Origin of the sequence: Sediminibacillus sp. JSM 1682029 (assembly GCF_041366435.1) — a bacterium.
In the GTDB taxonomy this organism is placed as follows: Bacteria; Bacillota; Bacilli; order Bacillales; family Amphibacillaceae; genus Sediminibacillus; species Sediminibacillus terrae.
The window spans coordinates 346,027-402,481 of record NZ_JBEWYY010000003.1 but is presented as its reverse complement, the minus strand read 5'-3'; the positions used below and the strand labels follow the sequence as shown (position 1 = coordinate 402,481).

48 protein-coding genes, 1 pseudogene and 1 riboswitch (1 of these 50 cut by a window edge) are annotated in these 56,455 nt (G+C 45.7%); of the genes and pseudogenes, 20 read left to right on the top strand and 29 right to left on the bottom strand.

The annotated features are described in order from the left end of the window. Window positions 1-137: 137 nt before the first annotated feature. Window positions 138-992 (bottom strand): non-homologous end joining protein Ku, encoded by an 855-nt coding sequence (ku, locus tag ABVF09_RS08140; protein ID WP_026570842.1) that lies wholly within the window; start codon window positions 990-992, stop codon window positions 138-140. A 144-nt stretch (window positions 993-1,136) separates the two neighbouring features. Between ku and ABVF09_RS08135 the strand changes: the two genes are divergently transcribed. Continuing rightward, the gene (locus ABVF09_RS08135) at window positions 1,137-2,960 is read left to right on the top strand and encodes a DNA ligase D (RefSeq protein WP_371068950.1); all 1,824 of its coding nucleotides are present in this window, start codon (window positions 1,137-1,139) and stop codon (window positions 2,958-2,960) included. Window positions 2,961-2,962: 2 nt separating this feature from the next. Here ABVF09_RS08135 and ABVF09_RS08130 read toward each other — a convergent pair whose 3' ends face one another. The 5 genes from ABVF09_RS08130 to ABVF09_RS08110 all read right to left on the bottom strand — a co-directional run bounded on the left by ABVF09_RS08130 (window position 2,963) and on the right by ABVF09_RS08110 (window position 9,804). Then, window positions 2,963-4,204 carry an aminopeptidase gene (locus ABVF09_RS08130; RefSeq protein WP_026771913.1) on the bottom strand — a complete coding sequence of 414 codons (1,242 nt, stop codon included), beginning with the start codon at window positions 4,202-4,204 and terminating at the stop codon, window positions 2,963-2,965. Between the two features lie 544 nt (window positions 4,205-4,748). Beyond that, a complete protein-coding gene (locus tag ABVF09_RS08125) occupies window positions 4,749-5,780 on the bottom strand; it encodes a metal ABC transporter solute-binding protein, Zn/Mn family (protein ID WP_235162482.1) in 1,032 nt (343 codons plus the stop codon). Between the two features lie 277 nt (window positions 5,781-6,057). Next, window positions 6,058-6,507, bottom strand: a complete 450-nt coding sequence (locus ABVF09_RS08120; protein ID WP_026570846.1) for an OsmC family protein — start codon at window positions 6,505-6,507, stop codon at window positions 6,058-6,060. 477 nt (window positions 6,508-6,984) lie between these two features. Then, on the bottom strand, window positions 6,985-7,752 hold the full coding sequence (locus ABVF09_RS08115; protein WP_371068949.1) for a TerC family protein: 768 nt from the start codon (window positions 7,750-7,752) through the stop codon (window positions 6,985-6,987). A 318-nt stretch (window positions 7,753-8,070) separates the two neighbouring features. Next, on the bottom strand, window positions 8,071-9,804 hold the full coding sequence (locus ABVF09_RS08110) for a phospho-sugar mutase (RefSeq protein WP_026570848.1): 1,734 nt from the start codon (window positions 9,802-9,804) through the stop codon (window positions 8,071-8,073). Between the two features lie 290 nt (window positions 9,805-10,094). Between ABVF09_RS08110 and ABVF09_RS08105 the strand changes: the two genes are divergently transcribed. Continuing rightward, window positions 10,095-11,183 carry an AI-2E family transporter gene (locus ABVF09_RS08105; RefSeq protein ID WP_321172285.1) on the top strand — a complete coding sequence of 363 codons (1,089 nt, stop codon included), beginning with the start codon at window positions 10,095-10,097 and terminating at the stop codon, window positions 11,181-11,183. A 164-nt stretch (window positions 11,184-11,347) separates the two neighbouring features. Here ABVF09_RS08105 and ehuA read toward each other — a convergent pair whose 3' ends face one another. The 5 genes from ehuA to ABVF09_RS08080 form a co-directional block, all read right to left on the bottom strand. After that, window positions 11,348-12,118 (bottom strand): ectoine/hydroxyectoine ABC transporter ATP-binding protein EhuA, encoded by a 771-nt coding sequence (gene ehuA, locus ABVF09_RS08100; protein WP_026771916.1) that lies wholly within the window; start codon window positions 12,116-12,118, stop codon window positions 11,348-11,350. Beyond that, window positions 12,118-12,828: an ectoine/hydroxyectoine ABC transporter permease subunit EhuD gene (ehuD, locus tag ABVF09_RS08095; protein WP_026570851.1), complete on the bottom strand. Its 711-nt coding sequence runs from the start codon at window positions 12,826-12,828 to the stop codon at window positions 12,118-12,120. The genes ehuA and ehuD overlap by 1 nt, the downstream gene beginning before the upstream one ends. Continuing rightward, window positions 12,825-13,454, bottom strand: a complete 630-nt coding sequence (ehuC, locus tag ABVF09_RS08090; RefSeq protein ID WP_035426956.1) for an ectoine/hydroxyectoine ABC transporter permease subunit EhuC — start codon at window positions 13,452-13,454, stop codon at window positions 12,825-12,827. Before ehuC ends, ehuD begins: the two co-directional genes overlap by 4 nt. A 113-nt stretch (window positions 13,455-13,567) precedes the next feature. Next, on the bottom strand, window positions 13,568-14,458 hold the full coding sequence (gene ehuB / locus ABVF09_RS08085) for an ectoine/hydroxyectoine ABC transporter substrate-binding protein EhuB (RefSeq protein ID WP_026570853.1): 891 nt from the start codon (window positions 14,456-14,458) through the stop codon (window positions 13,568-13,570). Between the two features lie 704 nt (window positions 14,459-15,162). Next, window positions 15,163-16,011, bottom strand: a complete 849-nt coding sequence (locus ABVF09_RS08080) for a GNAT family N-acetyltransferase (protein WP_026570854.1) — start codon at window positions 16,009-16,011, stop codon at window positions 15,163-15,165. Window positions 16,012-16,141: 130 nt separating this feature from the next. On the opposite strand from ABVF09_RS08080, the gene ABVF09_RS08075 reads away from it, so the two are divergent. Continuing rightward, a complete protein-coding gene (locus ABVF09_RS08075; protein WP_026570855.1) occupies window positions 16,142-16,324 on the top strand; it encodes an SE1832 family protein in 183 nt (60 codons plus the stop codon). Between the two features lie 232 nt (window positions 16,325-16,556). Here the strand turns inward: ABVF09_RS08075 and ABVF09_RS08070 are convergent, their stop codons facing one another. Next, window positions 16,557-18,410 (bottom strand): cation:proton antiporter, encoded by a 1,854-nt coding sequence (locus ABVF09_RS08070; RefSeq protein WP_371068948.1) that lies wholly within the window; start codon window positions 18,408-18,410, stop codon window positions 16,557-16,559. Between the two features lie 287 nt (window positions 18,411-18,697). On the opposite strand from ABVF09_RS08070, the gene brnQ reads away from it, so the two are divergent. Then, window positions 18,698-19,981, top strand: coding sequence for a branched-chain amino acid transport system II carrier protein (brnQ, locus tag ABVF09_RS08065; RefSeq protein WP_371068947.1), 1,284 nt, complete (start codon window positions 18,698-18,700; stop codon window positions 19,979-19,981). A 356-nt stretch (window positions 19,982-20,337) separates the two neighbouring features. Continuing rightward, complete coding sequence (recQ, locus tag ABVF09_RS08060; RefSeq protein ID WP_371068946.1) at window positions 20,338-22,497, top strand: DNA helicase RecQ; 2,160 nt, start codon at window positions 20,338-20,340, stop codon at window positions 22,495-22,497. A gap of 167 nt (window positions 22,498-22,664) precedes the next feature. Here recQ and ABVF09_RS08055 read toward each other — a convergent pair whose 3' ends face one another. From ABVF09_RS08055 to ABVF09_RS08030, 6 genes are all read right to left on the bottom strand, one after another. Continuing rightward, the gene (locus ABVF09_RS08055; RefSeq protein ID WP_162832892.1) at window positions 22,665-22,832 is read right to left on the bottom strand and encodes a hypothetical protein; all 168 of its coding nucleotides are present in this window, start codon (window positions 22,830-22,832) and stop codon (window positions 22,665-22,667) included. Window positions 22,833-22,919: 87 nt separating this feature from the next. Continuing rightward, a complete protein-coding gene (locus tag ABVF09_RS08050; RefSeq protein WP_371068945.1) occupies window positions 22,920-24,161 on the bottom strand; it encodes an aminopeptidase in 1,242 nt (413 codons plus the stop codon). A gap of 969 nt (window positions 24,162-25,130) precedes the next feature. Next, a complete protein-coding gene (locus ABVF09_RS08045) occupies window positions 25,131-27,014 on the bottom strand; it encodes an ABC-F family ATP-binding cassette domain-containing protein (protein ID WP_026570859.1) in 1,884 nt (627 codons plus the stop codon). Window positions 27,015-27,201: 187 nt separating this feature from the next. Further along, window positions 27,202-28,620: an alanine/glycine:cation symporter family protein gene (locus ABVF09_RS08040; RefSeq protein ID WP_026570860.1), complete on the bottom strand. Its 1,419-nt coding sequence runs from the start codon at window positions 28,618-28,620 to the stop codon at window positions 27,202-27,204. A gap of 184 nt (window positions 28,621-28,804) precedes the next feature. After that, window positions 28,805-29,461 carry a type 1 glutamine amidotransferase domain-containing protein gene (locus ABVF09_RS08035; RefSeq protein ID WP_026570861.1) on the bottom strand — a complete coding sequence of 219 codons (657 nt, stop codon included), beginning with the start codon at window positions 29,459-29,461 and terminating at the stop codon, window positions 28,805-28,807. 311 nt (window positions 29,462-29,772) lie between these two features. Continuing rightward, window positions 29,773-30,591 carry a VOC family protein gene (locus tag ABVF09_RS08030; protein WP_051382151.1) on the bottom strand — a complete coding sequence of 273 codons (819 nt, stop codon included), beginning with the start codon at window positions 30,589-30,591 and terminating at the stop codon, window positions 29,773-29,775. A gap of 291 nt (window positions 30,592-30,882) precedes the next feature. On the opposite strand from ABVF09_RS08030, the gene ABVF09_RS08025 reads away from it, so the two are divergent. From ABVF09_RS08025 to ABVF09_RS08015, 3 genes are all read left to right on the top strand, one after another. Further along, window positions 30,883-31,209 (top strand): winged helix-turn-helix transcriptional regulator, encoded by a 327-nt coding sequence (locus tag ABVF09_RS08025; protein WP_272914945.1) that lies wholly within the window; start codon window positions 30,883-30,885, stop codon window positions 31,207-31,209. A 109-nt stretch (window positions 31,210-31,318) separates the two neighbouring features. Further along, on the top strand, window positions 31,319-32,917 hold the full coding sequence (locus tag ABVF09_RS08020; RefSeq protein ID WP_371068944.1) for an HsdM family class I SAM-dependent methyltransferase: 1,599 nt from the start codon (window positions 31,319-31,321) through the stop codon (window positions 32,915-32,917). A gap of 219 nt (window positions 32,918-33,136) precedes the next feature. Next, window positions 33,137-34,165, top strand: a complete 1,029-nt coding sequence (locus tag ABVF09_RS08015; RefSeq protein ID WP_153463645.1) for a serine hydrolase domain-containing protein — start codon at window positions 33,137-33,139, stop codon at window positions 34,163-34,165. 166 nt (window positions 34,166-34,331) lie between these two features. Here the strand turns inward: ABVF09_RS08015 and ABVF09_RS08010 are convergent, their stop codons facing one another. Both ABVF09_RS08010 and cls read right to left on the bottom strand, forming a co-directional pair. Next, entirely contained in the window at window positions 34,332-34,865 is a 534-nt protein-coding gene (locus ABVF09_RS08010) for an acyl-CoA thioesterase (protein ID WP_026570866.1), read from the bottom strand. Between the two features lie 26 nt (window positions 34,866-34,891). Then, window positions 34,892-36,334 (bottom strand): cardiolipin synthase, encoded by a 1,443-nt coding sequence (gene cls / locus ABVF09_RS08005; RefSeq protein WP_026570867.1) that lies wholly within the window; start codon window positions 36,332-36,334, stop codon window positions 34,892-34,894. 301 nt (window positions 36,335-36,635) lie between these two features. Between cls and rarD the strand changes: the two genes are divergently transcribed. The 9 genes from rarD (at window position 36,636) to ABVF09_RS07960 (ending at window position 45,198) form a co-directional block, all read left to right on the top strand. Then, window positions 36,636-37,553, top strand: a complete 918-nt coding sequence (gene rarD / locus ABVF09_RS08000) for an EamA family transporter RarD (protein ID WP_026570868.1) — start codon at window positions 36,636-36,638, stop codon at window positions 37,551-37,553. A 154-nt stretch (window positions 37,554-37,707) separates the two neighbouring features. Next, on the top strand, window positions 37,708-38,214 hold the full coding sequence (locus ABVF09_RS07995; RefSeq protein WP_026570869.1) for a DUF3231 family protein: 507 nt from the start codon (window positions 37,708-37,710) through the stop codon (window positions 38,212-38,214). Window positions 38,215-38,625: 411 nt separating this feature from the next. Next, on the top strand, window positions 38,626-39,465 hold the full coding sequence (locus ABVF09_RS07990) for a CAP domain-containing protein (RefSeq protein WP_371068943.1): 840 nt from the start codon (window positions 38,626-38,628) through the stop codon (window positions 39,463-39,465). A 165-nt stretch (window positions 39,466-39,630) separates the two neighbouring features. Further along, window positions 39,631-40,200: an RNA polymerase sigma factor gene (locus ABVF09_RS07985; protein WP_371068942.1), complete on the top strand. Its 570-nt coding sequence runs from the start codon at window positions 39,631-39,633 to the stop codon at window positions 40,198-40,200. After that, window positions 40,201-40,641, top strand: coding sequence for an anti-sigma factor family protein (locus ABVF09_RS07980; protein WP_153463654.1), 441 nt, complete (start codon window positions 40,201-40,203; stop codon window positions 40,639-40,641). After that, the gene (locus ABVF09_RS07975) at window positions 40,638-41,747 is read left to right on the top strand and encodes a hypothetical protein (RefSeq protein ID WP_371068941.1); all 1,110 of its coding nucleotides are present in this window, start codon (window positions 40,638-40,640) and stop codon (window positions 41,745-41,747) included. Before ABVF09_RS07980 ends, ABVF09_RS07975 begins: the two co-directional genes overlap by 4 nt. Further along, entirely contained in the window at window positions 41,744-42,583 is an 840-nt protein-coding gene (locus tag ABVF09_RS07970; protein WP_371068940.1) for a hypothetical protein, read from the top strand. The genes ABVF09_RS07975 and ABVF09_RS07970 overlap by 4 nt, the downstream gene beginning before the upstream one ends. 153 nt (window positions 42,584-42,736) lie before the next feature. Continuing rightward, window positions 42,737-42,847: riboswitch (SAM riboswitch) on the top strand. Window positions 42,848-42,987: 140 nt separating this feature from the next. After that, window positions 42,988-44,754, top strand: coding sequence for a PLP-dependent aspartate aminotransferase family protein (locus ABVF09_RS07965; RefSeq protein WP_371068939.1), 1,767 nt, complete (start codon window positions 42,988-42,990; stop codon window positions 44,752-44,754). 141 nt (window positions 44,755-44,895) lie between these two features. After that, window positions 44,896-45,198, top strand: a complete 303-nt coding sequence (locus ABVF09_RS07960; RefSeq protein WP_153463665.1) for a hypothetical protein — start codon at window positions 44,896-44,898, stop codon at window positions 45,196-45,198. Between the two features lie 16 nt (window positions 45,199-45,214). Here ABVF09_RS07960 and ABVF09_RS07955 read toward each other — a convergent pair whose 3' ends face one another. The 9 genes and pseudogenes from ABVF09_RS07955 to ABVF09_RS07915 all read right to left on the bottom strand — a co-directional run bounded on the left by ABVF09_RS07955 (window position 45,215) and on the right by ABVF09_RS07915 (window position 53,738). Continuing rightward, window positions 45,215-45,379 (bottom strand): coiled-coil domain-containing protein, encoded by a 165-nt coding sequence (locus tag ABVF09_RS07955; RefSeq protein WP_371068938.1) that lies wholly within the window; start codon window positions 45,377-45,379, stop codon window positions 45,215-45,217. A 49-nt stretch (window positions 45,380-45,428) separates the two neighbouring features. After that, a pseudogene (locus tag ABVF09_RS07950) lies at window positions 45,429-46,341 on the bottom strand (TIGR01777 family oxidoreductase). 274 nt (window positions 46,342-46,615) lie between these two features. After that, on the bottom strand, window positions 46,616-47,395 hold the full coding sequence (locus tag ABVF09_RS07945) for a class I SAM-dependent methyltransferase (protein WP_371068937.1): 780 nt from the start codon (window positions 47,393-47,395) through the stop codon (window positions 46,616-46,618). A 321-nt stretch (window positions 47,396-47,716) separates the two neighbouring features. Beyond that, window positions 47,717-47,914 carry a DUF2188 domain-containing protein gene (locus ABVF09_RS07940; protein ID WP_026570880.1) on the bottom strand — a complete coding sequence of 66 codons (198 nt, stop codon included), beginning with the start codon at window positions 47,912-47,914 and terminating at the stop codon, window positions 47,717-47,719. Between the two features lie 97 nt (window positions 47,915-48,011). Beyond that, window positions 48,012-49,082, bottom strand: coding sequence for a Gfo/Idh/MocA family protein (locus ABVF09_RS07935; protein ID WP_371068936.1), 1,071 nt, complete (start codon window positions 49,080-49,082; stop codon window positions 48,012-48,014). 10 nt (window positions 49,083-49,092) lie between these two features. Beyond that, window positions 49,093-50,067 carry an ABC transporter permease gene (locus ABVF09_RS07930; protein WP_026570882.1) on the bottom strand — a complete coding sequence of 325 codons (975 nt, stop codon included), beginning with the start codon at window positions 50,065-50,067 and terminating at the stop codon, window positions 49,093-49,095. Beyond that, on the bottom strand, window positions 50,060-51,574 hold the full coding sequence (locus tag ABVF09_RS07925; protein WP_371068935.1) for a sugar ABC transporter ATP-binding protein: 1,515 nt from the start codon (window positions 51,572-51,574) through the stop codon (window positions 50,060-50,062). Before ABVF09_RS07925 ends, ABVF09_RS07930 begins: the two co-directional genes overlap by 8 nt. An 87-nt stretch (window positions 51,575-51,661) precedes the next feature. Next, window positions 51,662-52,633: a substrate-binding domain-containing protein gene (locus ABVF09_RS07920; protein ID WP_026570884.1), complete on the bottom strand. Its 972-nt coding sequence runs from the start codon at window positions 52,631-52,633 to the stop codon at window positions 51,662-51,664. 115 nt (window positions 52,634-52,748) lie between these two features. Then, window positions 52,749-53,738 carry a LacI family DNA-binding transcriptional regulator gene (locus ABVF09_RS07915; protein ID WP_026570885.1) on the bottom strand — a complete coding sequence of 330 codons (990 nt, stop codon included), beginning with the start codon at window positions 53,736-53,738 and terminating at the stop codon, window positions 52,749-52,751. A 176-nt stretch (window positions 53,739-53,914) separates the two neighbouring features. On the opposite strand from ABVF09_RS07915, the gene ABVF09_RS07910 reads away from it, so the two are divergent. From ABVF09_RS07910 to ABVF09_RS07900, 3 genes are all read left to right on the top strand, one after another. Further along, window positions 53,915-54,883, top strand: a complete 969-nt coding sequence (locus tag ABVF09_RS07910) for a sugar phosphate isomerase/epimerase family protein (protein WP_371068934.1) — start codon at window positions 53,915-53,917, stop codon at window positions 54,881-54,883. A 447-nt stretch (window positions 54,884-55,330) separates the two neighbouring features. Next, complete coding sequence (locus ABVF09_RS07905; protein ID WP_026771929.1) at window positions 55,331-56,266, top strand: SGNH/GDSL hydrolase family protein; 936 nt, start codon at window positions 55,331-55,333, stop codon at window positions 56,264-56,266. A 25-nt stretch (window positions 56,267-56,291) separates the two neighbouring features. Then, window positions 56,292-56,455 carry the start of a YpmS family protein gene (locus tag ABVF09_RS07900; RefSeq protein WP_026570888.1) on the top strand. The gene runs 451 nt beyond the window's last position, so 164 of the gene's 615 nt are visible here — the first part of the coding sequence; the start codon lies at window positions 56,292-56,294; its stop codon lies beyond the right edge, outside the window.

Genomic DNA, 56,455 nt, shown 5'->3' with positions numbered 1-56,455 from the left:
CTCCTTTGTAGAAGATTTGGGAACTAGTTAGGTCTTCTTCTACAATAGGAGCAATTTTTATTTTTGTAAACAGATTACATATTCTTTCATTAAAGTAAAGATAACCCATTAATGCAACGCTAGTGGGACTGACCCTCCTATGCATTTCTTTTCATTTTCTTTTTTGGTTTTTTCGGGCTGGTCGTTTTTTTCTTTGCGGCCGGTTTTTCTGGTTTATCGTTTTTCGCTCTATCCAATGAAGCTTCGAGCGCTTCCATCAAGTTATGCACATTGTCAGGAACTGGCTTATCTTGAGCGGTCGCTGTTTCGTCGGCGTTCTTCTTCTCTTCGATTAAATCAAGTAGAGCCGTCCGGTAATTGTCTTTGTACTTTTCCGGATCGAATTCACTGGTCAGCTGATCAATCAACATTTTTGCCGTATCCAGTTCTTTCGGATCTGCTTTGGCATCTTCAGGGACATTCGGTACTTCTTTCACGTCTCTTACTTCGTCCGGGTAATGAATGGTTTCCACGACCAGTGTATTTTCGTATACTCTGATGGCTGCCAACTGTTCTTTCGAGCGGATCACCATCTTGGCCACACCTATTTTCCCGCTGTCCGCCAAGGCTTGTCTTAGAAGGGTGTACGCTTTTCCCCCACCTTCATTCGGCGATAAATAATAGCTTTTTTCAAAGTAAATCGGATCGATTTCTTCCAGCTGTACAAAATCGACGATCTCTACTGCTTTATCCGTGTGCTCCTCCTGCAATTCTGCCATCTCCTCGTCAGTCAGCACGACGAATTTGTTTTTTGCATATTCGAAAGCTTTGACAATTTCCTCCGACTCCACTTCCCTTTCGCAAACTGGACAAACCTTTTGATACTTGATCGGTGACTGACATTCTTTATGCAGTTGACGCAATTTAACGTCTTTGTTTTCTGTTGCGGCATGCAGCTTCACCGGAATGTTGACCAGTCCGAAGCTGATTGTCCCTTTCCACATCGTATGCATGTTTATCCTCCTTTCTTGCTCCTACTTCTTGAGCTATAAGACTTAAGCTTATTTTGTCGAAAAAAACACGTTTTATGACTAGCACCCATGGAAAAGGAAAAGACTATTTACCATAACGATCACTGCATAAAGGAAGTTAAAATGATGAAGCTCATGCAGCCAATTGCCAATGAAGCGATACCAAAAGGGAAAGAATGGGTGTTTGAAACGAAATACGATGGATTCAGAGCGGTGCTTGATTGGAAAAAAGACAGCATCGATGTGATCAGCCGCAATGGAAAGAATTTAAGCAGCAACTTCCCGGAAATTCTTGCATTTTGCCGAGAGGAGCAGTCGCGGGTGGCTGCATTTCTGCCGTTGAAGCTGGATGGAGAAATTGTCATACTCAACACTCCCTACCAGGCGAATTTTCCGCTGATCCAGCAGCGGGGACGCTTTAAAACAAAAGAAACCATCGAAAAAGCGGCCAAAGCACGTCCTGCCCATTTCCTTTGTTTTGATTTACTGACACTGGCTGACAAGGATTTAAGCCCGCTCCAGTATCAGGAACGAAAAGGAAAACTAGCCGATTTACTTAACCAGCTGCAAATAAGTCGGCCGGTTGATTGGGTCAAACGGCTAGGATACATAGAAAGTTTCGATGACTGGGAAGTCCTGTGGGAAAAAGTTAAAGAACACCGTGGTGAAGGCATGGTGGTGAAACGGCGTGAAAGCCGATATGTTTCCGGAAAAAATCACCGTGACTGGCTGAAGGTGAAAAATTGGCGGGTCATTAGCTGTATCATTACCGGCTACACTCCTTCCAATGGATATTTTGACGCCGCTGTATATCATGAGGATGCCCTTGTCTCAATCGGGAAATTCAAGCATGGACTGGAGGGGGAATCTCTGGCGATGCTGAAAAAATTGGCCAATTCCAAAGGAGAAAAGACAGTTGATGTGATCAAACTGCCCCCTGCGATTTGTGTGGATATCAACTGTCTTGATATTCAGGACGGAGAACTGCGCGAACCGGTTTTTCGCCGGTTCCGTCTTGATCTGCAGCCCGAACAATGTACATGGCAGCAGGCAAGACAAGGACTGGCCATGCTACCTGCTTCAATCGACTTGAGCAATCAGGAAAAGACCTTTTATCCGAAGAAAAAGCTTGTAAAAGGGGATTTGGTTCAGTATCTACGGGAAATTTCCCCATATATGCTGCCATTCTTGAAAAACAAAGCACTGACCGTCATCCGCTGCCCCGAAGGAGTCGATGGGGAATCCTTCTTTCAAAAGCATTTACCAGATTATGCGCCGGCATTTCTGGCAGGAGACAAAAGCGGTGAAGAGACCCTGCTTCATTGCGGTACAGCAGAATCGCTAGTCTGGCTTGGCAATCATGGCGCCATGGAGTATCACGTCCCCTTTCAATATATGGGAGGGACTGACCCCATTGAAATTGTCTTTGACTTAGATCCGCCATCGATTGGAGAATTCCGCCTTGCTGTTTATGCTGCACAGTTGTTGAAAAAAATGCTTGATCAGCTTTTGCTGCAATCCTTTGTAAAAACATCGGGAAATAAAGGGATGCAAGTTTACATCCCCATTCCTGCAAAAAGTCTTACTTACAACGAGACTGCCACTTTCACGCAGGCATTGGCCATGCTTTTAGTCAAGCAGCATGATGATTTATTCACAATCGAACGGCTGAAGAAAAATCGGGGAAACAAACTTTATGTCGACTATGTACAGCACGGAAGAGACAAAACCTTGATCGCTCCTTATTCACCGAGAAGAAACGAAAACGCCACTGTGTCCGCCCCTTTATTTTGGGAAGAAGTCAACGAACGATTGTCCCCTGAGCAATTCACACTGGAAAATGCCGTCCGTCGGGTACAAGAAAAAGGCTGTCCCTTTGTCGGTTATAACCAGACAAGAGACAGCCAGGATTTAACACACTTAAAACAATTCATCAGCGACAGCAGTTAAGTTCAGGAGAAAGAAATAGCCCAGCTCCCGTTACGGAATACCGGTTCTTTGGTACCATCCTTCGCTACACCGTCAATGTCCAGCTGAGCAGAACCCATCATGAAATCTTCGTGGTTCAGACTGTCATTGACTCCGTGCTCGTCCATTTGTTGCTTGTCCATTCCAGGACCATTCTCAATATTGGTAGGATATGCTTTACCTAACGCCAAATGGCAGGATGCATTCTCATCAAACAAGGTATTGAAAAAGATGATTTTGGATTGGGATATCGGCGATTCGTCAGGAACCAAGGCGACTTCTCCCAATCGGCGTGAGCCTTCATCCGTATCAAGCAGGTGCTGCAACGTTTCTTCTCCTTTTTCCGCGGAAAACGAGACAACTTTTCCCTCCTCAAAGGTCAACGAAAAGTTTTCAATCAAATTTCCGCCGTAGCTCAAAGGCTTGGTGCTCTTCACTGTTCCGTTCACCCCGTACTTGTGCGGCATGGTGAACACTTCCTCCGTAGGCATATTGGGATTGAACTCGACCCCTCCCTCCGATTCAGCCGATCCGCCATGCCAAATGTGGTTTTCCGGAAGATCGATGGTCAAATCCGTACCTTCTGCCCGATAGATGAGCTGCTTGTATTGTTTTTCATTCAAATACTCACGTGCTTTGCGCAGCGTTTCGTTGTGGTCCGCCCAGGCTTTTACAGGATCTTCCTGATCTACGCGGGTGATACTGAAGATTTTTTCCCATAACTTCTCCTGGGCCTCTTCTATAGGAAGATCCGGAAACACTTTCTTCGACCATGCGGCCGTCGGATACCCGACAATCGACCAGCACACCTTGTCATTCATGATATAGTCGCGATATTCGCTCAGTGCTTCACCGCCCGCCTTATTGGCTGCCGCGATTCGCTTGCCGTCGATATCTTTCAGTAAGTCGGGGTTTTCTCCATAAATGGTAAGTAGCGCGTAACCATCCTTGACCATTTCCTCCAAACCTCGAGCTTTCCATTTCGGATAATTTTCTAAAACTTCCATCGGAGCGTTTTTCATTTTTAAATAAGTAAGTGTTTCATCGTTCCATTCCAAATGGACATTTTTAGCCCCTGCCTGGTATGCTTCTTTTACTACCATTCTTGTGAATTCGGCAGCTTCCACAGGAGCATTGATGATCAGTCCTTGTCCTTTCTGCAGATTGACGCCCGTCTGAATCGCCAATCTGGCATACTTTTTCAATGCATCTGCATGATTACCCATCCTAAAACTTCCCTTCACTTTTTCTTCCATTATTCCACAAATCTCGAAGCAAAGATAGTAGACAATTTGAAAAATTCGATCGTTTTTTTCACCTCTTTAAAAGATAACTTATAAGCAACCACAAAAAATTCTACGCTTTTTGCGGGCTGCTGGCGAATCTTCTCCCTTGCTTTCCAAGGGCATATCTTACAATCGTCATGTTACAGTGCCCTCCATAATCGTCTCTTCAAGCAAGTTCGTCATAAACCGAGGAAAAGTCTACCAGCTCATTGGTTTCCGTAAAAGATTGCCCTCAGGGACCACCCTATCGTATAGCCCTTCGTACTGACTTACATTCATGGATAATGGACGGACTAGCATCGAGCCCCTCCGTTTCATCGATTCATTTCCTTGTACAAAAAAAGAGTGATTTTCATTGATTTACTCAAGAAAATCACTCTTTTGGGGTTGATCTCTGTTGCTCCCGCGATGAGCGATCGGTGGCGACGCCTGCGGGAACAACGCGAGCCGAAGACCGATGGAGCGAATGGAATCTTCGTGGTATTTATTGGATCGCCGTTTTTATCGTGTCCAGATTTTTTTCCATCAAACTGAAATAGTCTTCTTGATTTTCAACGTCTTCTTCGGTGAGCACGGCCAAATTATGAACACGGAGTGTTTCAGCACCAATTTCTTTTTGCACTACCTCTGCGACTCGCGGGGTCACATTCTGCTCAAAGAGAATATATTGCAAATCATGCTCCTCAGACTCTTCGATAATCGATTCCAATTGTTTTTGGGACGGCTCCTGCGCAGTCGATAAACCAGATACAGCAATTTGCTCAAGACCATAAGCATCTTCCCAGTATCCAAAAGCGGCATGTGAAACGAGAATCTCCCGTTTCTTCCCTTTTTCCACCGTCTGATGGAAAGATTGGTCTAACTCGCGGAGTTTCTTTTCCAAATCTGCATAGTTGTCTTCGAATGCTTGTCGGTGATCCGGCATCAAGTCAACCAGACTGTCTTTAATGTTTTCAGCCAGGTCTATTGAACGGACAGGATCAAGCCATACATGGGGATCATAATCCCCGTGGTCGTGCTCCGTTTCCCCAGCTTCTGCGGTTTCTCCCTCCTGTTCCCCGGCTTCTTCTCCCTCGTGCTCATGGTCGTGTGTTTCTTCCCCGTCATGGTCATGGCCTGCCTCCTCTCCATGGTCATGTTCATGAGTAGAAGCAAGCAAAGAAACACCGTCAGTGGCTTCAACCAAAGAGACATCCTCCGATTCAACCGCTTCGGAAATCGTGTCCGCATAGGATTCCATTCCGGCGCCTATGTAAATGAAAGCATCGGACTCGGCAATGTCGACCAACGTGTTCGAGGTCGGTTCAAAAGTATGGGCATCTGCTCCTGCAGGAAGAATCGATTCTACTTCCACATAATCCCCGCCGATTTTCTCAGCGAAGTCTTGTAAAGGAAACACGGTTGTGTATATTGTCAACTTTTCCTTTCCATCATCTTTCTGTTGGACGGATGATGTTCCACATCCAGCCAGAAGCAGAATGAAAAACAGCATACCGAATAGTATCTTTTTAATCATCATCTTCCTCCCCGATCATATAAATTGAGTATAGCACCTAAAGAATTATATCGTAATGATTACGCTTTGTAAATAGTAATGGTTTCGTTTTATGATTGTTTTTTATTTGATGGTTGTTCATGAAACAACCAAACCGCTCCCGGGGAAGCATGTAAAAGCTTTTCGTTGTAGATTTATTTGCGCACCTGCTTAAAAGGAATCCGTTCTGTCCAGGAAAAAAGCCCAGGCAAAAGCTGCCTGAGCATTCCACGGAAACACTGTTTTCACTTTTCTTGCGTCAAGGAGCAATGGACACATCCGGTTCCAACTGTAATTCTACATTTCCCATTACTGCCCGGGAAATCATACAAGACTGCTCCGCCTTCTCGACTAGTTGTTTGGTTTTGGATAATTCCGTTTCCGAGCTTCCTTGTTTCAGAACAACGGACGGACGATGGATGATTTTCTTATAAGTGAAAACCCCTTTCGTCACATCCACAATACCCTCTGAGTTTAGATCCATATGCTCAAGGGGAAGACCTGCTCGCTCAATCATAGCGCCGAGTGTAATGATATAACAAGTCGCTGCAGCTCCCAATAACATCTCGTCCGGATTGGTCCCCACCCCCGGACCATCCATTTCCGGGGGAATGGATATCTCGGTTTTCAGGTTGCCTGCTTCTATGCGGCCGACCGTGTTCCTTCCCCCCGGCCAGTCTGCCTTCAAATGAAAAGAGTGCGTTGCCATCACAAACTTCCTTTCTATTGCGGAGTCTGTCCTTATTGTAAGGCGCCTCCTACATCATGTGGAAATAAAATGCCTATTCGCTCTTCTAAAAGACATTGAGCAACTTATCATTCTACTGATAAACCGAACAACAACAGACTAGAAGCATATTTCATTCATTGCCGAAAGGACAGCGAGTGAAAGTGACTCTTTCTTATTAGGTAGATTTCCTTTCATCCTATTGTGTATGAGTGCTCTTATCACTGCGGCAAGATACTGTGCTTTCGAAGCCATGCCCGCTTAAAGCGAAGGGCTTTACCGAATTCGATACTAGCCCCATCGTTGGGATAGGCAAGGACGGTTTATGATTTACCCAGTTTAATTCGATAGAAAAATCCGGAAAAGAAAAACCGAACGAGTCCGAATGTTTATGGTAATCGAATCATCGCTCGGTTTTTGCATTGAGCCCTATGCTTTTGTCCAAGCTTTATCTGACGTTTATGCTTGTTTTTCGGTTTCCTTGTTGCTGGATAAAAACCAGCCGGCGGCAGCAATGGCAACAAGTACACCGTAGAAAATCAATTTCCAGATGGTAGAGTGGGCAAAGTCATGCGGCAACACATGAATGGCATCATGAGCAAGTACAGTAATCAGAAGCTTGACGCCTACCCAGCCGACAATGATAAAGGCGGCAATCTCCAAACCAGGACGATCATGCAACAGTTTCACAAACAAATTTGCGGCAAACCGCATGATAATCAATCCAATCATACCACCAGCGAATACGACACCGAACTGAGCACCATCCAGACTTCCGACATTCGGGAGATCGGTAGGAGGCAGTGCCACCGCTAGTGCTACTGCGGCAAGAATCGAGTCCACAGCGAAAGCGAGGTCGGCAATTTCCACTTTAAGGACCGTCGTCCAGAATCCACTTCCTTTTGCCTCTGCTGCAACTTCCTCCTCTTCGTTTCCACGTTTTGAAAGCTTATCATATAAGTGCTTGATAGCTATGAACAATAAGTAGGCAGCCCCAATTGCTTGTACTTGCCATACGTCGACCAGAAACGAAATGATGAACAACGAACCAAAACGAAGGACGAATGCACCTGCCAAACCATAGAACAATGCTTTTTTTCGTTTTTCGTCTGGTAAATGCTTGACCATGATTGCCAGTACGAGCGCATTATCTGCAGCCAAAATACCTTCCAGTCCTACTAAAACAATAAGTACCCAACCATATTCAATCAGTAATTGAAGATCCAATGTTAAAACAACTCCTCCTGTGTTTGCTTTTTTGGCCCAAATAAAAACGGCCTCCACCGTGACCCGGTAAAGACCATAAAAAGAGACCTTTACCCTGGTGGTAAAGGTCTCGCTAACAACGATGGTTGCCAATTAAGCCGGAGATTGACTCTCGAAATGACGACTTAAATTGTACAGCTACTCCCCTTTAGATGGTTATATCATAACATTCCCATCAGCAAAGTCAACAAATTTATCAGAAACTGGCCAACTTTGGCGGGAATGCCCTCCAGGACACAATTTTATCGTTGCCTGGAATAGTCTGCCTTATACATGACTTTACGCTTGGATCACCGCGTCGATTCGTTCTTTCATTTGCTGTTTCAGCTGTTCCAATAGCTGCTGGCTATCTTGCCTGCTTGAACTGGACACACCAAAGTAGCACTTGATTTTCGGCTCTGTACCAGAAGGACGGAGACATACCCAGCCGTCTTTATCCAGCAGGTACTTCACGACATTCTCTGCCGGAAGATCGATTTGCTCTGTCTTACCCGTTTGTATATACCGGCGTTCCGATGTTTGATAGTCTTCGGTTGCAATGACTCCCAGACCTCCGATTTCTGTAAGAGGGTTTTCTCTGATGTCCTCCATAATGGCGGCGATTTGCTCGGCTCCATCTTTCCCTTTCAATGTCAGGGAGGACATATCCTCGAAATAGAAACCGTGCTGCTCATAGAGCCCTTCCAATGCCTCCAGCAATGTTTTGCCTTTCTGCTTCCAATAGCTGGCCATTTCGCAAGCGATCATAGTGGATTGAACCGCATCTTTGTCCCGGACGAAATCGCCGATCAAGTAGCCATAACTTTCTTCATAGCCAAATAAAAACGATTCATCTGTCGATTCAAATCCTTTGATTTTTTCACCAATATATTTGAAGCCTGTCAATGTATCGATTGTTTCCACACCATAATGACTGGCTACTGTCCTGCCTAACTCCGTGGTGACAATCGTTTTGATCATTTTGCCATTCTGTCTGTCAGCTTCGCTTGTATGCGAAAGCAAGTAATCGAGCATCAATGTACCGAGTTGATTTCCAGTCAGCACTTGATAAGAACCGCTGCCATCTTTGACGGCCACACCCAGCCTGTCTGCATCGGGGTCGGTTCCGACAAGGATATCGGCATCCCGCTGCTTTCCCTGCTGAATTGCCAGCGTGAACGCTTGATGCTCTTCCGGATTTGGAGAATCGACGGTGGAAAATTCAGGATCTGGTTTCGCTTGCTCTTCCACGACGTGGACGTGTTCAAAGCCTAGTTGCTGCAGTCCATTCAGCACCATATCATGTGCGGTGCCGTGCAGCGGTGTAAACACAATTTGCAGAGAATTGTCGTTATCCTGTTCCTCCGGACTCATACGGGAGATAGTTTTCAGTTGCTCTAAATAGGCAGCATCTACTTCCTTCCCGATCCAGTTAAGCAATCCTTGCTCCTCTATTTCCTGCTGGCCGGCTACCGGGATTTCGAGTTCATTGTCGACATTCTGAACATTGGCAATCACTTCTGCCGCTTCGGCAGGAGGCATCTGGCCGCCATCTTCGTTATATACTTTAAAGCCATTGTATTCCGGCGGGTTGTGACTGGCCGTTATCATGATACCGGCAGCCGCCTGTAAATGCCGTACGGCAAAAGATAGCACCGGTGTCGGACGGAGCGATTCATACACGTATGCTTTAATGCCGTGCGCTCCGAGAACTCTGGCAGATTCGACAGCAAATTCCTGGGACTTATACCGTGAGTCATAGGCAATAGCCACTCCGCGATCAGCATAGTCCGCGACATTTTCTTTTATATAGTTGGCAAGACCTTCCACCGCCTTGCGAATCGTATAAATATTCATCCGGTTTGTACCTGGACCCAGCATGCCGCGCATGCCGCCGGTGCCGAAAGTCAGCTCTTTATAAAAAGCATCCTCCAGCTCTTTCTCTGAACCCTGTATTTCTTCTAATTGTTTTTTTAAAGCGGGGTCGAGTTCGGGAAAAGTCGACCATTTATTATATGTAGTTCTCCAAGACATAAATATCCTCCTTCAGATAAATACCCATTACTAAAAAAAGCTTACCATAAAATATAGATTTCCTCTATTTATCCATAAAGAACATACCCGGTATCCGAAAGGTTTATTCATTCTTTTTCGGGACATCCTGAAAGATAGGACAAGAGACTGTCATGAGAAAATCAATTTTCTATTTTTACGGATTGTAATGATTCTGAACAAATCTAGTAAATTTTATTCAGTTCTCTCTTTTCTTTCTACAATTTATTATATAATGGAAAAAAACACTATTTATAAGGTTGTGGTCCCACTTGTCAATTTTCCAGAAAAAATGGGTTCAGGGTTTGATTGTAGCTATCCTGATCTTCATGCTTGTTTACTTGATTTCGATTACCAAGTTCATCTTTGCGCCCGTAGGGGCTTATCTACTTTCCATTGCTGTCCCGATTATCGGAGCTGGACTACTTTATTACATTACAATGCCTGTGGTACGCAGACTGGAGCAAATGCGAATACATAGAATTCTGGCAATCATCATCGTATTCCTGCTCATCATCGGCGTCATTTACTTAACATCCAACTTTATTGCGCCGATTGTGCAAGAGCAATTTACCAGACTTACTGACAACATACCGAAAATGGTGGAGAGCGGCGAAAAATTGATAGATAACTGGCGGGACAATCAAGATATGATTCCGAGTCAAATAGACTCCACGATCGAAAACATCACCAACAATTTAAATGATTATGCACAAAATTTCGTCGGTTTTTTGATTGATTTTCTCGGACAGTTGTTCGGGTTCTTGTTCGCCTTTGTACTGATACCGTTCTTCCTGTTTTTCATGCTGAAAGATGGGCACAAGTTTGTACCATTCATTTCCCAATTCTTAAGCACAAAGAAAGCAGACAGCTTCAGGCGTTTGGCCGACAGTATCAACCATACACTTGCTTCTTTCATCCAAGGACAGTTCATTGTCAGTGTGTGTGTCGGCTTCATGCTTTATATCGGTTATTTGATCATCCATCTTCCATATTCACTCACCTTGGCGTTGTTTGGATTGATCATGAATTTCATCCCGTTCGTCGGTCCCTTTTTATCGGCCATCCCCGCTGTATTGGTCGCCTTCTTCCAGGACCCGATGATGGCTGTCTGGGCGATACTGGTGATGGTGATTGCCCAGCAAATTGAAAGCAACTTGATTTCACCGAACGTCATGGGAAAAGTTTTGTCGCTTCACCCCCTGACGATTATTACATTGATTTTGGCTGCCGGCAGCATCGCGGGCTTTATCGGACTGTTGTTCATCATTCCTGCATATGCGGTGGTAAAGACAATCATCTCCCATTTCTATCATGAGTGGCAGAAAAAACAACCGCAGGATGACCAAAAAATCTTTTAATCGGGGTTTGATTTATAAGTAAGCATTCTTTTTAACTACTAAACTGCCAGGACAAACAGGCGTCAATCCGATGTTCCGCCTATAAGTTCGCAAAGGTGGCAAAAAGAACTGCAAAACAAAAAACGGCATGGTTCCGGTGCTTGACAGGAACCATGCCGTTTTTATCAGGAACGGAAACGACTGAGAAATGAATTCAATCGTTCGCTCTCCGAGTTTTCTAGTACTTGCTCTGGAGTACCCTGCTCAGCAATCCTGCCCTCGTCGAGGAATACGACCCGGTCGGCAATATCACGTGCAAAGTCCATCTCATGCGTAACAAGCACCATGGCCATTTCGCCTTCTCTGGCGATATCACGAATGACTTCCAATACTTCACCGACCAGCTCCGGATCGAGAGCAGAAGTCACCTCGTCGAACAACATGATTTTCGGACGCATTACCAACGCTCTTGCCATGGCCACCCGCTGTTTCTGACCGCCGGAAAGCTGGCTCGGATAATCGTCAAGCTTATCTCCCAGCCCTACCTTTTCCAACATTTCCACAGATCGCTGCCTGGCTTCCTTTTTGGGCACCCCTTTTACATTTATCGGAGCGACCATGCAGTTTTCCAGGATACTCATGTGCGGAAACAGATTGAAATGCTGAAATACCATACCGATATCACCGCGGACCTGCCGCAAATGCTTTTCATTGGCAGGGACGAGCTCCCCGTTCTTTTCCATGTGCCATAAGTATTGGCCATCGACGACGATGGTGCCGGAGGTCGGCTGCTCCAAGGTCATCAGCATGCGGATGATGGTGGTTTTTCCGGATCCACTTGGTCCGATTAACGCGACTTTTTCTGCCGGAGCGATTTCCAAATCAATTCCTTTTAACACTTCCACCTCACCAAATGATTTGTGGACATCATTATATACTGCAATTGGTTTTGCCATCACGTGACAACTCCTTTATCTATTTTGCCTGTCGGGTTATTTTTGTCGAACCGGCGATTCATTCTTTGTTCAAGTTTGCGGAAAAGTACGGCTGTCGGATAACTCATCACAAGGAAGAATACTGCCACTAGCGTCAATGGCTCTAAATAGGCAAAGTTTTTCGAACCAAAGTTGTTTGCCATATGAAGCATTCCGGCAACACCGATCGTGGAAGTCAACGGCACTTCCTTGAACATGATGATCAAATAGTTGCCGAGCATCGGGATTGTCGGCGGGATTGCTTGCGGCAAAATGATTTTTGTCCATTTATCTTTTAACGAAAGGTTTAATGCAGTAGCCGCTTCCCATTGCCCTTTATCGATCGACTCAATGCCTGAGCGATAAATTTCAGCTATATACGTACTAAAGTGGACACCGAGACCGATGATTGCCACCGTGATTGGATCCAACGTCAAACCGACATACGGAACCATCGGCCATGCGTAATAAAGAAAAAACAATTGAACCAATGGAGGTGTCGAACGGATGAACTCCATGATGAACGCAATAATCATTTGCAAGGGCCTCCAAGGAATCCGGCGGACAAATGTCCAGACAAAACCGAACAACATGGCAAACAGATAACAGGCTATGGTGAGTCCTAGAGTAATCCACATCCCTTGAAAAATAGCGGGTAACGATTCAACTACATAATTCCAATTCCAAGTCATTCACTAGCCACTCCCTTCGATGATTGTTTTTCTGCCCAACGAGTAAGCCAAATCAACGGAAGCGCTAAAATAAAGTAAAAAATCAGAATCAGAATATACACAGTCGGCGCCAGTGACAGGTGCGTACTTCTGAAGACATCGCCATGATAAAGGATATCTGTCAGTCCCACCAGGGAAACCAGAGATGTAGCTTTCAGCATCTGAATCAGGTAGTTACCGAATTCCGGAAGCATCATCCGGACCGCCTGCGGCAAAATGACTAGCCGCATTCGTTGGAACCGTGACATATTCAGGGCTGTAGCAGCTTCTCTCTGCCCTTTGGCAACGGAAAGAATCGAACCGCGGACAATCTCGGACATATAAGCGCCATAGTTCATTGCTATAGCGATTACAGCAGCCCAGAAATCGGTGGCCAAATGGATATCGAAGAGTCCCGGAAGTGCATAATAAAACCAGAATAACTGGACAATCAAGGATGTTCCCCGGAACACTTCTACGTAAAAACCGGTGAATTTCCTTATGAAAATATTATTCGATAGCCTGCCGAACCCTGCGATAAAGGCAATTAAGTATGATAGAACCGCCGAAGCGATCAGTACCGTAACGGTTATGTTGATCCCTTGCATTAACTTGGAGAAGATTTCAGTAAGATCACTGATAAGGATTCACCCTTTCTTTACCGGGAAAAGCAGGCCCCCTGACACGAGGGGGCCTGCTTCACATTATTTTTTCTCCCCTATTATCCTTGACAAAGCTCTTCTGTCGTAATGTCTTCGGTAATGACATTGCTTTCTTCAGAAAAACCGAATGGTTCAATCAAACCGGCAATTTCGCCGTTATCTTTTAATTTTTGTAATTCTTCGTTGTAAGCTTCTCTTAAATCATCATTATCGGGATGGAATACTGCTGCTCCATAGCTTGGCACCCCTTCGATATCCGGCTGTTCAAAGCCTTCTACGAATTCCAGTGCATCTGTGTCGGCAGATTCCAGTGCCATTTTGATTGTCATTTCTGTACCCGTTGTTGCCTGGGCACGTCCGGATTCAACAGCGGAGAATGTAGCCGGGATATCCGGAGCTTCGGAAATTTGATCCTCGCTTACACCTTCCTGCTGAAGAAAATCGATCTCCGTTGCACCTGACATAACCGAAACAGTGATATCCTCGTTTTCAGCTATGTCCGAGTAACTGGTAATATTGTGCGGATTGCCTTTTTCCACGATGAGGCCTTCCCCATATTTAATTTCAGGTTCGCCGAAGTCTGCATTTTCACAACGTTCCGGGGTGATGGCCATACCTGCTGTAGCTACATCGAACTTACCTGCCTGCAAGCCTGGAATCAACTGGCTGAAATCGGCAAGCTGTCCTTCCACTTCATCGATACCGAGGTTTTTAAATACCTCTTTAGCGATTGCTACAGCTTCCCCTTTCAATTCTCCATCTTCCTCATAAGCGTAAGGCTTTTCGTTGGCAAAACCGATGGTCACTTTACCTGCATCCTGAAGTTCGGCCAGCTTGCCGCCTTCCCCTTCTCCACTGGCTTCACCGCCACTGCTGTCGTCAGAGCCACATGCCGCCAGTGCAAAAATCAACACTAAACCGAGTACTAAACCTGATAAGTATTTTTTCATTAACTAATTAAACCTCCCTGAGTTTCTTAAGTAAAAAAGCATTTGCTGTGCACTTGAGCAGACGCTTATTAAGTAAGTAAAAAACTTGTTATCCGTATGGATTTAACCTTCAGCTGAATGTCACGCGAGCAGAAACACCTCCACCACGGATAAAAGAAATGAAGCACAATTCGGAGAAATGCTTGGAGTGCCTATAGGCATATATATAACTTTATACCTAATATTTACATTCATCAATCTATGAATATTCTGATTAAATCGAGTCATACAGCATATAACCAGCTGATTCTGTTATAGCTCCAAGATGTTTATATTTGCTTGGATAAGATAGTAAATGCTTTAAAATTCTAATTAAACAGAAAATTGAATCCGGTTACGAACAGGGGCAACTAAACCAAAAAAAACAGGATTTTATCCGTTTCACCAGGACTCCGGCCATGCACTCAACGGGAAAAGGAATACTGCTTTTGAGTGAAGGTACATGCGGAACGCGAAGTACTTTGCCGGATAGGAGCGTTGCACGATTCACAAGAGAAGAGTAGAACGGTTTGCTTTTTTTCAATTGAAAAACCGAACAATTGTAAAATCGTTCGGTTTTATTTTGGTCACGTTGCTTTTATTCCAGGTTCTCCTTTTGGAGGGACGACCTGCTTTCCGCTTCAGTAACCTGCGCTGCTACTCATTCTGATACAGTGCAATCCCGTTTATCGGAAACTGTACATGACCGACTCGCCGACAGCTTGGTAGCCGATTTTTTGATAGATGCCATTGGAGGTAGGGTTCGCCTGATCTGTGTACAAACTGCAAAAATGATTTCCTTCATGAAGCAGTTTTTGAGAAAGGGCTGCGACAAGTGCCGTGGCATAACCATTCCGCTTGTAAGTGTCTGGTGTATAAACAGCGTTGATCGTCACGCCGTTTTTCGATTTTCTTGATTGATTGGCCATCGATACGGGCTGGCCGTCCACCACCCATAGATAGACGGAACGGGATGCAATAAAATCCTTGGCCATCTCTTCTGCCCGTTCCTCATCCATTGATACGTTTGCCTCTGTCCCAAACCCGATCAACCAGGCTTTAATCAACCCAACATCTTTTTCATCTGCAGACTGGAGGCGCCCGCTTCCTTTTTCTATCGAATTCACCTCATCCAGTCTGTAAATAAGCTGTTCCATTTCCATTTCTGCTTTTTTCCCTGTTAGCTGCCCCCATTCATTCACAAACGGCCGGACTGCTTCAGCAGGTCCCACTACACCGGGAATGTCAATGCCCTGTTGATGAAGTAGGCCGGCAATGAGCGTGAACATTTCTGGATGGACCGCTTCCATATCGGGAAGTATCAAATTGTGCGGCGGTGTTTGAAGAAAAACATATACCGGTTCATCTGACTCTTTAACCATCCCAAAATATGGGGCTGGGCTTTGTGCGCTTTCGTTTTCCTTCAGCCTGTTCAGAATCCCCAATCCCAGATTGTTGCAGGCTTCTCTAGCCAACAACAAGGGCTCTGCCTGTTCAAGAAAAGTGGTAATATCATCCACTTGCAAGACTTCCATCCCTGTTCCCCCTCTCATTCTTTCTAGTAGTTTAACCTATCTTCCAGGCTCTGCCCACTACTTTTTAGAAATCCTGTTGGTTGACGGAGACCACCTGCTGACATACAGTTTTATTAAAGGAGTGGTAATCATGACAAAAAAAGAAATCGAAAACCGGATCAGTGAATTAAAATCTGATTATATGCGTATTCAAGCCGACTTGGAGAAACTTGACTCGGTCGGAGGAAATACTGCCAATGCAGAGAGACAACTGGGTGATATGGAACAAGAACTGGCAAGTTTGAACAAGCAACTCGATGAATTGGATCAGTGAGGGGTTGTAAAGAACCGGGCGCAAAACTCAACCCATGGGTAAAACAACTTTAGGGTGAACAAAGCGAGATTCACTGACGATAAACGAACGAAATTCCCGAGGGTTTCTTTCAAGTCTCGCAAATTTAGTATACCGTTCTTCCATTAAAACAGAGCCTCTCGCCATGAAAAGCAGCAGCCCGATTGGACTGCTGCTTGATGTATGGTCAGTGTGTAATACTTTAAGATTTCATTTATTGATTGCCTTGTTCTTGATGTTGTTGATCGAGTTTTGCTTTTATTTTATTCACTTCTTTGCTGGGCGGTGTCAGACTGACCACTACATCTCCGGGCTCTGCCTTTAATTTAATTTCATCGGTATAATACTCGACATTTCCGGAGACGCGCAGGACAAACAATAATATGGTACCGTGGGCCCGGTCATCAAGATAATCTGGATATGTGTACTGATCGGTAATGTTCGTCTTTCTCATTACATAACCGTCATCGATCTTGCCACATAGCCCCTCCAATGAAATTTCCTCGGAAAACAAGACCCGGCCTGCGATCGTTGGGTCCAAGTCCTCCACCTGGTCTCCCCTTTCGGTTTGAATGCTCAGTTTGAACACATTGTTGCGGCCGAACGCCGGGACAAATGCCGTGGCAACCAAAGCATTGTAAGAATCGAATTCAGTAGCCGAAATCAAATAATCATATGGTGTCATATCAACACGGTAATCCGTCTGCTCCGACAATATCTCCCCGTGATGAAAGTTGACTCCGGCATTGCGTGCTTTGGAAAGGCGCTGCCAGGAGGAATCAGACACAATGGCCGGGATGTCCATATCCTTCAGGATTTTGGCCAACGCCACAGTAAAGCTGTTGCTTCCTATAATCATGGTCCCAGGGCGACCTTCTGCAGAAAGGTTCAGCTTTCCGGCCAGCCAGCTGATAGAAAACCCATGGGCGACCACTGTGAAAAACACTAACGCAAAAGTGATCGAGGTCACCAGCGCCGCATCTTCATAACCCTCATCATATAAAATGGACGCAAAGTAGCCCGAAACAGTCAGCGCTACAATCCCCCTCGGTGCAATCCAGCCGACAAGCAGCTTTTCTGACTTGGACAAGTCGGTCCGAATCGTCGACAGGAAAATCGACAACGGCCGGACAATGAACAACATCAACAGTACATACCCGATGATTTCCGGCCTGAATATCTGGAGAAGCGTTCCTCTCGTCAGGGATGCTGTCAGCATGATAAAAATCGTTGAAATCAGCAAAATCGAAATATTTTCTTTGAAGTGCCGCATATCCTGAATGGACGAGATGCGGATGTTGGCCAGGGTCATCCCCATGGCAGTCACTGCCAGCAAACCTGTTTCATGTGTGATCTCATCGGCTATCGTAAAACAAGCGATTACCGCTGCAAAAACGAGTGGAGATTTTAAATACTCCGGAACATGACCGGTTTCGAACATCCATCCGATTCCTCTGCCAAACGCCCAGCCGAATATGACGGCAAACAGCGATGCCAGGAGGAAAAACAGCAAAGACAACAAGCTGTGGCCGGTATTGGTGAGAACCAGAATGATTTCCAGAGCAAAAATCGCAAGGAGCGGACCGATCGGATCGACAATGATTCCTTCCCATTTCAAGATTTTGGCGGGTCTTGGTTTCAGCTTCGACTGTCGCAATAACGGCAAAATCACGGTGGGACCCGTCACGATGAACACTCCGCCGATCACAAACGATACAGCCCAGGATAACCCGCCAACATAATGCGCTGTCAAGGAACCCAGTATCCAGGATAAGAATGCCCCAAAGGTGACAATCCGGAAAACAGGCCTTCCCAATCCCTTAATATCTTGTAGGCGGAGATTCAGACTGCCTTCAAAAAGGATGATTGCCACAGCCACAGATATAATCGGCCGGTAAAGGTCTCCAAAATCCTCGTTCGGATTGATGATACCTAGCGCAGGCCCCACTAATAATCCGGCTACCGACATGACCACAATGGCGGGAAGACGGTAGCGCCAGGACAACCATTGAGAACCGACACCCAGCGCACCTATCAACATTATTTCTAATAAAAGGGAATCGCTCATGTAACTTCCACCCCTTTCTGCATTTAAATCGTACGATGGAAAAAGATATACCATAGTGTAATGCGGCTGGATTTCCATGTAAAACGGTTTGTTTCACGGCAGCAGGATTTTTGCATGAAAATCGCTTACGGCCACATCCCTCTTCTTTGTTCATTCAGGTATCATTGACAAATGGCTATCTCGTTGGTAGTATAGTTCTGCTTTTTCATATTTCAAAAAAATGCAACGTTTTTATTGATGATACAGCTCGTTCATTTGGTAAGAGCCTGCGTACGGAGGAATGCAGCTTGGTAAAACAGACATTTTTAATCGGTTTTATGCTATTTGCCCTATTTTTCGGGGCAGGAAACTTAATTTATCCCCCCACCTTAGGGTTGGAGGCAGGTACTTCCTTTTGGCCGGCCATGGTTGGTTTTATCTTAACCGGGGTCGGGCTGCCTATCCTTGCAATTGTTGCTATAGCCCTTATCAGTGATCGAACATCAGAATTGGGAAGCAAGGTCCATCCGTCTTTCGGCCTGTTGTTTACATCGATCATTTATTTGGCCATCGGGCCGTTTTTCGGCATCCCAAGAGCTGCCAATGTAGCTTTCGAGATGGGTGTACTTCCATCTGTCCAGGCCGGTGTAAGTCATACCTCGATATTGGTCCTGTTCACGGTTGTTTTTTTTAGTTTGGTCTATTGGTTCAGTCTCAATCCTTCCAAACTGGTCGATCGGATTGGTCAATGGTTGACTCCTGCCTTGTTGATGGCCGTGGCAGCGCTTTGTATCGGCAGTTTTTTCATGCTGCGTTCTCCTTCCAGCATACCAGGCGAAAAATATCATACAGCCCCTTTTTTCAGCGGGTTTGTGGAAGGATATTTAACCATGGATGCCATTGCCGCCCTTGCATTTGGGATTATTGTCGTAACAGCCTATAAGGACAGCGGGGTACAGGACAAAAAAACATTGGTGACCTCCACTTTAAAAGCAGGAATAATATCGGGGGCCGCCCTGACACTTGTCTACGGTTCGCTTGGATGGATAGGTGCCAAAATGGCTGCACAAGGCAGTTTCGATAATGGCGGCCAGATCCTGTCCAGCGCCACCCAGCTGGTTTATGGCAATTTCGGCCTATTGCTGCTCGGGCTTATTGTCGCGTTGGCTTGTTTCACGACTTCCATCGGATTGACAGTTGCCTGCGCTCAGTATTTTGCAAGAACTACCCGGTTTTCCTACAAGCAAATAGCAGCGATTGTCAGCATCGCCAGTTTTTTGATTGCCAACCTCGGCCTAAATCAAATTATCGCCATCTCTGTACCAGTACTTGTCGCCATTTATCCAATTGCCATCGTTTTAGTCCTGCTCACTTTTCTGGACAAGTGGTTTGAAGGATCGACGTCCGTTTATCGAGGTGCAATCCTGCTGACTGCTATAGTCAGTATCTACCAGGGGCTGACCGAATTCGGTTTGGAAATGAGCGCCGTACAACCGTGGATCGAACAGCTCCCGCTTTTCTCCGTGGGTCTCGGCTGGCTTCTCCCCGCCGTAATTGGCGCATCCATCGGCGGTTTTCTCGATCATCGTTGAGATATATTGTGTGCTTAAACATAGCTTGAAATATCGAACAGGGCTGCCCGCTGCAGGGCAGCCCTGTTTTCGTTGTCACGCTTTCCCGGCCGTTCCAGAAAAGACCCTCTCTCCTTTTGCCGCTCATACAGCAGGAGGTCATCATCCACTTATCCTGTATGTTGAAGTTTTTTGGAAACTTGTCAATAAATGCTCATTTTTCTAAGCATGTTGATAACTTCTCCCCTGATAATGGCAATATTAAACATCCTGGATACGAAATATTTAAAGATAGGCAATTCTCGTCTGTACAGAATCATGATAGGATAGTAGTATTGATTTTTTCAATTTGGAACTTAAAGAAAAGGATGAACACCATGATAATGGAAAAAGCCCAACACATACTTGAAGAATACTTTGGTTTTCCAAGCTTCCGGCCTGGCCAGCAAGCTGTGATCGAATACGTGACCAGTCAAAAAAACGCTCTGGCCATCATGCCGACAGGCGGCGGAAAATCACTTTGTTATCAAATTCCCGGGCTTGCCCTTGAAGGAACCGCCATTGTCGTTTCACCATTGATTTCACTGATGAAAGACCAGGTGGACGCCTTGTCCTCACTCGGCATTCCCGCCACCTATATAAACAGCACGTTAAGCACGGAAGAATTCCAGGAACGGATGCAGCAGCTGCGGGCCGGCAGCTACAAATTCGTTTATGCAGCACCTGAACGATTTGAATCGCCAACATTTATCGAGTCAATCAGATCAATCAACCTGTCCTTGATTGCGTTCGATGAAGCCCACTGTATTTCTCAATGGGGACACGACTTCCGCCCCAGCTACCGATCAATCGTGCCCACATTAGCCAAACTGCCCAACCTTCCGGTAACCGTTGCCTTGACGGCCACCGCTACCGATGAAGTGAACTACGATATCCGCAGGCTTCTTGACATTGAAGACGATCATGTCATCAATACGGGCTTTGCCAGAGACAACCTTTCTTTTCATATCGTCAAAGGAAGCAATAAACGCGATTTTCTGCTTGATTATCTGAAGGAACGCCAGACAGAGTCAGGGATTATCTACACCTCAACAAGAAAACAAACCGATACGGTCCACCAGCTGCTCGAGAGCAAAGGATATGCGGCTGCTAAATATCACGCCGGTCTTTCCGAGCAGGACCGGAAGCAGGCACAGAATGCATTCATTCAAGATGAGAAAACGATCATTGTAGCCACCAATGCTTTTGGCATGGGAATCGACAAATCGAACGTACGTTATGTGATCCACTATGCTCTGCCGATGAATATCGAATCCTACTATCAGGAAGCAGGCAGAGCCGGCAGGGATGGAGAGCCTAGCGATTGCATTCTGCTCTTTTCCGGGCAGGATATCCAATTGCAAAAGTTTCTAATCGAGCAGTCCTTGATGGACGAAGAAAAAAAATCGAAAGAATATAAAAAGCTGCAGGCAATGGTCAATTACTGCCACACCCACAGTTGTCTGCAGACCTATATCCTGCATTATTTCAATGATTATTCTGCGATGGAAGACTGCTGTAAATGCAGCAACTGTCTCAACAGTGACAATCGGGAAGATATGACAAGAGAAGCCCAAATGGTCCTGTCCTGCATCAAGCGTATGGACGAAAGGTTCGGTGCCGGTTTAACGGCCAAAGTGCTGAAAGGATCAAGGGATAAAAAAGTAAAAGACTTTCAGTTTGATCAGCTGTCTACCTACGGACTGATGTCCCAATATACCGAAAAGGAATTGACCAATTTCATTCACTTCCTTGTGGCGGAAAATATTCTTACGACAGGGGACGACCGTTATCCGATACTTAAACTGACCAAACAGGCAAAAGAAGTACTGCAAGGCCGTAAGCAGGTATGGGTTCAAACTGGTTTTGCCAGAAGCACTTCCGCAGCCGATTATCATGAAGCTTTGTTCGAGGAGCTCCGACAGTTGCGCAAGCAGACAGCGATAGAAGAGAAAGTGCCACCTTATGTGTTGTTTTCTGACGCGACGTTAAAGGAGATGGCCCGTCATTTCCCTCAAACAAAAGAAGAGATGCTCCGTATAAAAGGGGTGGGGGAGAAAAAATTCGAACAGTATGGCGAACCCTTTCTTCAAGCAATTTTGCCATGGGCCGATAAAGTGGAGAAAAAACAAACAAAGAGAACATCTGTTGTTTCGAGCAAGGGGATGCTGGAAAAACGGGATAAAGATGATGACAGACCTAGTCACCTTATAAGCTATCAGTCATTTGTGGACGGCTCTTCCCTTGCAGAGATTGCGGCCACCCGGGGAATTACCGAGCAGACGGCCGCCAATCATTTATTCAAAGCCTATGGCGAGGCTTATCCGCTAGACTGGGACAGGCTGTTTACAAAGTCGGAGGAAGAGGAAGTGCTTGCCGTCCGTCAGGAGCTGGATGAACCGAAACTGAAGCCGATCAAAGAAAGGATAGAGGCAGATATAAGCTACACGGCAATCAAGGCGGTGTTAATCAAACATGGCATTATGCTGAATCGCTAGCCATGTCTTTTTGTGAAGGATAAGCGCACACGCCTGTTAAGAGAGGCTAAGTTCGTCACATCGTGTGGATCTCCTACAAGCTTAAACAAAACCTCGAAGTGCAAACCAAATAGAAAAAACACGCGGAGAAGCAGCACTTCCGCGTGCTTTTTCATCATGAAGTATTTTCAAATCCCTGTTGTTGTATCTTGGTTATGCCGTTCCTGGCAATCCTTGCAAAGCTTGATTTTCTCCTCTTGTCTTGTCGACAAGAGCTTTCCGCAGCTCGAGCACTTATGGAACTCATTAGCGTTCGACTGAAAGCCGGCCATCTCGCCTTCATTTCGTCTTACCATGGGGTACTCTCCTTTCGGCTGTTATAGAAAAACACCGAATCTTAACTAGATATTACCCCGGTATGACGACTATCAAACCCTAACTGCTTAAGCGTCGAAGTCCAATGCCCAGCTCCCTTTGCGGAATACTGGTTCTGTGCTGCCATCTGCAGTCACTCCGTCGATGTCAAGTTCAGCCGAGCCAATCATGAAATCCACATGTGTCAAACTGTCATTGACCCCATGCTTGTCAAGCTGCTCATCATCCATTTGTGAACCGCCTTCCAGACTGGTCGGATAGGCCTTGCCCAAAGCAATATGACAAGATGCGTTTTCGTCATAGAGCGTATTATAAAAGATGAGACCTGATTGGGAAATCGGAGATTCATGCGGAACAAGCGCAATTTCACCGAGACGACGTGCTCCCTCATCTGTATCCAGCAAATGCTTCAATGTTTCATAGCCCTGTTCCGCTTGAAAATCGACAACCTTTCCTTTTTCAAAGGTCAAGCTGAAACCATCAATCAAGTTACCTCCATAGTTCAATGGCTTGGTACTGGAAACCGTTCCGTTCACCCCATACTTATCCGGCAATGTGAAGACTTCCTCTGTCGGCATATTCGGATTGAAATCTGTACCTTTTTCCGTCTTAGCGGAACCGCCTTTCCAAATGTGCCCTTCCGGAAGCTCAAGCTCAAAATCGGTACCTGGTGCTTTATAAACCAATTTCTTGTATTGTTTTCTATTCAAAAATTCGCGTGCTTTCCGCAAGGTCGCATTGTGTTCATTCCAAGCAGCGACAGGATTTTCTTTGTCGACGCGGACGATTTTGAAGATTTGCTGCCACAAGCTTTCCATTGCTTCCTCTTTCGATTGATCCGGAAAGATTTTTTGTGCCCAATCGCCAGTTGGAATCGAAATGATCGACCAAGGAATCCTGTCGTTCATCGTGTACTGGCGAAACTCTTTCATCGCTTCTGCATTGGCTTTGGAAGCCCTCGCCACTTTGCCGGCATCGATGTCCTTCAGTAAATCAGGGTTTGTGGAACGGATGGATAAGACGGCCGCGCCTTCTTTTGCGAAGGATACAAGCTTGTCCACGTGCCACTGAGGGACATCCGTCAATACTTCTTCCGGTGCATTCTCGTATTTAAGCAATGAAATTTCGTCATCCGCCCAATTGATATGTACGTTCCTGGCTCCTAGTTCATAGGCTTTCCGGACGACGATCCGGGTAAAATCGGCACCCTCGATCGGCGCATTGATCATCAATGTTTGGTCTTTTTGCAGGTTGACACCGGTTTTCAGGGCCAACTCTGCATATTTTTCTAATTGTTTTAATTCTGCCATTGTTTTTCCCTCCAAAAAATCGACCTGTCAGTCTGTTTTCTTTACCTCTCTATTATTTCACAAAAAACGGAAACTAACAAAATTTTCTTATTATTCACGTTGCAATTCATTCAGCGAAATAGCGTCGCGGTGGGATAGCGGTCTACATGACGTTTGGCGTGGGTGCAAATGAACCTTCCTGAACCTCACCACAATATTCTCCTCCTGATAGTCTCCAAACGAATTCTTGGAGGAGCATGAGGTTCCCCCACCACCTTTCACCAAAGAGAAACCTCCACTTCAAATAAAGTGAATCTATATTATAAAAACTGTTCTCCTAATTTCGTGAAAAATATAAACTGCGACATAGTTTGGATGCGTCTTCCTGACTTCTTACTTTTGTTGAGTTGGAATTCGACGCTGCGAAAATACCCTGCGCTTTCCGCGGGCGGCTGGTGAGCTTCCTCGAGCTAACGCTCTGCGGGATCTCACCGAGGCCTTTCCTCCCGCGGGAGTCTCCGGGTATTTTCTTCGCTAGGAACAGCTTTCTGTTTAAAAATGCGTGTACTAGACATTTTTCATTCATGGTACTCCAAGCATCGTATCATCAAAAGATTGCCGAGAAAACAAGCAGAAAGTCCAAGAACAGGATAATAAATGGAACTTCAACTATCTATTTAGGAAAAGAAGTACACATTTCCTGACAAAGCTTTTAAGATGGCTTGTTGGGACTCAAAGAAAAAGTCTCTAGGTTTGCGATAACACCATGCTTCTTAGCGTAGGTAGCATGCGTAGACTCCAGCGGGAACAGCGCGAGCTGAAGATCCACTAGGTAAAGCGGTTTTCTTTACCTAGTTAGCTGAGGCCGTGCCCGCGGAAAGCGAAGTATGCTACCGAAGCGGTGGTTAGCACGCTTTTTGAATAGGACATTACAGTTACTGCGCATTTTCTATCTACTATATCTGTGGAAAGGGCAAACCCTCTGATTTTTTATTGATTATCCATTTCCTCGACAAGCAGCGAAAGTTCCTCCCAGCGTTCCATTGCCTGTTCCAAGTCAGCTTCCAACTGCTCCTGCTGATTATAGAAGTCCTGAACTTTGCCGAGATCGCTTCCTGCCTGTTCGATTTCCTGTTTCACTTTCTCCAGTTCTTCTTCCAGTCCGGTGATTTTGTCTTCTATCCCTTCCCATTCCCTTTGTTCATGATAAGAGAGTTTCTTCTTCTTTTTACGCGGGGAAGCCGTTTGTTTGGCAATTTCTTCTTTTGGCTGCCGGCGTGATTTTGCATCCTCCAAGTAATCACTATAATTTCCGTAAAAGAAATGGATGTCATTCCGCCCTTCAAAAGCGATCAAACGATGGACAACCCTGTCCAGGAAGTAACGGTCGTGGGATACGGTTATCACAACACCGGGAAATTGATCCAAATAATCTTCGAGCACGCCGAGTGTCTCTGTATCAAGATCATTGGTCGGTTCGTCGAGTAACAGGACATTCGGTTCACCCATCAGAACCCGAAGCAAATACAACCGTCGCCGCTCCCCGCCTGACAGCCGGCTGACATGGGTCCACTGCTGTGAGCGGGGGAACAGGAACCGTTCCAGCATTTGTTCCGCAGTTATCACTTCACCGTCTGCAGTGTGGACGACTTCGGCAGTCTCCTTGATATATTCGACAACACGCAGGGAATCATCCATTTCTGTATGATCCTGCGTGTAATAACCGATTTTCACAGTAGGACCTGTCTCCACCTTTCCAGAATCAGGTTCCATTCTTCCAGCCATGATGTTCAAAAGCGTTGTTTTTCCACTTCCGTTCGGTCCGATAATGCCGATTCGGTCTCCCGGAATCACGAGGTAGTCCAGCTCGGCAATATAGGGGGTATCTGCAAAAGATTTTCCAATGCGCTCTAGCTCAATCACTTTTTTGCCGAGGCGTTGAGAGCCGACCTGAAAATCCAGTTCCTTACCGCCTGTATCGAACGTGACTTGCTTCATTTCCTCGGCACGCTGCTTTCTGGCCTTCTGCTTGGTAGAGCGCGCCTTGGCTCCGCGGCGCAGCCATTCCAGCTCACGGCGTAAGGTGTTTTTATGCTTCTGTTCATTCTGCTGCTCCAATGATTCCCGTTCTGCTTTCTTTTCCAAAAACGTTTCGTAATTGCCCTCGTACGTATAGAGGTTCCCTTTATCCAATTCATAAATCCGGTTGGTGATCCGGTTAAGAAAGTACCGGTCATGCGTCACGAGAATCAAGGCGCCTTCATATTGCGGCAAGTACCCTTCCAGCCATTCGATTGTTTCATTATCCAGATGGTTGGTAGGCTCGTCGAGAATCAACAAGTCTGCCGGCTGGATCAATGCACGGGCAATGGCCGTCCGCTTTTTTTGCCCGCCCGACAGGTCAGCGGTTTTTTTCGCATAATCTGTAATCCCCAATTTTGTCAGGATTGTTTTCGCTGCTGTATTGGCGTCCCATGCTTCCTGTTCATCCATGGATTGCTGTGCCTTCAACAGCTTCTCCTGAAGCGACGTATTTTGTGGCTGTTCTTCGAGCTGTTGAAGTGTCTCCTCGTACTGCCTCATGGTACGCATGATTGCCGATTCGCCCTGATAAACCTGTTCCAGGACGGTCAAACCACCATCTAAATCAGGCTCCTGATTCAGATATTCGATACGAAAATCATTGGCATGTTTGATTGTCCCTCCCTCATTGGGCTCGATTCCGGCTATCACCTTCAGCAATGTCGATTTGCCGGTCCCGTTCACGCCGATCAAACCGATACGTTCCTTTGGTTCGATGGTAAATCCGATATGGTCGAACAATACCTTGTCACCGAAAGATTTATACAACTGTTCCACAGATAGGATACTCATTCGTTTACTCATCCTTTTGATTATTTAAACTATATCCTTTCAATTATAAAGGATATTCAAAAAAGTTAACAATACGGCAGTTCCCTTATCATCCTCGTGTTGAAGCTCGAATGGAAACCGATAAAGAAAAAGGCCGCCGGATTTGTTTCCAGCAGCCTGATTTAACATACACCCGCCATTTTGGCGATTATTTTTCGTTCTCTGAAGTCTGGTCTTTCCCCCAGTATTCCATCCCGGAAACACCATCGAGTGTTTCCCGATAAAAGACTGGGTCCTTGCCCTGCTTCCTCTGGCTTAGGTAGTCCGTCAGTGTCCGGTAAGCAACTTTCGAAAGCATGGCGATCGCATACAAGTTGATCAAGGCCATGATTGCCATCGAGAGATCGGCCATGCTCCAAACAAGATCGAATTCCTGCAGGGCGCCGAACGTAACCATGAGCAATACAGCCACCCGGTAAACAGTCAGAGCTGTCTTGCTTGTCTTGATAAATTCGATATTCGTTTCTCCATAATAGTAGTTACCAAGGATGGAGGAATAAGCGAACAGGAAAATAGCGATGGCTACAAACACTGCCGCCCAAGAACCCAACTGTGATTCAAAAGCACTCTGGGTGATCTGGATGCCCTGAAGCGTACTTCCGGCATAGCCTTCTGTTGTTAAAATGATCAATGCTGTCGCACTGCAAATGACCAAGGTATCGAGAAAAACACCCAATGTTTGGATGAGACCCTGTTTGACTGGATGGGTCACCTCTGCTGTTGCAGCTGCGTTCGGCGCACTACCCATACCTGCTTCGTTGGAAAACAAGCCACGCTTGATCCCCATCATGATGGCCGCTCCAAAGCCGCCACCGGCAATTTCCCTGATACCGAAAGCATTGGCGAATATCAGCTGGAACATTTCCGGAATGGCGGTCACATTCGCCAAAAGAATATATATGGCAAGCAATACATACATGATAGCCATGAACGGAATGATGAACTGGGTCACTCTGGCGATACTGCGCAGCCCGCCAAATATGACAACCGCTGTCAGGATAACCAAGATGGCCGCCATCCACTCCGGACTGATTCCAAACGATTCCTCAAAAGCAAGCCGGATTGTATTGGATTGAACGGAATTAAATACAAGTCCATATGTAAACGTAATGATGATGGCGAATACAATTCCGAGCCAGCGCTTATTCAATCCTTTTTCCATGTAATATGCGGGGCCGCCGCGGTATTGGTTCTTGTCAGGCACTTTGTACACTTGTGCCAAGGTACTTTCCACAAAGCTAGTGGCGCCGCCGATCAAGGCGATGAGCCACATCCAGAATACAGCGCCAGGTCCGCCTGCGGCAATTGCAGAGGCAACTCCTGCCAAGTTTCCGGTTCCGACCCGTGAAGCAGTACTGATTGTAAACGCCTGAAAAGCCGATGTGCCTTTTTTTCCTTCCGCACTTATCGTCCGCTTATCAAACAATACCCGGAACATTTCAGGAAACAGCCTGAACTGCACGAATTTCGTGCGAATGGTGAAAAACACGCCCAGTCCGATCAGGACCGCAATCAACACATAACCCCACAGAAAGTCATTCAGCGTGGATAATATATCAGCAAACATACCGTTCCTCCCACTCCTTCTCTTCATCTGTCATCCTATGTAAAACAACCCGACAACATTCATTTATTACCCGTCCTGCCAGCCTGGAAAACCAGCATGCGGGCTCATTCATTCTTATGAGAAACACGAGCGGGAATATTCCCGCTCGTGCAATTTGCCTCTATATTATCCTATCTGAGATAGGTTATTTTAGCAAATCGACGAATGCGTTGGCGGTCGACACACTCGATTGAGGGTTTTGTCCTGTTACAAGATTGTCGTCAACAACCGTATAATCGGAAAATGGTTGTCCCTGTGTAAACGCCGCTCCTTCATTTCTCAAGCTGCTCTCAAGTTTGAATGGAAGCTTATCCATCAATTTCATCTGCTGTTCCTCTTCATTGGTGAAAGCTGTCATTCGACGGCCATCCGCCAGCTTACGCCCATTGTCAAGCGTTACATTGACCAAACCAGCAGGCCCGTGGCACACAGCTCCGATTACTTTATTTTTCGCGGCAAAGTCACTTATTATTTCTTGCAGGGCACTGTTATTCGGAAAATCTTCCATTGTGCCATGACCTCCGGGAAGAAAAATCCCATCAAAGTCATCCGGATTTTGAGCAGCAAGGTTTTCTGTGTTCTCTAGTAATTTGACCGGTTTTTCCCATTCATCCGGTGCTTCCTCATCATAGCTGTTCGGATCGAGTGGAACATTGCCGCCACTTGGACTAGCAACCGTAATGTCGAATCCATTCTTTTCAAAAATGCTATATGGCTCTCCATACTCGGACAACCAAAGTCCAGTTTGGTGATCTCCCATCTGTTGGGAAGAGGTTACCACCATCAATACTTTTTTACCCATGTTTGACGCCTCCTTCGATAAGGCTTATTCACTTGTGCTATTCCATCTTCCACACAATGTTAAACATCGGGTACTCATGAAGAGCAAGAAGCCAAAAATGATTGTAAAAGAAAAAAAGGGGCAATCACCGTATTCAGATCGAGAGGTTTAGGGTTACGTTCTTTGCCAAGAGAAAGATCGACTTAACACCCCAAGGGCAGGCGGTGGAAATGGACGAAGCTGTTCCTGCCGATAACGATACACGGCTATTTCGTTTTATAGTTTCCCGGACAAAATAAGCTGTCGCTTTACGATTCGCGACAGCCAAAGGATTAAGTTCGGAAGCGATAAAGCACACCAAATGGATCAATAACGCTTCCGTCTGTCCCGATCGAACCCTGGCGGAGGAAGCGGTCAAAATCATTCTGTGCCACTTTTGCTCTTACTGAACGTAAGCCGATCATTCCATACTCTGGAAGAGCCGCCCCTTCTCCATGCCAAGTATTTAAGCCAATGTGATGATGATAACCTTCAGCAGCAATAAACAACACTTGCGTACCAAGCGAGATAGTTGGAGAAAACCCCAGCTGCCCCACATAAAACTGATGCGCTTTTGGTATAGAGGAGACATGGAAGTGCAAATGGCCGATTGTGGTCCCCTTCGGAAGCCCGTGCCATTTTTCTGCGGAATGGAGCAGGTTCTGGACTTTTAGCGGATCAGCTGCGACAGGAAGTTCGCCGCCCAGACCACGCCATTCACGCTTGTCCCGATCGGCATATACTTCAATACCGATTCCGTCAGGGTCCTCCAAATAGATTGCCTCGCTAAACCCGTGATCCGAGGCACCGACAAGTGGGTAGCGCTTCTCTACTATGTGCTGTAAAAAGGAGGCCAGGGAGCTGCGATCGGGGACAAGAATAGCAAAATGATATAGTCCGGCCATGTTCTTCGACGGCTTGGCCGCATTACTGTCTGCATGTAAACGCAGTAAAACCGTGCTATCCGGTGTTCCGAGAACAGCGGTGTTTCCGTTTGTTTCAAGAACGGCAAAACCTAGTGCGTGCTGATAGAATTCGAGAGAACGGACTAGACTGTTTACCGTCAATTCAACTTCTTCCCATTGAAAGGATTGCAAATTATCCTGGTTCATATTTACTATACCTTCTTTTTATGTTATTCTTAATACAGTTACTTTTAGTAAGTAAGTGTATATTAGTAATATGTTCCCGTCAATCTTTTTTTAAAGGATGAAACCCCGCAGAGCGGAGCTAAAGAAGGATTACCAGCCACCCGCGAAAAAGTGCAGGACTAAGCATCCCTTGGCACTTGTATGGGCAGGGGGCTCCATGAACGGTGATCCGTTTATTTTCAGACTTCTTATACTCCCTTTTCTACTGGTGAATAATAAGATATATTAGTAAGTAAGGCAGGGGTGATATCGATGCAAGAGTTATGTCCTCGTTTCGAAAAGGCCATGCAGCTGTTCGGCAAACGCTGGGTGGGACTCATCTTGTTTGAGCTTCTCGATGGGGAAAAACGCTTTTCCGAAATGGAAGCGGAACTGCCAATCAGTGGCAGACTGCTATCCGACCGTTTAAAAATGCTGGAACAGGAACAAATCGTGGAACGCAATGTGTACTCGGAATTTCCTGTCAGGATTGAATACAGGCTTACGGAAAAAGGAAAAGCCATGGAGCCGGTCATAAAGGAAATTAAAACCTGGTCCGAAAACTGGGTGGCTGCAGACGAAGTCAACGAAACATTATAATAGATGCCATTCAGCCGCTTCCTTAGGAGCGGCTTTTTTCTCCGTATATTTGTTCCGGCGCAATGCGCTTTTTCTTAATTTTATACACTCTAAAGATGGGGGAACAGACGTGAGCGATCACAGTCAAGAAATTACTAACCAATATTGTCGGCAGATAGATGCCGAGACCCGAAAAAAATTCGGTCAGTATTTTACGCCGAGCAGTATTGCCGATGTCATGAAAGCGTGGGTCCTCGGCAACCCGGACTGCAAACAAGTTGTAGATCCTGCGGTAGGTCTCGGAGAGCTGGTCACCGGTCTGCCCGAAAAGCTGGCTGTCATAGGATATGATATCGACCAGCAGGTTCTTACCTTTGCCCGCCAGCGTCTGCAGGCGGCTAAAGTGGATGCTGCTCTTTTGGAGCAGGACTTTTTAAAACGGGACTGGAATGAAACCTATCAAGGTATTATATGTAATCCGCCATATATCCGTTTTAAACACTATTCCGAAAAACAAGGCTATTTGCAATTATTCAAAGAAAAACTCGGCTTAAAGTTGTCCGGTTTCACCAATATATATGCATTGTTTTTGCTGAAAGCCATCCATCAATTAGCCCAAGATGGCCGTGCCGCCTTCATCATCCCATCTGATTTTTTAAATGCAGACTATGGCCCGCCGATCAAACAATACTTGCTTCAACAGCAAAACCTTCATGTTGTCGCTGTCACTAACTTTAAGCAGAACTGGTTCGACCAAGCGGCCACGACGTCCGCTCTCTTCTTTTTCGATAACAGAAGGCAGACTTCGACTCTCGAATTCATTCAACTCGACGACCAGGAAGGACTGGCGCAGCTGAATGAATACATAACCGCTTTTGGTGAACGGCCGCCCGTCGGCCGTATATGTAAATATAAAGAGTTGGATTCCCAAGTAAAATGGCGCACGTACTATCAGCCCTCTAGTAAAAGGCAGTACCGCCATGTGAAACCGATTGCTGAATTTGCCAGGGTGACCCGAGGTATTGCGACAGGTGATAACAAATTTTTTTGTGTATCAGAAACAACCCGCCGGGAATGGCAGCTGGAAAAAGAACACTTCCTTCCGTGCCTTTCCAAAGCCAACCAAGTGACAGGAAACTTCTTTTTTCCGGAAGACTATGAAGCACTTGTCGGTTCCGGTGCTCCGGTACTCTTGTTGAATATCCAGGAAAGCGAACCTTCAAGCAAGCAAGCCCGTGCCTATTTGGCACATGGTGAGGCTTCCGGAAGCAGCAAAAGATATCTAACAAAACGCCGGCGTCCATGGCACAAGAATGAAACAAGGCTGCCCCCGGATATTTTCATATCCACCTTCAGCCGGAATAAAGTAAAATTTATCCGCAACGAAACCGGTGTCAGGAGTTTGACCTGCTTCCATGGTTTATATATGCATCCGGACTATCGGGGAAAACTGGATTTGTTGATGGCTTATTTCATGACCGGAATTTCACAGGACATACTGGAGGAATGCCAGCGTCAGTACGGGAAGGGGTTGAAAAAGCTGGAACCGAATGATATCAATCAGGCCATGGCCGTTGACCTTGATGTAATTACGGAAGCTGAGGCCGCCCAAATCCAAGCGATTTACCAAAGGATACAGACGGAGCAGCTGCAAAATCCAGAAAGTATGCCTCAAAAGGAGATACAAGAGCTGGAAGAGATTTTCGAAAGGATTTTGCAAAAACCTTGAACATCCACAAGACTTCTTCCTCTCTCTTCCATCCTTTTCCCGGCTGGAAAGTGGCCGAAAAAACATGGCCACCAAAGCAAAACGGAACGAATTCGAACTGCCAACCGAATTCGTTCCGTTTCTTACCTAATAGTCTTTTAAGGCAACGCTTTACCACATACAATGGAAAGGAAGCTTTACCAGTTAAAATCAGCAAAGCATTATGGAGGGAAAAGAAATATGAAAAGAGATACTGAATTAAACGACCTCATTGCCGAAACCTGTAATAAGATGGACTTTTCAGGGGTTGTGTATGTAAAACAAAACGAGCATATATTATCGGACTCGTCCTTCGGCTATGCCGACAGAGCCGAAAAACGCCGAAACACTTCGGACACCCGCTTTGGAACAGCATCTGGCTGCAAGCTATTTACTGCTATCGGAATTTGCCAACTAGTTGAAAAAGGTTTGTTGAGTTTCGATACTCGTTTAGTCGACTGCTTGAATATCGATTTCCCACATTTTGATAAAGAGATTACCATCCACCAGCTCTTAACCCACACTTCAGGCATTCCTGACTACTTTGATGAAGAGAAAATGAATGATTATGAAGAATTGTGGAAGAACTACCCTGTTTATCAAATCCAATCTCTTAAAGACTTTTTGCCTCTCTTTCAATCTGAAAAAATGAAGTTTGAACCTGGACACAGATTCCATTATAACAATGCAGGCTACATTCTTTTAGGCCTTATCATTGAAGAACAAACAGGAATGCCATTTACAGAATACATAGAATCAGAAGTTTTTCACAGGTCCAATATGATCGACTCCGGATATTTTGCATTGGACCAGCTCCCCGAAAATACTGCAGCAGGGTACATCGACAGTGACGAGGATAACACTTGGAGAACCAATATTTACTCTATTCCCAAAAAAGGAGGCTCGGATGGAGGCGCATTTGTTACAGCTCCCGATATGATTAAATTATGGGAGTCATTGTTGGACTCTACCCTCCTAAAAGAAGAAACGACAAAGGTATTGCTCAGTCCCCACATTAAAGTGAACGGGGAAATACATTATGGATACGGTATTTGGCTGAACCAAAAGAATGATCAAGTCTACAAATATCACGTAATGGGGTTCGATCCGGGAGTCCGTTTCAGATCCTCCGTATATCCAGATTCTGACTTGAAGGTCGCAATACCTTCCAATATAGAATCTGACCCTTTTGATATCACTAAAGCAATTGAAGATGCATTGGTGAAATAGTATCGATTTGGACAATGGTTTGAATTGGATTTCCGTCTATAGGGGGCTTATTCCGGGAATAAGCCTCTTTTTATGAGGGCAATGCTGTTCATGTCCGGTTTCCATGCAATGTAAAAAAAGCTGCCGCAAACCTGAGCAAAGGTTGGCAGCAGCTGTACATCAGCGCTTATTTTTCATGTCTCGTATTTTCATTCCAAGGAAAACGAGTACCGAATGTACGGGCCATTTCTTTGGAATTGCTTCTCCTTTGTTTACGGAGCTCGGCCCGTTTCGGGGCTCCTTCATGTAAAAATTTCTCTTCTTCTGATTCCGGGTAAACCGGCGGCACCGTAACTGGACGGTTATCAGGCCCAATTGCCACCATGGTGACAAATGCTGTCGTGCATACTTTCCGTTCGCCGGTATTCAAGTCCTCTGTCACAGCTTTGATAAATACTTCCATCGAGGTTTTGTGCGTCCAGGTGACGAAGGCTTCCAAACAAATCGTATCTCCTTCTTTTACCGGCGCCAGAAAGTCTACCGAGTCGGTTGATGCGGTCACAACCGGCTTACGGGCATGCCTCCTTGCAGCAATAGCTGCCACATCATCGATATGGGCCATCAGCCTGCCGCCAAACAATGTACCATGGCTGTTGGTATCTGGTGGTAATACATGCGAATTTTTCACTGTCAATGAAGCGATACAAGGTTTTGCTTCCATTGTAATTCCTCACTTTTCTGTTTAATTTATAGGATTGGCGAAAGCAGTCGGGCAATCGCCTCTTTGATTCGAATCCATATGGACCGCTGTAAATAAAGCTTATAGGACAACTGACTGGAATGCAAAATATCCTCCTGGAACTTTTGTGCCAACTCACCGGCAACTTGCCGGTCATACAGGAACGCATTTACTTCAAAGTTCAATTTAAAACTGCGTACATCAATGTTGGCTGTACCAATTGAGGCTATCTTTTCATCCACCACAATCGTTTTGGCATGAAGAAAGCCATTCTGATAAATATAGACGTCGGCACCTGCTTTTAACAGGTCACCGATATTGGAATAAGTAGCCCAATAAACAAACGGGTGATCCGGTTTGTTCGGTATCATGATCCGCACATCGACCCCGGAAAGCACCGCGATTTTCAAGGCATCTGCCAGGCTGTCGTCGGGAATGAAATAGGGGGTTTGGATATAGATATATTCCTTGGCAGACATGATCATTTTGATATAGCCGTTTTTAATTTGTTCCCACTCCGAATCCGGGCCACTGGAAACAATTTGGATTCCTACTTCTCCGGTCGGCTCGGCCGCATAATACCGCTCTTCATACAAAATATCGTGCCTGGAGGCTTGATTCCAGTCGAGGATAAAGCGGGTCTGCATGTTCCGGACCGCGTCGCCGACGATTTTGAGATGGGTATCGCGCCAATAGCCGAATTTTTTGTTATATCCCAAATACTCGTCACCAATGTTGAATCCGCCAATATATCCGATTTTTCCGTCTATGATGGCAAGCTTACGATGGTTTCGATAATTGATTTTCAAATTGACCTTGGGAATCAGCGGCGGGAAAAAGGCTTCGACCTCTGCTCCTGCTGCCTGTATTTTGCGGATATATTTCCTGCTTAATTCCCTTGAGCCCATGTCATCATAAAGAATCCGCACCTGGACGCCTTGTTTGGCCTTTTTGATCAATGCATCGGCCAACAATTCTCCAAGCCGGTCTGCCCGGAGGATATAATACAACAGATGAATATGGTCCTCTGCTTCTTCGATGTCCTGAAGCAGGGAGTGGAATTTTTTCTGGCCGTCCGTAAAAATCTCGACACGGTTATCCTGAGTAAGGATGGCATCATCATTGCGTAAATGTAAGTAAAATAAGTCCTTATAAGGGATAAGACTCTCATCCTTAAATTGAAAGCTCCCCTCTTCCAACGCTCGCATTTGTGCCTGGACGGCCGTTTTGACACCAAGTCTGCTTTTGGTATCCCAAGTGAAGATTTTCTTATTGCTAAGCTTGCGGCCAAAGATTAAATAAAGAATGAAACCGGCAATCGGTATAAACAACAGCACCATCAGCCATGCCCAGGTAGAAGAAGCATCCCTTCGTTCTAAAAAGACAATAGCCAGTGCGAGCAGTATGTTGAAAACCAAAATCGATCCAATGATATAAGGAAACACGATCATGATATCGATCATCATGTTTCTCCCCCCCTCCGCCATTATGTAGAAAGCCCGGTGTGAAAGAACGATTCGCCAGTCGATAAGGGCATCAGCAGTGTAATTATACTCTTCTCTCCGTATTTTTCCAAAAACTATTTTTTAAAAAGCCAGGTCCCCACTGCACAGAACTTTGATCAATCTAAAATAATTGATTTTTTGACTCAAGGATTCTAAACTTACTCTATTCACTTTGCTTCTGATTCCCTATAGCTGAGTAAAACAAGAAAGGAATCAACAGAAATTTAAAGAAAAAGAGGTTGACGCAATGGAAAATAACGAATTCAAAGCAGGCGTCCTTTTTACGGCCGCTGCTTATATCTTATGGGGCTTCCTGCCGATATACTGGAAACTCGTGCAAAATGTCCCTGCCGGCGAAATTCTTGCCCACCGGATTGTTTGGTCCTTTGTCTTCATGGCCTTGTTATTATCCTTATTAAAAAAATGGAGACCGTTCATCCGGGAATGCAGACAAATAATCCGGGATAAGCAAAGGCTGATCGGAATTACGCTAGCCTCTATTGTCATCAGCATCAATTGGCTGGTGTTCATCTGGGCCGTCAACAGTGACCATGTTGTACAGGCAAGTCTCGGGTACTATATTAATCCGTTGATAAGCATTATTCTCGGGATGGTTGTGCTCAAAGAAAAACTGACGAAGTGGCAGCTGATTTCCTTTTTACTGGCAGCGGCGGGTGTCGTGAACTTGACGATCAGCTTTGGTGTTTTTCCGTGGGTTTCCATCCTGCTGGCTCTGTCCTTCGGATTGTATGGTTTGTTGAAAAAAACCGTCGCTATCAGTGCGATGTTCGGACTGGCGATCGAGACACTGATCGTCACACCGATCGCTCTGATTTATTTGCTCAGCCGACAAACTGATGGCGGAGCCGCCCCGGAAATTTTCACTTCCACCACTGGACTGCTTATATTAAGCGGCGTAGCGACAGCTGTGCCATTGTTGTTGTTCGCTAGTGGCGCGCAGCGGATTCCCCTTTCCATGGTTGGTTTCCTGCAATACTTCGCTCCGACGCTGATGCTGTTTATCGGTGTATTTCTATACGGGGAAACCTTTACCCATGCACACCTGGTCTCTTTCACATGTATCTGGGCAGCCCTTGCTATATATACTGTCTCCCGGACCAAATGGTTTCATCATTTGGAGTCCAGATTCTCGCGAAGTTATTAGGACTCCTTATCAGGCTTTCCCTAAACTGGTTCCTTTTACCCTTTTTTCTAGTAGGAGCGGATAGCCGGTCTGCCAAAAGTGGAATTGGCCAGTATAGTTTTCCTGCCATTCGCAAAATATATCCTTGCATGATTATATAGCAAGGAGTGAAAAGATGGGTATTCTAAGTGGAAATCCAAAAAACCAGCCGATGCATTATGGCGAAGTCTTTGGAATTTGGAGCAGTCTTGCCGGCAGCAAGGGCATGATTGCCGGTTATCAAACCATGGCGAACCATACCGGCGACCGCGACCTGAAAAAATTGATTGAAGACATGATCCGGACAATGAAACAAGAAAACGAAGAAATTGAAGAGCTTTTGAAAAACAATGGAATAGCTCTTCCTCCATCGCCACCGGAACGGGCGAAAGCTGCTTTGGAACAAATCCCTTCCGGAGCCAAATTCAACGATCCGGAAATAAGCGCCGCTATTTCCCGGGACATCGGGCAGGGACTTGTAGCTTGCAGCCAAATCATCGCTCAATGCATCAGGGAAGATATCGCCATGATGTATGGGCAAATCCATATGAGCAAGGCACAATTCGGCGCCAGGCTGCTGCGGTTGAATAAAGAAAAAGGCTGGCTCGTTCCGCCGCCGCTTCACAACCAAAACTTCGAATAAGCATTTCGGCGGGGGGGGGCAGCCCTTCCCATCGTTTGACGAGGGAAGGGACTGTCCCCCCTTTTTTATCTCGCTTCGTTTACAAGATAACAATACATTTACAAGCATGGCTTGATTTGTAATATAAGAGGGCGCTTTTGAAGGCTGTCAACACGGTTTTTTATGTAAAATTAACCAGTTTGACGCCTTTTTTGCATGCAACGCAATAAAGAGCATAGCATTCTCACTTCACCTAAGGGGCCGGAGGATCTAGTAATAGAACAGGGAAGGAGGATAATGGCGAGAATTACATAGCGAAAGAACAAGCACCCGTTCGATTGTAAATGGTAAATAGCACCTCAAATATTACAAAAAAGCCATGCTATGATGTAACAGTAAAACAAAACACAGCGAAGAGGAGAGTGTAAAGAAATGTTCAAGAAAGCAAGCATTGTAACAGGAATTTCAGCGGCACTACTTTTCGGAGGAGCTTTTTCTTCTTCGGTAGATGCGCAGGCAAATAACGCAAACGACCAACAAGGAAAGTCATACCAAGTCTATTACTCTGTGAATAGCTACAAAGGTAACCTTTCACAAGAGGATATTCAAAGTGTTATAGATAAATACTTCAGCAATCACAAGTGGAACTGGAAGGCTCCAGCAGAACAAAAACAGGCTCAGGAGCAGCCACAAAAAGCAGAAGAGAACAAACAGCAAGAGCAGACAAATGAACAGCCTGCAGAACAAAAAGAACAGGAATCTGCAGAACAGAAGCAGCAAACAGAAGCTCCAAGTAACGAGCAAGCTGAACAGGCCCAAGCGCCTCAACAAAACAACAATGAAGCAACTGCAGAGGAGTCCAAGCAAGAACAGACTGAAAATGCAGGACAAGAGCTAAACGAATTTGAACAAGAAGTAGTGGAATTGACCAACCAGGAGAGAGCAAAGCAAGGTCTTGATCCTTTGGAAATCGATACAGAACTAAGCAAAGTCGCACGTGAAAAATCAGCGGATATGGCTCGTAACGGTTACTTCGACCATAACAGCCCGACTTACGGTTCTCCGTTCGATATGATGAAACAATTCGGCATCTCCTACAACACTGCAGGGGAAAACATTGCCAAAGGACAGCGTACTCCGGAAGAAGTAGTCAACGCCTGGATGAACAGTGAAGGCCACCGCAAAAACATTCTTAACGGCAACTTCACCCATATCGGTGTCGGCTATGTCGAAAATGGAAACGTATGGACACAACAATTTATCGGAAAATAATAGACAAGTAGATTTATGGACAGGGGCTGTCCCATTCGCCGGAAAACGGCTTATGGGCCAGCCTTTTTGCGCGATTGGGGTCAGTCCCCGGTGACGATACCGGGGACTGACCCCAAAAAAATTTATTTTTTTGTAGGGTTTGGGGGTGGATGGTTCGTCTATAAAGTGAAATGGTCAGAGAGAGGGGGAGCGTCCATTCAAGATGAACTGCTAATCAAAAAAATAAAATCGGGCAACCAGCAAGCCCTTCGGCTGTTGATCGAGCGTCATAAGCAGCAGGTCTTCAAAGTGACGATGAGCGTCCTGCATGATGAAAAGGCAGCTGAAGATGCGGCTCAGGAGACGTTTATCAAAATGGTAGATGCTCTTCCCTCTTACCAGCATCAAGGGTTTAAAACCTGGCTTAGTAGAATCGCTTTCCATAAAGCAATCGACGCCCGCCGGAAACGGCAGCGAATGAGAGAAGATTTCAGCAGCGACGGACAGGAATATCACAAGGGCCAAGTTGACAGCGCGGAGGAGCAGGCGATGCTGCGGGAAAGAAGACAACGTATCCGTGAGCAAATCGATCAGCTTCCAGATAAACTGCAGTTTACAGTACGCTGCTATTACTTAGAAGGCATGTCCTATGCCGAAATCGCAGACCGGCTCGGTTTAGCCGAAAAGACCATTGAAGTACGGCTGTACCGGGCACGAAAATGGATGAAAGCACATTGGAAGGAGGATGATTTTTAAATGATACATATTGAAGAGGAGTTGTGGCCCTACATAGAGGAAACGGTGGATGACCAGAAACAGCAGCAAATCGAAGCCCATTTGGAGACCTGCGCGCAATGTTTCGACCGTTATCTTGCATTACTTGACCAATGGGAGGCACCTGGGCATCTCGCTGACTCCTTTACCGAAGCAACCATCGACAAACTTAACGTCCAACAAGTCTTGCCGCAAAAAGACGGACAGAAAACATCCTCCTCCATATCCAGGGAGGTCAAAACGATCAGCCACTATTTACTGGCTGCAGGACTAACCATTTTATTAATGGCAAGTGGTATCTTCCAGGGCGTCCTTCACGTAACCGATAAAACGAATATACACAGCCGGCCGTCCATGGCAGATAGCCTGATGCAAAAAACAGACAGCTGGCTGACGCAACTAATAAAGGGGGAAGATCAATGAATAAATCATCCATACTGGCTTTCTTTTTAGCGCTCATCCCCGGTTTTGGCCATATGTACCTTGGTCAAAAACGCAAAGGGGTGCTCTATCCGTTGCTTTTCTTTGGCACAATAAGCTTTGGAACGTTTGCTTACATCATCTCTGCACCTAGTGAGTTGATCCCCTTAACATTGCTTATGGCATTTCTGATTTGGGCGGTCAATGTAATCGACATGATTGTCACCTTGCTGATAGGCGCCAGCAAGATACAACCCATCGAACAGTCTGCCGAAGCGAAACTTGCTGCCGGGGATGCGACCAATTCCCCACAAACCCATTACAATGAACGGTTCACGACGATCTTGTTATCATTCGTTCCGGGTGTCGGCCACTTCCAGCTCGGTCTGAACCAGAGAGGATTGACGTTTTTGGCCGGCTTTTTCGGAGTGGCTTCCATGATTTTCTTTGTTGCTTTTGTCAGCAATCAAGGCGGCTTTCTTATTTTTCTGCTGGCCATGCCGATCATCTGGATTTACAGCTTTTTTGATGCGATTCAACTATTGAACAAGAAACAAAACGGAGAAACCCTTGAGGACCGGACAATCATCGAGGATTTGGATCGTTACCGGGAAGAGGGGAAAAAGAGCAAGATGCTTGCCACCATCTTGGCCATTTTTCCCGGTGCGGGGCATATGTATTTAGGGTTGCAGCGAAGAGGGCTGCAATTAATGGCTGCCTTTCTGCTAGCCATCTATGTGCTGGACGTTCTGCACCTTTCCATCTTCTTGTTTTTGATTCCGATCATCTGGTTTTTCAGCTTTTTCGACGCCTTGCAGCATTCCAGCAAGGCCGAACAGGGAGAAGTTCAGGACGTGCCGATTGTAAAGTATTTGGCAAACCATCAAAAATGGCTGGGCATCGCCCTTTTACTGCTTGGGATTTTCTATATTGCCGATTCCATTTTGCTTCCAGTCATAGCTGAACAAGTGCGTGCAGCGTTTCAAATCGATCTTTGGTATTATTACCGCCAGTATTTTCAAGTATCGCTTGTCTGTTTGCTTTTGATAGCTGGGGGAATTCGTTTGATCATCGGGGCGAAACCGGATAAAGGAGGAAACAATCAATGAAGAAATGGCGGGTAGGATCTGTCTCCATGGGGGCAGCCCTCATTTTACTAGGTACGGTCATCATGCTCTCTCAATTTTTCGATTGGGATGCAACAACGGTTTTATTGGCCTGGTTTCCATTGATCCTGATTGTTTTAGGAGTGGAAATCATCCTTTACGTCTACATGTCCCGGCAAGAACAACCTGTGGTGAAATATGACATTTTATCCATCGTATTCATCACTTTCTTAGGGGGTGTTGCGCTCATCCTTTTTATCGGGGCCACTACTGGATTGCTGGATAAGATTAAAACCACTGTCCAAGCTGAGGAGGTGGAAGCAACCTTGCCGCCAATCGAAAAAAATATCGGTGACAAGGTGAAAAAAATTGTCTTGGAGTCCGCGGAGGGAACAAGGCTGGAGACAAACAACACAGGCGCTATTCATATATTCGGCACCTTCCACTCTAGTACGGCAAGTAAAAAAGACATCAAGCCAGAGGAAGTCGCCTCTTTTCACCAGGTCGGTGACACCTTGTATGTGGAAATGCTTGAAGCACCCACGAGCCAATTCGGATATGATGACAGCCGGTTTACTGCAACGGTGTCGATTCCGGGAAACATGGAAACCGAGGTCCGCTCCTGGCTGGATGAAGCGCGCCTGAACCTGGCAGCTATCAAAAGTAATTGGTCGTTAACCGAGGTGGATGAGGTGTATCTGACCAATCCGGATAAGGCCGATGTCCAACTACATACTGAAAACATTTGGCAAGAAGAATCCAGTGACCAAACAGATACATTCGGAAAAGGCACCCACCAACTCGAAATCGAAGAAGTCAATCAACTGTATACCAAGTAAATTCTTTATCCTGGTAGAGCAATGGGGGACAGTCCCTCCGGCGGGGACTGTCCCCTTCTTTTTTCAAATTTTTTCTTTAAGGGTTGACTGGATTGACAGAGTGATTTATAATTCTTTCAAAGATTGAAATTTCAAACATATTGAATAACAAGACTCTTATCCAGAGCGGCGGAGGGACTAGGCCCGATGATGCCCGGCAACCTTCAAGCGACAATGCTTGAAAAGGTGCCAATTCCTACAGGTCCATGATCTGAAAGATAAGAGGAGGACTCCGACTACACGCCCTCTTCTTAGGAAGAGGGCTTTTCTATTCCCCCTCTTCCAACACAACAATCTTGTTACCTGCTTTTCACGGCCTTAGGTACTATTTTTCCCTAGAATTATCCCGCTTAGGAGGAATTAACATGACAAACCCATTCCATTTGCTAGGCACCGAAACACAACTTCTTCACGGAGGACAGACACCAGATCCGGCGACAGGTTCCAGGGCAGTCCCGATTTATCAAACGACATCCTATGTATTCCGTGATACCGAGCACGCCCAGAATCTTTTTGCCCTGGCTGAACCTGGCAATATTTATTCGCGCATCATGAATCCGACTGTGGATGCTTTTGAACAACGGATCGCTCTGTTGGAAGACGGCGTAGCGGCAGTTGCCACCTCTTCCGGCATGGCTGCCATTACTCTGTCGATTCTGAACTTGGCAGGGAGCGGCGATGAAATCGTAGCCGACAGCAATCTTTACGGCGGCACTTATAACCTGTTTGTCAAAACACTGCCTCGCTACGGAATCAATGTCACCTTTGTGGATGCTTCGGATCCGGAAAACGTCCGTGCAGCTATCACCGACAAAACCAAAGCGGTCTTTGGCGAAATCATCACCAATCCAAGCCTGAATGTGTTTGACGTGGAAACAATCGCTGCGATTGCACATGAACACGATATCCCGTTGATTATCGATAATACATTTGCCACTCCGTATGTAACCAAACCGATTACCTGGGGAGCGGACATCGTTGTCCACTCTGCTACCAAGTGGATCGGCGGGCACGGTACGACAATCGGAGGGGTAGTCGTCGATGGCGGACGTTTTGATTGGAACAATGAAAAATTCCCTGAATTCATCCAGCCTGATGAAAGCTATCACGGCATCAGGTATGCCATCGACACTGCACCGGCAGCCTTTGCTACGAAGCTACGCGTACAGCTGTTGCGCGACATCGGCGCCTGCCTGAGCCCGCAGAACGCATTTTTGCTGTTGCAGGGTCTGGAAACATTGCATCTGCGTGTAGAAAAGCATAACCAAAACGCCCAGCAGGTCGCCGGTTACCTAAGCGACCATCCAGCAGTGGAATGGGTTGCATATCCAGGATTGGAAAACCATCCTTCCCACCAACTTGCAGAAAAATACTTGAACGGAAAGGCAGGTTCCATTATTACTTTCGGTATCAAAGGCGGACGCGATGCAGGACGGCAGTTGATCGACAACATCACCCTTTGGTCGCATGTAGCCAATGTCGGGGATGCCAAATCACTGATCATCCATCCCGCTTCCACCACCCACCAGCAGCTTGATGCAGATGGATTGAAGGAAAGTGGTGTTACGGAAGAATTGATTCGTCTTTCGATCGGTATTGAAACCGCAGAGGACTTGATTCAGGATCTCGATCAGGCAATCGCACAAGCTACCGGTACAAAGCCCACCATTACTGCCACAAATGAAAAGGCAGTACAATGGGCGCTTCACTCACCATTCGACCGGACAAACGGGCTCCGGCAAAAAACGATAGCCGTTCTTGGATTAGAGCCGGATGAAAATTTGCCGGTGTATCGAACAGCTGCGAAGTTGCAAAATCTCGGATTTAAAGTCATTCCGGTCCACAATGGAAATGAGCCAATTCTAGGTGAGACGCCAGTGGCGAATGTGGCAGCAATAGAGGAAGAAATCGATGTCGTTTATACACAGGACACACTCGCTGCAGAGGCTTTACTGGCAAATGACGGCCAGGTTGAAACAAAAATACTGTGGCTCGATTCCCAGAGTACTAGCCTGGATGTCACCGATCAGGCGCGCGTGCAAGGGATTACCGTTGTCGAAAGTCTCTGCCCATACCAAGAAGCGGTGAGACTGAGAAGCGGAGATACAAGAAAGCAGCCGGTCCACGCCTAAGCAGGCAAGAATCGGTATGAAAATAGAATATTTCCCTCAACAAAAGCCGCTTGAAAAGTACCAAGCGGCTTTTGTATGTACAAAGACTTGCATAAATTCGTTAAATCCTTTCATACTATCTTTGAAAAGGAGGAGACATGGATGGATTTTCCGACGATACATACAAACTTTTGGGACGCTGTAATAGCAGTACCAGCCGTCATGATTGTCACTCAATTGATAAAAGTATTGTTCCGCGTTCCAAAAAAATTCGTGCCGACACTGGCACTTGTGATTGGGTTGGCAATATCTGTTTTCATTAGTCACCGCGGCAGTTTGATTGCCGGGATTTTTATGGGATGGTTTTATGGCTATGCCGCCATCGGTTCTTATGCATCATTAAAAACCACGATCATCACTTTTTTACATAAACGAAAGGCAAAGCGTCTGACATCTCTCGGCTGATCTGACCAATTTGCAATTATTTGTTTTTCAGCTCCCGCACCTCTTCCTCCAGCTGTTCCACCCTTTTCTGAAGTTCCCTTTTCGGCTCAGACACTCTTTTGTTGATCATGCCAAAGAAGCCGAACACAGCTACGATTCCACCGGCGATTGCCATGACAAACAATAAACCTATTTCCGCCACCGTTATCCCTCCTGTGTCACTGGTAATTTTGCTAGTGTCTTCTGATTTTTTATCCAAATACGCCAGCACTCTTGTTCTGCTGAAGAATATCTTTAATTGTCTTATCAAGCGTATTGAACCTGAATTGGAAGCCCTCCTGTTCAAGCCGATCCGGAATCACCCAGCGGCTTTTTAGCACAAGTTCCGTCTCTGTCCGGATCAATATCGAACCCATTTCCAGCATCCATTTCGGTGCAGGCAGGCCAACAGGCATGTTTAGCTCTGTTCTTAAAATCTTCATCAATTCCCGGTTATGTACAGGGGTGGGTGCTGCACAATTAAAGACACCGCTCAAATCATCCCTCTCCTGTAAAAACAGCACGATTTGAAACAGGTCTTCAACATGAATCCAGCTGAACATTTGCTTTCCGGATCCCTGTGCCCCGCCGAGACCGAATTTCACTAAGTTTAAATAAGGGGTCATCACCCCTCCTTCCGGGCCTAAAACGATAGCGGTTCGCAGAGCAGCTTGTCTTGTTTCTGATAAATCAAAAGAAAAGAATGCTTCTTCCCATTTTTCTGACACGTCCACAGAAAATCCCGTTCCTATTTCTCCGTTTATTTCCGTCATCGGCCGATCTTCGGCATGTCGATAGATCGTGGCGGTGCTGGAGTTAAGCCAAATCGGCGGCGGGCTATCACATGTCTTGATAACTTCGCCGAGAATAGTCGTCGTTTCGATTCTTGAATGCAGGATTTCCCGCTTGTTTTTGTCAATGGTAACGGCAATTTACCGACTTGCCAGCAAGGTTGACGAGCAAATCCGCCCCTTCCAAAGCTTCCTTGATGCCATCCCTGTCGTCCCATGATAGGTAAGAGGGCTGTCTCGATATGATTCCTACATTATATCCCTTCTCTTCGAACCTCCGTTTGAAATAATTCCCGATAAATCCTGTTCCCCCTGCGAGGATAACCTTTTTCATCGTCAAAACCCCAATCTGAATTTTTATCTGAATTGGTTGCCTCTTGATGTTTTGGGTTCATTTTAACATATTAACGGAGTGCCCATGACAGGTTCCCCTTCGAAGGTATTTTTCTCTACGCATTTCCGGCTTACACCTCCATAGGGTGTTTAGTGAATAATTATCAACACGCCAAAACGTCACGTTATCAGCAGCACTGGTTGGCAAAGAAGTGATTACGGCATGAAATAAGTCAGCTCATATAAGGATGAGCTGACTTTCGCTTTTTATAGGGTCACAAAACCACTTTTACTGCCTTTGTCGCGATAAACGTTTTGATGTATTGATCTAAAATCCGGGTTCCTCCGAAATCATCTTCATAAAAGCCCGTTATTGCAAAACCAGCGTCGATTTGTCCCTGTATTTGGTCTTCCATGGTATGGGCATATTCAATGGTTTGGTTGGAGCGAATGTGATCCTCCACTTCTTCTTCAGGCAACTGATCCAAAGTCGAAGAGGGAATGGGATGCTTCACATCAAGAATCCCTTTTTGTTCCTGCTGGTCATCAAAAATAAACAACAGCGGGTTCGTAAATCCGGCTATCAATGTTCCTTTCTTTTTTAACACCCTTGCCGCTTCTTTCCACACCGGGCGGATGTTATCCACGAACAAATTGGAAACAGGGTGGATGATCATATCGAAAGTTTCGTCTTCAAAGACACTTAAATCACGCATATCCCCTTGCACAGTGTGCAACGACAGCCCGTCCCGTTCTGCAACCAACCTGTCTTTTTCCAACTGCTTTCGTGATATGTCGGTGACGGTTACCTGGGCACCGGCAGCTGCCAGAACAGGAGCCTGCTGCCCTCCACCTGACGCAAGGCAAAGGACCTTCAATCCTTCTAATTGGCGCGGGAACCAGCTGCGCGGTACCGGCTTTTCAGTAGTGACAGTGATATTCCATTTGCCTGCTTTACCTTTTTCAATCGTTTCGCTGCTGACCGATTTTGTATAACGAGAGCCTTCTTCCACTTTCTGATCCCAGGCATTACTATTTTGCTTTGTCGTATCCATCTCTGTCTCCTCCCTATTCCCAGTCTTTTTTATATGTTTTTACCAGCGTATCATAAATAGGCCAAGACGGGGGTCAGTCCCTCCTTCCGAATTTTGCTCTTGGGGTCATGCTCTTGGGGTCAGTCCCCATCAAGCCGATTCTTTCATTGATTCAGGTTGATTTTTCGCAGGAATCCTTATCTGCCAAGGATTTCTGCAATTTTGGGGACTGACCCCTCCAAGGGGATTTTGCACCATCATGAGCCGGAGAGGGACTGACCCCTTACCTTAAAAAAAGCCAGCTCGTGGTGAGCTGGCTTTTTGGTGTTATATGCTTTTGTCTTAGTATTTTTTCTCTTCGACGATTTCGTGGTTTTCGTCTAAGATCATCAAGCGACTTGGTGTATCGTTGGATGCCAACTTTTCAGCTTCTGCGATTGCATCGTCTTTTTTGCTGTATAAATCAGTCGGAGCTACGTCTTCGATTTTTACATACCAGCCTTCTGCATTTTTGTTTGGTGTTACGCTATATTCTTTCATGTCTATCGCTCCCTTTCAGAAATTGCTTTATTCTTTGTGTACAAAACAATTCCCGACTGCTTTGCGAACCAAACCTATACTATCTGAGCCGCAGCACCTATACGTTCTTGGTTTCTAATTTTGCAGTGCTTTGGTTGACCTGAACAACCGTAGCTGTTTCTGCCGCTTTCACGATACCCAGGAGGACTTTTAACGACACAAGCGCATCTTCCCCTGTCACAGCCGGCTTCTTATTATGAAGGACACTATCCACAAATGAATCGATTACACCGCTGTTCGTTTGGTCATCATTGGTCTGGATGGTTTCCAATTGATACTTGGCTATGGAACCATCCTTTTCTATGACAAGCAGAGGATAGTCCTTGTCATGATATATTTTTATGATTCCACCCGTCAGATAAATAATCGTGCTGTTATCCTCTTCACCATAATAAGTCCAGGAAAAGGAAGCCGTCCCAATGCGCCCGCCGGCTGTTTTCAAGGTGCATACAAGATTGTCGCACACTTCTATCGGTTCCCCGGTAATGCCGGTTTTATCTAAAGATCCTTGAAAGGCACTTACCTGGTTTATTTCATCATTCAACAGATAATGCAGCAAATCGATTTTGTGAATCCCTAAATCACCGGCGACTCCCAACCCGGATCGCTCCTTGGAGAAAAACCAGGTGCATTTCGTTTTATTTATCCCCCATCGTTCAGGACCTGCATGGCCGAAGCTTGTTTTAAAGGTGAGGACTTCTCCGAGTTCTTTATTCTCTATTAACTGTCTTGCTTTTTGATGGGCCCTAGTAAAACGCTGGTTATGATCGATCATCAGTTTCTTGCTTGAGGTTTTCTGGGCCTGGACAATTTGTTCTGCACCTTCGATGGTCAATGCGATCGGCTTTTCACAAAGTACATGCTTCCCGGCTAGTAACGCTTTTACAGAATTGATGGGATGAAATTCGTTCGAGGAGCAATCGCTGATGATATCAATCGTCGGATCTGTTATTAAATCGTCCAGAGATGCTGAAACCGATCCAGCAAATTGGTCGGCCAGTATTTCCGCTCTTTCGGGATTTCGGTCATAAAAAACGATTTCTTCGATATTCGGATTTGCTTTGTATTCGGGTGCATGGCGAAACTTGGCAATCGATCCACAGCCGATAATACCTGCCTTCAACTTCATAAACATCCTCCTATTCCCGCTTCTGGAAAACTACTGCCACGATGATGATCAAGCCCTTTACAAACCCTTGTAAATGGGGCGAAACATTCATCAAGTTCATCATGTTGTTCAAAATGCCGAGTATCAGAACGCCGAAAAACGTTCCGAGGACCTTTCCTCTCCCACCAGTCATCCTCGTCCCGCCAATGATGACCGCGGCGATTGCATCCAGCTCGTAGGCCTGGCCGGAGCTAGAGGAAGATATCGAGTTCAGTCTCGAGGTTTCAATGATTGCGGCAACACTTACCAAGAGGCCCGCCAGGCTGTAGACACCTATTTTGACACGGTCGACACGTATAGTGGATAACAAAGCCGCCTTCTCATTGCTTCCAATCGCGTAGACATACCTGCCGAATCGTGTTTTTTGCATCAATACATAAACAAGACTTGTCATTACTAAAAAAATGATAATGGGATAATCGATGATCCACAATTCACTGTTTGCTATCGCTGTGAAGCTGGTTACCTCCCCAGAGATACTGCCTCCGTCAGCAATGTAGAGGGCAATCGACCTTGCTCCCGCCATCATTCCCAATGTGGCAATGAAGGACGCAATTCTCCCCTTTGCAACCATCAGTCCATTCAACAGTCCGGCAAACGCTCCGACAGAAAATGCTGTCAATATCGCCAACAGGATACTTCCAGTCGCATTCAGGGACAAAATCGAGACAACGCCGACAAGTGCCAGGACAGAGCCGACTGACAAATCGATTCCGCCCGAAAGCATGACGATAGTCATTCCCAGGGCGACAATACCGATGATCGAGACCTGCATCAAAATATTCAATTGATTATTGACGTCCAAAAATCGGGGATTTAACAAGGATGCCAAGACAAATATGACCACAAAAGCAATGATTACACTATATTCGGACCAGAGCCAGGACAGGTGCCTGTTTTTGTCCGGGGGTTGTGTACTTTCTTGTTTGATTGCTGGACTAGCCAATGTGTTCCACCTCCCTTTTTGAGCCAGTGGCATATTTCATGATTTCATCCTCGTTAGCTTGGTCCCGTTTCAATTTTGCCGTTATCTCCCCTTGATACATCACATGAATAGTGTGGCAGACTTTGAGAATTTCCGGCACCTCGGAAGAAAGAATGATGATCGCTTTACCCTGTTCGGCCAACTGGACGATCAATTGATAGATCTCCCTTTTGGCGCCGATATCGATCCCCTGGGTCGGGTTGTCAAAAACGAGAATGGGGGTATCGACCTCCAGCCATTTTGCCAGGACGACTTTTTGCTGATTGCCTCCGGAAAGCTTATCGATCGTCACCTTTGGATCGTGCACCTTTATATTCAAAGCTTCTTTAAAATGATGAAACCGGGATTTTTCTTGATTCGGTTGAAGAAAACCCATCCGTTCAAAGTGGGAAAGAGCAGAAATACTCATGTTGTGGTAGACACTTAAGTCTTTGATGATTGCATTCTCTTTTCGGTCTTTTGGGACAAAACCTATACCAGCCTGCAACGCCTGTTTAGGATGGTTGATTGGGACAGAACGCCCCTCTACCTCGATACTGCCGGAAGACGTCTTGTTAAATCCAAATATGCTTTCAAACAATTCTGTACGACCATCACCGGCCAACCCGGTAAAACCGAGAATCTCTCCGGCATGCAGCGTAAAGTTTATGTCCCGGAAACGACCAGCGCTTGTCAATCCGGTTACATGGAGCATTTCCCTTCCAGCTGCATGGTTGTGAACAAAACGTTCTTCCGATACAGATTTGCCGACCATCATTTTTGTAATGGCCGTCACGTTTTGATCAGCCACCCGGCCTGAGCCGACTATTTTTCCATCCCGCAGGACGGTATAACGATCACAAATTTCCTGGATTTCTTTCAGCTTATGGGAAATATAAATAATCGAAACATTGGCCGCTTTTAAATTTTTCATCAAGGTAAACAACCGGTGCACTTCATGCTCTGTCAGAGCTGTAGTCGGTTCATCCATGATGATGATTTTGGAATCCTGAAGCAGTGCCTTGGCAATCTCGATCAATTGCTTGTAGGAGGCATCCAACTGGCGCACATAAGCTTTGGGGTCGATTTCCACTCCTAGTCCGGCAATTACCTCGCTCGTCTTCCGGCACATTTCTTCTACTTTCAGCAGTCCTAACCGGTTTCTTCGTTCCCTCCCTAAAAACATGTTTTCATAAACCTTCAAATCTGCGACGACGTTTAATTCCTGGTGAATGAAACTGATGCCGAGCTGCTGAGAGGTGCGCGGGTCGGTCATTTCCACTTGCTTACCATTCACCTTGATTGTTCCTTTGTCGGCAGGAAAAATGCCACCCAAAATATTCATCAATGTAGATTTCCCAGCTCCGTTTTCCCCCAGCAAAGCATGTATTTCTCCTTCTTCCAAACAGAGACTGGCCTGTTTGAGTACAGGAACGCGATTAAACGATTTATCGATATTTTCCATTTCCAATACATAATTACCGCTCACTTTACATCACTCCCTATCAGAAAAAGGGATACAATATTTATCGATTGTATTCCCTTTTTCCGCGCCTTTCCTTACCCTTCTGTCAGCTCAATATTTGGAGTCTTCATTATAGAATTGATCCACATTCTCTTTGGTTACCTGGGTTGCCTCCTTGACCACCATTTCTTCTTCCGGCTCTTCCCCTTTTGCAAGGTCTGCTGCAATGGACACAGCATCCCGGACCATGGTCGGCGAATAGAGGAAGGTCGCCTTTATCAATCCATCCTCCTGCATATTCTCGAATACGGTTTTATTGCCGCCGGCTCCTGTGATAAATTGGATATCGTCCCGGCCCGCTTCCTTGATCGCCTGGAGAACACCTAACGCCATTTCATCGTCCTGGGTAAATACAGCATCTATTTGTGAATGCGCTTGCAAAATATTCTGCATGACTTCCAATGACGCTTCTTTCGAAAAGTCTCCATTTTGCGAAGCGATCACCTCTATGCCGTCTTCCCCATCCATCGCTTCCTGGAATCCGCTGCCTCGTTGATTTGTGACAGAACTCGGAGGACCGGTAATTTCGACCACTTTTCCATTCCCGTCCAATTGTTCTATAAAGTATTTTCCTGCATTGACCCCTATTCCTTCATTGTCGCCTTTCACCACGACAGTCGCAGCATCATTTTCAAGCTCCCTGTCAACGATTACCAACGGAATGCCTGCATCCTTCACTTTTTGACCGACAGGTGATAGTGCTGCAGATTCAATCGGCAGCATGACAATGACGTCCACTTCCTGGGAAATCAAATCTTCTACATCATTCGCCTGTTTGTTGGGATCCGCTGCATTGGTCATTACGTAGTCGATTCCTTCTGCTTCCTTTATTTCCTGTGCTTGTTTTTCCGCGTTGTCGATCAATGCTCCCATCCAGCCGTGTGTTGCCGATGGCAAGGATATACCAATTGTAAGATCGCCATCTTCTCCCGAAGCTTCTCCACCGCTTTCCTCACCGCTTCCACATGCTGCAAGTCCGCCTAAAACCAACATAGACAAAAACAAAACAAGTAGTTTTCTCACTTCTCCACCCCTTTTTTGTTATTGGAAGCTCGCTTTAATGTAATCGTTTACATATAAGGCCAGCACTCTGCTATCAAAATGGATTTGATACCACAGTGCCGGTCTTAGTTGCTGATTAACCTAGCGTAGACTCCCGAATGACTAATTCATGATCCAAAATGAGACTTTCCACTTCTTTTCCCTGGATTTTCTTGACCAGCATATCCGCAGCAGCTTTCCCCATTGCATACATCGGCTGCGAAATCGTTGTCAAGGCAGGATAGGTCATATTGGAAAAAGCAATCTTGTCGAACCCAATGATAGCGATGTCCTCGGGTACTTTCAGCCCTTGGTTGTGGATTTCCTTCAACGCACCGATTGCAAGTAAATCAGATACAGCAAAAATCGCTGTCGGACGTTCCTCCTGCGCAAGGATTTTTTTCATTGCCTGCTGGCCATAAGAAAAGTCCAACCCTTGTGTATGGACAATCAAACTGTCCTCTAGTTCCATCTTGTTTTCTTCTAATGCTTTCTGGTAACCAAGCTGACGCTGGCGGGCATAAAGGTATTTTTCGTCCGAATTTATCAAAGCGATGCGCTGATGTCCGATTCTTATCAAATGTTTCACCGCACGATAGGCTGCCTCTGCATTGTCTATGGTCACATATGGGATGCCACTGTCGACAGCATACTCGCTGCACTGGATGATCGCATGATTTTCGGCGAGCTGGATAAGAGTGTCGATGTTAACGGCAGGGTCCATGGAGATGATGCCATCGGCCATTTTTTTTCGGACCAGGTCAAAATAGATGTTCTCCCGTTCCACATTTGTATCGGTTTCACACAAAAGGATATTATAACCTAACTCAATCGCCGTGTTTTCAATGCCGTTGATGATTTCCGAGTAAAAAGGATTCGAGATATTCGGGATCAGGACAAGCAGCAGCCTGCTTTCTGAATTTCTCAAATTCCGGCCGAGAAGGCTGGGTTCATAGTTTAATTTTTTGATTGCATCTTCTACTTTTATTCTCGTCTTTGCCGTGACAGAATTTTGTCCATTTAAAACTCTGGAAACAGTCGCGACCGAGACTCCCGCTTGTTTGGCCACTTGGTGGATTGTTGCCATCTTTCCGAGTCCTTCTTTCTGCATTGCGTAATTTTTTGTAATCGTTTACAATACAAATAGTACTGTACGATTTCATTGCTGTCAACCGTTTCTTGGTAAATATCCCTATGGTTTATATTATGGATGTAATGGATTACAATCTGTATTTTCTAATAATGATAGAGGAGGGAAAGATGATGAAGTTAGGTGTTTTTACTGTTTTATGCGCTGACAAACCATTTGATGACATGCTCGACTATGTTTCTTCCAAGGGGCTGGAAGCAATTGAGCTAGGAACCGGAGGGTACCCCGGAAATGATCATTGTCCTATCGAGGAATTGATCGATCAGCAATCAGCCCAACAGGAAATGCTGAAAAAATTGACCGACAAAGGGATAATGATCAGTGCATTAAGCTGTCACTCCAACCCCCTGCATCCACAAGAAAAAGTTTCGGTTCCCGCTGACATATTACTGCGGAAAACCATTAAATTAGCCTCACAGTTAGGTGTGCAGGTTGTGAACACATTTTCCGGCTGTCCCGGAGATCACGAGGGTGCACTTTACCCTAATTGGCCGGTGGCAGCATGGCCGCACGACTATCAAGAAGTATTGGAATGGCAATGGCATGATAAACTGATTCCTTACTGGAAAGAAATAAACGATTATGCAGCCGCCTATGGCGTGAAAATCGGATTGGAATTGCATGGCGGGTTCTCCGTACATACGCCCGCCACCATGTTGAGGCTGCGTGAAGCCTGCGGTCCAGCAATCGGAGCAAATTTAGATCCAAGTCATATGTGGTGGCAGGGGATAGATCCTGTGGAAGCCATCAAAATACTCGGAGATGCTGGGGCCCTGCATCACTTTCATGCGAAAGATACCATCATTGATCAGCAGAATACGAACATGCATGGTTTGACCGACATGACTCCTTATTCAGAATTGCGGAGCAGAGCCTGGTATTTTCGCACGGTCGGCTATGGGCATGGACGTAAAGTCTGGTCCGATATTGTCAGCACCCTGCGGCTCGTCGGCTATGATTACGCGGTCAGTATCGAACATGAAGACGGACTGATGTCCATTGATGAAGGGTTCAGCAAAGCCATCGAGAACCTTCGGCCCATCATGCTGAAAGAACCTGTAGGGAACATGTGGTGGGCTTGAAACGCGCCTGCCAGACCGTTCACTTTTACATAAACCGGACACCAGCTTGTGGTCCGGTTTATGCTTTCTCCCTCCCTCGTTTTCCAATGATTCCCCATGAAAATAATTATCGCTGGTAACGCAAGACATGTTATCATATTGTATACTAATACTAACGATACATCGGCCTATGCCGTGGTTTTTCCGGTGACAGATGGAAGGCCGGAATCCCTCTGCCCAAGTTTTTGAAATCAAGCTAAAGGGAATATTCTTTTAGTGCGTGTTCACAATGGAAGGTGAGAAGGACCTAGAAGTTCAAGGCCGCGTGGACTTGTGCATCGGAACGTACACAATCGATACGTGCGAAGCGGAAAAGCAAGCCAACGAATAAATTTCAAGTATCCATTTCACCGGATATTAGACCCATTTCTTTTCATACGGATTTTCTATCAATTTCTATTAGGTGTGATGACGTTGCGTAATAAATACTCCAAGACTATCATCGGTGCCGTTTTATTGATTTTGCTACTGGCTATTGTCACCTTTCAGGCAATCCAGACATCTGAAAGCGACAATGCCGAAAAAAATTTCAGTCCTGAAACACAGGAAAAAGATCTGGAAGTGACTGAAGAAATACCAGATGATACAAAACTGCAAAAAGCCGAAGAGACAGAAGAAGAAGAACAGCCCTTGGCAGAAGATATCAAAGATAAGGTCAGCCAGGTGATCGAGAGCGCCCTCGGGTTATTTGTCAAAAAGGATCTGGACATTGTCGCAATCGGGGATTCGCTTACACAAGGGGTAGGTGATACTTCTCATAATGGCGGTTATGTTGGAATTCTGGGGAACACCTTGAACGATGACGGCCAACAAAAAGTGGACATCGTCAATTACGGTAAACGGGGAAACCGTTCCGACCAGCTGTTGAAACGGTTGGACCAGACTGAAATAAAGAATTCCATCGAAGAAGCCGATATCGTACTCGTCACCATCGGTGCGAATGATATCATGAAAGTAGTGAAAAACAACTTCACCAACCTGGAATACGAACCATTTGTGAAAGAACAGGCAAATTACATGGTGCGGCTTCGAAAAATATTTGATAAGATGTTGGAATTAAATCCTGATGCCACCATCTATTTAATCGGATTTTATAATCCATTCGAAAACTACTTCAGCGATGTCGAACAATTAGGGCAGATTATCGACGATTGGAACGGTACAGGAAGTACAGTGGCTCTGGAATATGAACAAGTCAACTATATTCCAACCAAGGATTTGTTTGCAAATACAGATCAAGATTTGCTTTACGAAGATAATTTCCATCCAAATAACACCGGATATAAATTAATAGCTGAACGGGTTCTTGAATATATCAGGCCGGAAATAGAACGTTCAGAATAAGCTTTAACAAGAGGGGAATAGAACAATGAGTGAAGAAAAATCGCAGAAACAGAGGAACTGGAAACGTTGGTTTCTTGTACTTGCAGGAATAAATATAGCTGTTATCCTGCTCCTTCTGTTTCTGATATTCATCCCTTCCTGGTCAAACCCGTCACTTGATTGGGAAGAGCTGGAACAAACACCGGGAGC

Excerpts from the sequence above, each read along its gene's own strand:
- ku (WP_026570842.1), bottom strand. The coding sequence starts at position 992 with ATGCATACGATGTGGAAAGGGACAATCAGCTTCGGACTGGTCAACATT.
- ABVF09_RS08135 (WP_371068950.1), top strand. The coding sequence starts at position 1,137 with ATGAAGCTCATGCAGCCAATTGCCAATGAAGCGATACCAAAAGGGAAA.
- ABVF09_RS08130 (WP_026771913.1), bottom strand. The coding sequence starts at position 4,204 with ATGGGTAATCATGCAGATGCATTGAAAAAGTATGCCAGATTGGCGATT.
- ABVF09_RS08125 (WP_235162482.1), bottom strand. The coding sequence starts at position 5,780 with ATGATTAAAAAGATACTATTCGGTATGCTGTTTTTCATTCTGCTTCTG.
- ABVF09_RS08120 (WP_026570846.1), bottom strand. The coding sequence starts at position 6,507 with ATGGCAACGCACTCTTTTCATTTGAAGGCAGACTGGCCGGGGGGAAGG.
- ABVF09_RS08110 (WP_026570848.1), bottom strand. The coding sequence starts at position 9,804 with ATGTCTTGGAGAACTACATATAATAAATGGTCGACTTTTCCCGAACTC.
- ehuA (WP_026771916.1), bottom strand. The coding sequence starts at position 12,118 with ATGGCAAAACCAATTGCAGTATATAATGATGTCCACAAATCATTTGGT.
- ehuD (WP_026570851.1), bottom strand. The coding sequence starts at position 12,828 with ATGACTTGGAATTGGAATTATGTAGTTGAATCGTTACCCGCTATTTTT.
- ehuC (WP_035426956.1), bottom strand. The coding sequence starts at position 13,454 with ATGCAAGGGATCAACATAACCGTTACGGTACTGATCGCTTCGGCGGTT.
- ehuB (WP_026570853.1), bottom strand. The coding sequence starts at position 14,458 with ATGAAAAAATACTTATCAGGTTTAGTACTCGGTTTAGTGTTGATTTTT.
- ABVF09_RS08080 (WP_026570854.1), bottom strand. The coding sequence starts at position 16,011 with ATGGAAGTCTTGCAAGTGGATGATATTACCACTTTTCTTGAACAGGCA.
- ABVF09_RS08075 (WP_026570855.1), top strand. The coding sequence starts at position 16,142 with ATGACAAAAAAAGAAATCGAAAACCGGATCAGTGAATTAAAATCTGAT.
- ABVF09_RS08070 (WP_371068948.1), bottom strand. The coding sequence starts at position 18,410 with ATGAGCGATTCCCTTTTATTAGAAATAATGTTGATAGGTGCGCTGGGT.
- recQ (WP_371068946.1), top strand. The coding sequence starts at position 20,338 with ATGATAATGGAAAAAGCCCAACACATACTTGAAGAATACTTTGGTTTT.
- ABVF09_RS08055 (WP_162832892.1), bottom strand. The coding sequence starts at position 22,832 with ATGGTAAGACGAAATGAAGGCGAGATGGCCGGCTTTCAGTCGAACGCT.
- ABVF09_RS08050 (WP_371068945.1), bottom strand. The coding sequence starts at position 24,161 with ATGGCAGAATTAAAACAATTAGAAAAATATGCAGAGTTGGCCCTGAAA.
- ABVF09_RS08045 (WP_026570859.1), bottom strand. The coding sequence starts at position 27,014 with ATGAGTATCCTATCTGTGGAACAGTTGTATAAATCTTTCGGTGACAAG.
- ABVF09_RS08040 (WP_026570860.1), bottom strand. The coding sequence starts at position 28,620 with ATGTTTGCTGATATATTATCCACGCTGAATGACTTTCTGTGGGGTTAT.
- ABVF09_RS08035 (WP_026570861.1), bottom strand. The coding sequence starts at position 29,461 with ATGGGTAAAAAAGTATTGATGGTGGTAACCTCTTCCCAACAGATGGGA.
- ABVF09_RS08030 (WP_051382151.1), bottom strand. The coding sequence starts at position 30,591 with ATGAACCAGGATAATTTGCAATCCTTTCAATGGGAAGAAGTTGAATTG.
- ABVF09_RS08025 (WP_272914945.1), top strand. The coding sequence starts at position 30,883 with ATGCAAGAGTTATGTCCTCGTTTCGAAAAGGCCATGCAGCTGTTCGGC.
- ABVF09_RS08015 (WP_153463645.1), top strand. The coding sequence starts at position 33,137 with ATGAAAAGAGATACTGAATTAAACGACCTCATTGCCGAAACCTGTAAT.
- ABVF09_RS08010 (WP_026570866.1), bottom strand. The coding sequence starts at position 34,865 with ATGGAAGCAAAACCTTGTATCGCTTCATTGACAGTGAAAAATTCGCAT.
- cls (WP_026570867.1), bottom strand. The coding sequence starts at position 36,334 with ATGATCGTGTTTCCTTATATCATTGGATCGATTTTGGTTTTCAACATA.
- rarD (WP_026570868.1), top strand. The coding sequence starts at position 36,636 with ATGGAAAATAACGAATTCAAAGCAGGCGTCCTTTTTACGGCCGCTGCT.
- ABVF09_RS07995 (WP_026570869.1), top strand. The coding sequence starts at position 37,708 with ATGGGTATTCTAAGTGGAAATCCAAAAAACCAGCCGATGCATTATGGC.
- ABVF09_RS07990 (WP_371068943.1), top strand. The coding sequence starts at position 38,626 with ATGTTCAAGAAAGCAAGCATTGTAACAGGAATTTCAGCGGCACTACTT.
- ABVF09_RS07980 (WP_153463654.1), top strand. The coding sequence starts at position 40,201 with ATGATACATATTGAAGAGGAGTTGTGGCCCTACATAGAGGAAACGGTG.
- ABVF09_RS07975 (WP_371068941.1), top strand. The coding sequence starts at position 40,638 with ATGAATAAATCATCCATACTGGCTTTCTTTTTAGCGCTCATCCCCGGT.
- ABVF09_RS07970 (WP_371068940.1), top strand. The coding sequence starts at position 41,744 with ATGAAGAAATGGCGGGTAGGATCTGTCTCCATGGGGGCAGCCCTCATT.
- ABVF09_RS07965 (WP_371068939.1), top strand. The coding sequence starts at position 42,988 with ATGACAAACCCATTCCATTTGCTAGGCACCGAAACACAACTTCTTCAC.
- ABVF09_RS07960 (WP_153463665.1), top strand. The coding sequence starts at position 44,896 with ATGGATTTTCCGACGATACATACAAACTTTTGGGACGCTGTAATAGCA.
- ABVF09_RS07945 (WP_371068937.1), bottom strand. The coding sequence starts at position 47,395 with ATGGATACGACAAAGCAAAATAGTAATGCCTGGGATCAGAAAGTGGAA.
- ABVF09_RS07940 (WP_026570880.1), bottom strand. The coding sequence starts at position 47,914 with ATGAAAGAATATAGCGTAACACCAAACAAAAATGCAGAAGGCTGGTAT.
- ABVF09_RS07935 (WP_371068936.1), bottom strand. The coding sequence starts at position 49,082 with ATGAAGTTGAAGGCAGGTATTATCGGCTGTGGATCGATTGCCAAGTTT.
- ABVF09_RS07915 (WP_026570885.1), bottom strand. The coding sequence starts at position 53,738 with ATGGCAACAATCCACCAAGTGGCCAAACAAGCGGGAGTCTCGGTCGCG.
- ABVF09_RS07910 (WP_371068934.1), top strand. The coding sequence starts at position 53,915 with ATGAAGTTAGGTGTTTTTACTGTTTTATGCGCTGACAAACCATTTGAT.
- ABVF09_RS07905 (WP_026771929.1), top strand. The coding sequence starts at position 55,331 with ATGACGTTGCGTAATAAATACTCCAAGACTATCATCGGTGCCGTTTTA.